This is a genomic window from Nonomuraea cavernae, from assembly GCF_014646355.1.
In the GTDB taxonomy this organism is placed as follows: domain Bacteria; phylum Actinomycetota; class Actinomycetes; order Streptosporangiales; family Streptosporangiaceae; genus Nonomuraea; species Nonomuraea cavernae.
Genome location: NZ_BMNH01000001.1, coordinates 452,094 through 508,800, shown reverse-complemented (window position 1 = coordinate 508,800; position 56,707 = coordinate 452,094). Strand labels below are relative to the sequence as shown.

Genomic DNA, 56,707 nt, shown 5'->3' with positions numbered 1-56,707 from the left:
ACCGTACGTCCCGCCGGCCTGTCCTACAGCGTCAAGCAGACCCGCGAGCTCATCCTCAGGGCGGCCGGCGCGCCGACGCAGGGCCGCTGGCGCGTCATCCTGTTCGAGGCGGCCGACCGGGCCACCGAGTCCGCCGCCAACGCCCTGCTCAAGGCCATCGAGGAGCCGCCTCCGCGCACGGTCTGGCTGCTGTGCGCCCCGGCCCCCGACGACCTGATGATCACCATCCGGTCCCGCAGCCGCCTGGTCACCCTGGCCACACCGACGACCGAGGCGGTCGCACACGTGCTGGCCACCCGCGACAGCGTGCCCTGGGAGACCGCCCGCTTCGCCGCCCGTGCCGCCCAGGGCCACATCAGCCGAGCCAGGGCGCTGGCCCTCGACGAGGACGTCCGCCGTCGGCGCGAGGCCGTCCTGAGCATCCCCAGGTCGCTGACCGGGGTGGGTGAGTGCGTGTCGGCCGCCGAACGCCTGGTCAAGACGGCCGAGGAGGAGGCCGCCGCGGCGACGGCCGCGCTCAACGAGTCCGAGACGTCCGACCTGCGCAAGCTCTACGGCGAGGGCTCCACGGGCAAGGGGCTCAACCGCGGCCTGGTTCGCGGTGGCGCGGGGGCGCTCAAGGAGCTCGAGGACCGGCAGAAGTCCCGCGCCACCCGGATCAAGCGCGACTCGCTCGACGCGGCGCTGCTGGAGCTGGTGTCGTTCTACCGCGACGTGGTGGTGATGCAGCTCGGCGCCCAGGTGGAGCTGGCCAACGACGACCTGCGGTTCGAGCTCGACCAGTTGGCCAAGGGGTCCACCCCTGAGGAGACGCTGCGGCGCATCGACGCCATCATGCTGTGCCGCGAGCGTCTCGACGCCAACGTCAATCCCCAGATCGCCGTCGAGGCGATGATGCTGTCCCTGCGCAGTCCCTGACGCCGTCCGTGCACCGCTCGCGTCAACCGGTGCCGCACAGGGCGTGGTCCACCAGGGTGGCCATCGCCCGGTCGGCGCGCTGCTCGGCCTTGAAGTCGGTGAGCGAGCGGAGGTGGCCGAGACCACGACCCCACGGCGGCCGTCCGGCGTGACGTCCAACCGCCTTGGGCCTTGATTCGACAGCCAGCTAATTTGACATGCTTCTAAGCAAGGGTCATGATGATGGCTACTTAGACAAGCTTCTATTCAAGAGGGTCTGCCGATCACGGCACGCCACCTTCGATGAGGTGCGTGGCGACCGCCGGTGCCCCACCTCTGACCGTCAAGACCTCACCGATCCAGGAGACGCCATCATGAGCGACGGATGCTGCGGCACCACCACCTCCCTTGAGCTTGACCAGCTGGTGAGCACAGGTGACACCAGCGCGCTGCCGGTCGTCGTGATCGGCGCCGGGCCGGTCGGCCTGGCCGCCGCCGCGCACCTGACCGAACGCGGCCTCGACTTCCTCCTGCTGGAAGCCGGGCACCAGGTCGGCGCGTCGGTGGCGCAGTGGGGGCATGTGCGGGTGTTCAGTCCGTGGAAGTACAACATCGACACCGCCGCCCGCCGCCTGCTGGAGGCCGACGGCTGGACGGCGCCCGACGCCGACTGGTTGCCCACAGGCGCCGAGCTCATCGACGACTACCTCGCCCCGCTGGCCGAGCTCTTCGGAGACAAGGTACGGCTCGGCAGTAAGGTCGCCGCGATCAGCCGTCTCGGCTACGACCGCGTTCGCACCAACGGTCGTGAGGACGCGCCCTTCCTGATCCGCCTGGACTCGGGCGAGGAGCTTCACGCCAGAGCGATCGTGGACGCCTCCGGCACCTACACCACGCCCAACGTCCTGGGGGCCAGCGGCCTGCCCGCCCACGGGGAGCCCGGGGTCGACGTCGACCATGCTCTGCCCGACGTGCTCGGCGCCGACCGCGACCGGTACGCGGGCAGGCACACCCTGGTCGTCGGAGCAGGTCACTCCGCGGCCACCACGCTGCTGGCCCTGGCCCAACTGGAGGACACGCGGATCACCTGGGCGATCCGGGCGGGCAGCGCCGGCCGTACCTATGGTGGCGGCGACGCCGACGCGCTGCCGGCCCGCGGCGCGCTCGGCACCCGGCTGCGCGCGCACGTCGATTCCGGTCGCATCCGGCTGCTGACCGGCTTCTTCACCCACACCGTTCGGCGGAACGGCGACGGCGTCGAGGTGATCAGCCGCGACCCGTCCGGACACGAGCAGACGGTCACCGTCGACCAGATCGTGTCGGCGACCGGCTACCGGCCCGACCACTCCATGGCGAGCGAGCTGCGACTGGACCTGGACCCGGTCCTCGGCTCCACCCGGGCGCTGGCGCCCCTGATCGACCCGAACCAGCACTCCTGCGGCACCGTGCCCCCTCACGGAGTCGACGAGCTTGCCCACCCCGAGCCGGGCTACTACGCCGTCGGCGTCAAGAGCTACGGCCGTGCCCCCACGTTCCTCATGGCCACCGGCTACGAGCAGGTGCGCTCGGTCGTCGCCGCCATCGCCGGAGACTGGGAGGCCGCTCGCGACGTTCGGCTCGACCTGCCCGAGACCGGCGTCTGCTCCTCCAACCTCGCCGAAGCCCAGGAACAGCGCATCGGCCTGGCCACCGGGATCAGCGGCGGCCTGCTGGCCACCCCGCTCCCGCTGGCCACCGTCTCCGCCTCCGACGGCGGCGGTTGCTGCGGCTGAGCTGAGGAAGGACTCCGAGGGCGAGGGCCGGGCGCTGGCCGACCGCCCTCGGCGCGTTGGCTCCGCTCGCCTGCCATCGCCTATGATTTCGACAATTGTCGAAGTAGGGGGTTGTCGTCATGACCGCCGTCACGATCCAGTGCTGCGCGCCGATCGCCCGCGAGCCCCTCGCCGAGCATGAGGCGGCCGAGCTCGCGGTGCTGCTCAAGGCGGTCGCCGACCCCGTACGGCTGCGCCTGCTGTCGATGATCGGCTCTCATGCGGGCGGCGAGGCCTGCGTCTGCGATCTGACCGGCGCCTTCGACCTGACCGCCCCCACGATCTCCCACCACCTGAAGATCCTGCGTACGGCGGGCCTGATCGACGGCGAGCGGCGCGGCACCTGGGTCTACTACCGGATCGTCCCGGAGACGGTGACCCGGCTCGGCGCGCTGTTCGCTCCGCTGGCCGATCCAGCTCCTGCCTCAGGTGCGCCGGTCGAGGTGGAGTTCGTCAGCACCTGAACGGCCGGGGGCGGCGCGGGCAGCGGACGAACAGCGCGCCAGGCACGGACGGGCTCCTTGAAGAGACGACGGCCCCACAGGCTGACGTAGACCAGGAGCAGCGGGCCCCTGCGCGAGACACCATGGTGAAGTGGTCGGTGGACACTCAGCGGGCGCTTCGGCGCTCCAGCAGCACCACGTCCCGCCAGCGGCCGTGATGGCGGCCGATGCGCTCGCGGGTGCCGACCACCCGGAAGCCGAGCGTCTGGTGCAGGGTCAGGCTGGCGGTGTTCTCGGGGAAGATCCCGGCCTGGACGGTCCAGACGCCGGCGTCCTCGGCTGCGGCGATGAACGCGCCGAGCAGGGAGCGGCCGATGCCGTGGGCCTGGCAGCCGGGGTGGACGTAGACGCTGTGCTCCACCACGCCGGCGTAGACCGGGCGCGAGGAGACCGCTGAGGCGGCGACCCAGCCGAGAACCTCGCCGCTGTCGGTGTCGACGGCGACATAGCGCAGGTGCGGTAGCTTGCCCGAGGTGAAGCTTTCCCAGTCGGGTGCGGTGGTCTCGAAACTGGCCTGGCCGCTGTCCAGGCCCGCCTGATAGATCTCCAGCACCTGCGCCGCGTCCGCGTCACACATCGGCCGGATCTCCAGCCCCGGCCCGATGGCGGGCTTGCTCGCCCGCACGATGGCCGAGTGGACGCCGTCGCCGTGAGCGGCCGTCAGCCGTACGGTGATGCCGACGAAGCCCGCCTGCCGCAGCAGCGCCCGGTATTCCTCGGCCTCCAGCGAACCTGCGACGCAGCCGACCCGCTGCTCGGCGGCAGCCCGTCGTGCCGGATCGGCCGAACCGTCGGTGACGATGTCGCTGACCCCGAACAGGCCGCCCGGCCGCAGCACCCGGAACGCCTCGGCCAGCACGGCGGACTTGTCGTCGGACAGGTTGATCACGCAGTTGGAGATCACGGCGTCCACCGCGTGATCGGGCAGCGGAATCGCCTCGATGCCGCCGTGCAGGAACTCCACGTTGGCCGCCCCGGCCTCGGCGGCGTGGGCACGAGCCAGAGCGATCATGTCCGCGCTGGCGTCCAGGCCGTAGACCTTGCCGTGCGGGCCGACCCGGCGCGCCGAGAGCAGCACGTCGAGGCCACCGCCGCTGCCCAGGTCCAGCACCGTCTGGCCCTCGCGCAACCCGGCGACCGCCACCGGGTCGCCGCAGCCCAGACTCGCCTTCAGCGCGCCGGCGGGCAGACCACTGGTGTCGTCGTAGTCGGCCGTACCGAAACACCCCTGCTCGAACTCCGCCGCGCCGCAGTCGACGATCACCCGGCCGAGCAGCGCCGCCCGGGCCAGACCGGAATAGCGCTTGACCACGTCGTCATCAGCCATCAGAGATCTCTCCTCACTCGCACACCGGGGTTGCCGGCACGGGGTTGCCCATCACGACATCGGCCGCCGTGGGGAAGCAGCTCACGCAGTTCTCGTTGATCCGGTAGCGGCTGGAGGTGCCGTGACGCGTGACCAGCACGAACCGCACCTCCGCGAGGATCTTCAGATGGTGGGAGACCGTGGACTGCCCCACTCCGGAGGCCGCGACGATCTCACCCACGCTCATCGGCTCTCGCCGCCTGGCCAGCAGGGAGACGATCTGGATGCGGGTGGCGTCGGCGAGCGCCTTGAACCAGCTCGCGTACTCTTCCGCCTCGGCGCGTGCCAGAGGTCTATCGCCCTCATTCATCGTTAATCGACGATAATCGTTTAAACGGGTAAGGGGAAGGTCTCCGTACGACGTCGTCGACAAGCCGGGCCGTATGGACGGAGTCGACAACAGGTGTGAGGAGTTCCGGGTCGACGTTCAGCTGCGATACGGCCTCCCGGCGCCGTCGCGGAAGATGTGTGGCACGAGATCATCATGGGGCACTCACGCGACGCGCGTCCGCAGACGTACTGTGTCAACCGAAGGCCGCAAGAACCCCCGAGGCCGTCAGGAGGCGAGCACGAGCCCATGGGAATGATCATGGCCGTGAGCTTCACCCGTTATGGAAGGCTTTACTACCTCGACCCGGGCGGGCACAGCCCCAAGGTCGGCGACAAGGTGCTGGTGCCGACGGACTCTGGGCCAGAGGTGGCCGAGTGCGTGTGGGCGCCGCAATATACGAGCGAGGACATCGACGGGCTGCCGGTCTGCGAGGGCATCGCGGCCGACGAACATCTCTCGCGCGACGAGACCAACAAACGCCGCCGAGCCGAGGCCCGGAGCGTGTCAAAACGCCTGATCAAGCGGCACACACTGCCCATGAAGGTGGTGGGCGTCGACTATCTCGACAGTGACAACGTCTACACGGTCTACTTCTCGGCCCCGCATCGCGTCGACTTCCGCGCCCTCGTACGTGATCTGGCCCGCAATCTCCGGGCCAGGGTCGAGCTGCGGCAGATCGGCCCGCGTGACGAGGCGCGGCTCCAGGGCGGCATCGGGCCGTGCGGCCGTGACCTGTGCTGCGCGACGTTCCTCAAGGATTTCGAGCCCGTCTCGGTCCGCATGGCCAAGGACCAGGACCTTCCGGTCAACCCACTGCGCATCGCGGGCGCCTGCGGGCGGCTCATGTGCTGCCTGAAGTACGAGCATCCGCTCTACGTCGAGACGCGCAACAGGATGCCTCGCACGGGAAGCCGCGTGAGCACGCCTCAAGGAGATGGAAGCGTGGTCGGGCACAACGTGCCCGCCGACACGGTCACCGTCCGTCTGGACGACGGGGGACGGCGCTGCGCCTGCCCTTCGGCCTCTGTCTGCTCACCACGGCAACAGCACGACAAGGTGTACGGCGCGGACGGCGGCGCCTCGCCCCTGGAGGAGCAGCGGTAGGGCAGGCGGCACGGACCTGACAATGTGCCCCTCTGGGAGCCCCCGACCAGACCCGAAAACAGTCAGCGTAAGTTGTTGCTACATGCCACTTTCCGGAGCAGGCATGGCTGTTTATCGGGGGGTAACAGTGAACTTTGCGATGAGCGTCGTCTTCCGTGCCATCCCATTGGTGATGGGGGTGATCTGCGTCGCCTTCGGTTGGTACATCCTCACGGGCGGCTCGGACCCCAACCATTTCGTGGCCGGTCACGTGGTCGTGTCCCTGGCCGCCATCTGCTACGCGCTCTTCACCACCGCGGCCACGATCATCCGTCAGCTGATCTACCGCTACAACCTGGCCTGGCGCGTCATCCTGCCCCTGACCGGCTACCTGGCCGCCCTCGTCGCCATCACCTACGGCATCGTCCTCATCACCCGAGGCGACGAAGCTCAGTACGTGGTGGCCGGCCACGTGGTCGTCGGTGTCGGCCTGATCAGCACCTGTGTCAGCACCGTGGCCACCTCCTCGACCTGCTTCGCCCTCATTCCGGTCAACGCCGCCCGTATGCCGGAGGACGATCCGCCCCCGAACGCCTATTCGTCAGCCGTGGGCAGGATCCTGATAGCCATCCCCGTCGTCTGCGCCCTTGTCGGGTTCGTCTACGCCTTCATTCTCATGGCCCAGGGCGGCAGCGCCTACTACACCGCCGGTCGTGTCGTCTTCGGCCTCGCCGCCGTCTGTGCCAGCCTCATCGCCCTGGTCGCCAGCATCGTCCGCCAGGTACGCAACGCCTTCGACGAGCCTGAGCGCTACCGCTGGGGCTGGCTCGTCATCGCCATGGGCACCATGAACCTCCTCTTCGGCGCCTACGTCCTGGCCGCCTCTGACGAGCCCTACCGCATCGCCCCCGGCTGCATCCTCATCGGGCTCGGTCTGGTCTGTTACAGCATCCTCTCCAAGGCCCTGCTCCTGGCCCTGGTCTGGCGCCGGACCTTCCCTCTCGCCAACCGCATTCCCATGATCCCGGTGATCACGGCACTGGCCTGCCTGTTCTTCGGGGCCTTCCTCTTCGAAGCCGCGGACACGGCCGCTTCCTTCTTCATCCCGGCCCGGGTCATGGTCGGTCTTGGGGCCGTCTGCTTCACTCTCTTCTCCATCGTCTCCATCCTTGAGGCGGGGACGTCGAAATAACCGCGGGACGGTGCGATCTGTCCCAGGTTCAGTTGGTCGTCGGGAGCGAAGAGCCCCGCGGCTCCTGTAGACTCTTCCAAGCCGTACGGCACGCCGCCTTAGCTCAGTCGGCCAGAGCACTTCACTCGTAATGAAGGGGTCTCGGGTTCGAATCCCGAAGGCGGCTCCAGGTCAGAAGCCCCTCAAGATCCCTTGAGGGGCTTCTGAGTGTCTAAGCGACAGATCAGCGCCTCTACCGGGTCCGGCGTCCGGGTCGGAGAGGTTCGCGAGCGGGCGGAGCGGTGTCCGTTAGGACTGGGATGGGACGAGGGCTCGCAGGGCGACGTTGACGGAAGCCTGCAGGTCTTCACGACTGGTGCCGGACGCGGCGTGGACGGCGAATCCCTCGCTGAGCGCCATCACGAAGCGCGCCAGTGCCCGGTGGTCCACGCCGGGCGGGAGGTCTCCTTCTCTTGCCGCGCGAGACAGCCGTTCTTCGACGACGGCTTCGTTGGCGGCCCGGCCGGCGGCCAGGACCTCGGAGATGCGGGCGTTCTCGGGCGAGCAGGCCAGGCCTCCCTGGATGGAGAGGCAACCCAGGGGGTGATCGCCGGCGGTGAGGCCGTCGGCGCTGGAGCGCAGGAACGCTTCGATGGCCGCGTACGCGGTGGGTCGGTCGAGTGCGGCGCGGACGTTGGCCAACTGGGTCTCGCGGTAGCGCGCGAAGGCGCGCTCGAACAGTTGCTCCTTGCTGCCGAACGTGGCGTACAGGCTCGGTCGGTTGATGCCCATCGCACTGGTGAGGGCGGTCATTGACGCACCCTCGTAGCCGTGTCGCCAGAAGACCTCGGCGGCCCGGTCGAGGACCGCCTCCTCGTCGAACGCCCGCGGTCGTCCAATGGTCGGCGTCTCGGTGCTCATGAGCCCATCCTACCGATCGGTAGAGATGACGAATCGGTGTGCAACCGATCGGTACAAAAGGTGCATGGTAGCTTTCGTAACCGAGCGGTACAAAATGTCCGCTTCGGCCGAACAGCCGACCCTGGGTCAACTGGTCGGCACCGACAGAACGGGAAAAAGTGATCAGAGGCGTCACGGCCAGTACGGGGCGAGGAGGTCGAACTTGTTGGGCAGGCCCAGCCGATAACGGACGTCGTCCAGGTCGTAGAGGGTCTGGAACTCGCGCGGCAGGTACAGGTCGTACAGCTGGGCCTTGGTCGCGGAGGAGCCGGCGGCGTCGAGGATGGCGTTGGCCGTCGTGCGGCCCGCCTCGTTGCCGCCTTCCATGGTCGCCAGGTTGATGTTGTTGCGGACGTAGTCGGCGGCCAGGTAGAAGTTCGGGATCCGGGTGACGGAGTCGGGGCGGTTCGCCCACGAGCTGGGGGAGTTGATGAGCAGGGGCTCGTCGTTGGCCACCGCCGGGGTGCCCTCGCCGGTGATGGCGGGGTCGACGAACCAGCTGTGGACGAGCGAGTCCGGCAGCAACTGGGCGCCGTTGGGGGTGACGGCGCGGACCTGGGCCAGGACCTCCTGGACGATCTGCTGGCGGGTGCACTGCTTGGCGGTCTTGCCGAACAGGATGCCCGGGGTGTTCCAGTCGGACAGGTCGAGTGACAGGCAGTCGCGGGCCTGGCCGTTGCCGTAGGTGGCGGGGAAGTCGGTCGTCCAGAACTGCGCCTGGCTGATCGAGGTGAGCGCCCACGGGGTGCCGGCGTAGACCATGTGGCCCTTGACGATCGGCGTGGGCTGCTTCAGGTAGATCATGACGCCGTTCATCCAGTCCGTCTCCAGGTTGCTCAGCCTGGCCAGCTGGGGATCGGCGGACTTCATGGCGGTCGACAGGAGGGGCGTGAGGCGCTCGATGGGCATCGCGGCCACGTAGTGGTCGGCGGTGACGGTGCCGACGGCGCCTGTGGGGTCGGTCACCCGGGCGCCGGTGATCCGGCCGCTGCTGTAGTCGAACCCGGTGGCGGTCCAGCCGACCTTGAACTGGACGCCGAGCCCGGTCAGGTAGTTGATCCAGGGGTCGATCCACACGTCGTTGGACGGGCCGTTGAGCACCTGGTCGGGCGGGCCGTACGGGCCGAGTCCGAGCCCGCTGTAGAGGAGCGCCTCGAACATCATCGCGATCGTGCGGGTGTTGGCCCGGTCGGGCTGGGCGGCCACCAGGGAGGCGGTGAACATCCTGGTCAGCAGCTCGCGGTACTCGACCGACATGTTGTCGGACTTGGTGAAGTCGGAGAAGCTCATGTTCTCCCACTGGCCGAGCTTCCGGCGGGGACCGCTGGTGATGAACGTGATCATCTTCGACAGGAAGAAGTTGACCTGTGTGAGCGGGATGGTGGTGCCCGCGATGAGCGCGCTCCGTAAGAAGTCCTGGATGACTTCCGGGGTGAGCCCGCTGCTCAGTTCACTGGGGATGGGGACGCGTAACATTTTCTGCCGGTAGGCGATGGCCGTGAGGCTGGCGGCGACCAGGTTGTCGCGCACGGTGCCGGAGCCGAACGGGATGCGGCTCATGGTGTCCGGCAGGTTCTGGTAGAAGCCGGGGAAGAACCGGAAGCCGTGCTCGCCGGGCAGGTCCTTGCGCCCTCCGGTGGCGGTGCCGGGCACCGGGATGCTCCTGGACTTGCCGCCGAGGATCTTGCGCTCGTACACAGTGACCTGGAAGCCGCGTTCGGCCAGCTCGTGGGCGGTGCTCAGGCCGCCCATGCCGGCCCCGAAGACCGCCACCCTGTGGCCGGCGCTGCTGCTGATGAGTGCGGGGGCGGCCGCCCTGGCGCCCTCCGCGCCCCATAACGGGCCGGTGGCCGCTCCCGCCGCGGCGGCCATCGCGCCGGTGACGAACCTGCGCCGGTTGATCCCGCCCTGTCCGTTGTCTTGGATTTCCTGCTCTGCCATGAACCGGCCTCCGCTCGCCGATAGCTAACCGACACGACTGTTCGTTCAGCTAGGCGAGACGATGAACCCGCGGATCACTTCTGTCAAGACATGGATGTGCGTCCCGGAGTTTGGGACAGACCGTTCCACAGCACGAGCATGGCGGCTTCGACGAGCTGCCCGCGCGGCATCGACGGGTTCTTGGCCCACCACTGGGCGAGGCCGTCGGTGCCGGAGATGAGCAACTCGACGACGGCGTGCGCGGTGTCGCTGTCGGGGTCGAGCCCGAGGTTGCGCAGGTCGCGCCCGAGCATGACGGCGACCGAGCGGGTGCGGGTCTCGCGGATGCCCCAGCGGACGATCTTGATCTCCGGATCGTCCTCATCGGTGTGGTCGAACAGCAGGCGGCGTGCGGCCGGCCAGTCTTCGGAGAAGCTGAAGTACGCGTCCAGCGTGGCGCGCAGCCGCCGGCCGGGCGAGCCGGTGCCGGTGATGCGGGCGCCGATGTGTGCGACCAGCCGTGCGTTCTGCTCCTGCAGAACCGTGATGAGCAGGACCCGCTTGGACGGGAAGTGGTCGTAGAGCACCGAGCGGGTGACCCCGGCCGCCGACGCGATCTCCTCCATGGCGGTGGCGTGGTAGCCGCGGGCGGCGAAGACGTCCAGGGCCGCCTCGGTGATGCGGGCCCGCCGGGCTGAACCCCGCATGCGTTTTCTCGGCTCCTGGCTCGCCATGTCCGGCAGCCTACCCTCGACCTGTTGACGACGCGCCTGTCGTAGGCATAAAACCGACACTAGAGTCGGTTAGCGCGCCAGGAGGCCACATGGCAGAGCAGGCGGACGTCGTCATCGCGGGAGCACGTTGCGCGGGCTCCGCCGCCGCGGCCGCTCTGGCACGGCGCGGCTGCAAGGTGATCGCCGTTGACCCGGCGCGGTTTCCGTCCACCACGGTCTCCACCCATTTGCTGTTCGCCTCGGGCGTCGCCGAACTGGCCAGGGCCGGCGCCCTGGAACGCGTCGAGAAGATCGGCGCGCCGAAGCTGTCCCGCGCCTTCGTCGGCGGCCCCGGCCACGCCGCCTCCGGCCGCTACACCCCGATCGACGGCATCGACTACGGCATGTGCGTGCGCCGGACCGCGCTGGACGCTGCTCTCGTCGACACGGCTCGCGCGGCCGGTGCCGAGGTCAGGGAGGGCCACCGCGTCGTCGACCTCCTGTGGGAGGGGGGCCGGGCCGTCGGTGTGAAGGTCAGCGAGCGCGGCGGCCGGGAGTACGAGGTGCGCGCCAACCTGGTCATCGGCGCGGACGGGCGCCGCTCGACCGTCGCCCGCCTGGTCGGCGCCGAGCAGCCGCGGATCTCCCACGCCAACGGCCGGGCCTGCTATTACGCGTACTACGAGGATCCGCGTGAGGAGTGGCGCACGACCGCGGCGATGTGGCTGACCGGGCAGGAGCTGGGCAACGCCTTCCCCTGCGACGGCGGGCTGTCGATGGTGCTGCTGATGCCGCCGGCCGCGCGGGCCGCGGACTTCCGGGGCGACCTGGAGACGGAGTTCCACCGTACCGTCGGCCTGGTGCCGGGGCTGGCGAAGCGCCTGGAGGGGTGCACCAGGGCGACGAAGATCGTCAGCTCGGCCGTGCATCCCTCGTTCTTCCGCACGTCGGCGGGCCCCGGCTGGGCACTCGTCGGCGACGCCGGGCACTTCAAGGACCCGGTCACGGCGCAGGGCATCCGCGACGCCGTCAGGTTCGGGCGGCTGCTCGGCGAGCGCGTCGCCGATGTGGTGGACGACCCCGCGGCGCTCGACCAGGCGACGCGGGCCTGGGAACGGTCACGCGACGCGCAGTGCCTGATCATGTATCACTGGACGAACCTGCTCGGGCGCGGCGACGGGCTCGCGTACGTGCAGATCGAGCTGCTGCGCGGGCTGACCGACGGGCCCGACGGGGTCCGCCGGATCCTGGAGGTCTACTCCAGGATCCGCGACCCGCGCGAGACGCTGGCGATGAGCGGCATGGTCAAGGCCGTCGCCCGAGCCCTGCGCGACAACCCGGGCGCCCGCCTGTCGGTGCTGAAGGCGACGGGCGAGACGCTGCGCGAGATGGCCGGCCACCACGACGAGGCCAAGCGGCTGCTCCGGCCCGCCATGTCCGCCTCGGCCTGACCGGCTGTCGGCCTTCCTCCGCTCCGAAGCGGTCGGAGTCGCCGACGGCGCCCATTCGACTCGCCGTTCCGGAAGGTGAGCCGCAAGGTCCATCGCGCCCGTTTCAGCGCGCTTGTGACCGAGTCGATGCTGGTGTCGAGCTGCGCGGCGGTCTCCTTTTGCCGACCGGCCGAGCACGTCACGCAGAATCAACGCCGCCCGCTGCCTGGGAGGCAGGTGCTGGACGGCGGCCAGGAACGCCGGCTCGATGGTCTCCTTGCTCACGACGGCGACGGTCAGGTGGCACGCACCTCGACTTTCCGGCGGAGGAGGCTCCAACTCGAAGGCGCTCCCGTCCGCGCGGATGCGGGCGTCGCCGGTCTGCTTCGGAAATCGAGGGGGTGCCTTGTTGGGCATTCCACGGCAAGGTTAGGCTCAGCTAACTTCTGCAGTGCCGTGGTGGGAGTCTTGGCTGGACTCTCTCTTCGCCGACAAAAGGAATATCACTGTGTCCGTCCAAGCTCCCAAGGCTGTAGTCGCGCTGGTCGCGAGTGTCCTGGCGCTCGGACTCACCGCATGCGGCGGCGCGTCCGACAACGGTTCCGGCACCTCCGCCGCGAATGAGAAGAAGATCACGGTCTACAGCGGACGCAGCGAATCACTGGTCAAGCCGTTGCTGGACAAGTTCACCCAGCAGAGCGGCATCGTCGTGGAAGCTCGGTACGCCGCCACCGCCGCCATGGCCGGCCAGTTGCTGGAAGAGGGTGACAGGTCTCCGGCGGACGCGTTCTTCGCTCAGGACGCCGGGGCGCTGGGCGCCGTGGCGAAGAAGGGGATGTTCGCCCCGCTTCCGGATGAAATCGTGGGCCAGGTGCCCGAGACGTACCGGGCCAAGAGCAAGGAATGGGTCGGCATCACGGCTCGATCGAGAGTCCTGGTCTACAACCCCGATCTCGTGCCCAAGGCTGAGCTGCCCACGTCGGTCTTCGACCTCACCAAGCCGGAGTGGAAGGGGAAGGTCGGCGTGGCCCCGACCAACGCCTCCTTCCAGGCGTTCGTCACCGCCATCGTGGTCCAGCACGGCGAGGCGAAGGCCAAGGAGTTGCTGGCCGGGCTCAAGGCGAACGAGCCGCAGATCCGGGACGGCAACGGCCCGATCCTCGAAGAGGTCAACTCCGGCAAGCTCGCCGTCGGCCTCATCAACCACTACTACCTGGGCGAGCTGGCCAAGGAGCAGGGCACGACGCCCGACGCCCTCACGGCCAAGCTGCACTTCTTTCCCAACGGGGACAGCGGCGCGCTGGTCAACGTCGCGGGCGTCGGCGTGCTGAAGAAGGCCGCCGAGAGCCCCGAGGTGCAGACCTTCGTCAAGTACCTGCTCAGCGCCGACGCGCAGAAGTACTTCGCCGAGGAGACCTTCGAATACCCGGTCGTCAGCGGCGCCGCCCCGCCCGCCGGAGTGCCCCCGCTCAGCGAGCTGCGGGTGCCCACGGTGGACCTCAACGACCTGGACCAGCTGGAAGCCACGATCGCGTTGATCAAGGATTCGGGACTCGTTCCCTGAACAGGTCCTCGCACCCTGACGGGCGGGTTCGTCGTGACGGACCCGTCCGGTGGGCCCAGCGGGCGGCCGGGCGTCCGCGCAGGCCGCTGCTGCTCGTTCTCTCGGTGGTGACCGTCGCGGTCGCGCTCGTTCCCGTGGTCTACCTCGGCGTCCGAACGGCCGAAGCCGGCTGGGCCCGCATCGCCGAGGAACTGCTCACCGTGCGAGTGGCGTGGCTCGCGCTCCGCACTCTCGGTCTGGCGGCGCTGGTGACCGCCGGATGCCTCGTGCTGGGGGTCGGCTCGGCGTTTCTGGTCGTACGCACCGACCTTCCAGCCAGGCGCGCGTTCGCCATCCTCGCGGCCCTGCCGCTCGCCGTACCGACCTACATCGCCGCGTTCGCCTGGCGATCGACCCTGGACGGGTTCGAGGGCTTCTGGGCGGCGGCACTCGTACTGACTCTGTGTTCCTATCCGTACGTCTTCCTGCCCGTCGCCGCGGCGCTCAACGGGACCGACCCGGCGCAGGAGGAGGTGGCACGGTCGCTGGGCAGGAGCGCTTGGCGCACTTTCACCGGCGTGACGTTACGGCAGATCCGCCCCGCGCTCACCGGAGGTGCGCTGCTGGTGGCGCTGTACGTTCTGTCGGATTTCGGTGCGGTGTCGATCGTGCGGACCGACACCTTCACCCGGGCCATCTTCGTCGCCTTCGACCTCGGTTTCGATCGGACCGGCGCGTTGGTGCTGTCGAGCGTGCTCGTCATGCTCACGATGCTCATCCTCGCCGGTGAGACGGCCAGCCGACGACGCGGCGCTCGCTATGCCCATCTGGGCGGCGTCCGTAGGGTCCCGGCCCGGCTCAACCTCGCCCGGATGCGGTGGCCCGCGGTCCTCATGCTGGTCGCCCTGGCAGGGCTCTCGCTCGGCGTCACCGCGGTGAGCCTCACCCACCGGATGATCCAGGGCGCGTCACGGCCGGGGGCCTGGGCCGAAGTGGCCGCCGCCATGGGCAACTCGCTGTCGCTCTCCTTGGCGGGGGCCGCGCTCACCATGCTGCTCGCGCTGCCGCTGGGCCTGCTGAGCGCCAAGGCGCCCGGCCCGTCGACCACACTGCTCGATCGTCTCGCCTACCTGAGTCACGCCCTCCCGGGCCTGGTCATCGGCCTGTCTCTGGTGTCCTTCGGGGTCACTCTGGCCTACCCGCTCTATCAGACCACCTGGCTGCTCGCGCTCGGCTACGCCGCGCTGTTCCTCCCACTGGCGGTGACCGCGGTCGCCGGAGCGGCGGCCCAGGCGCCCTCCATCCTGGACGACGTCGCCAGATCGATGGGCAAGGGGCCGCTGGTCGTGCTGCGCACCGTGACTCTGCCGCTCACCCTGCCCGGAATCGGGGCCGGTGCCGCCCTGGTCTTCCTGACCTGCATGAAGGAGTTGCCAGCCACACTGCTGCTCCGTCCTACCGGCACCGACACCCTCGCCACCGAGTTGTGGACGCACACCACCGTGGCCGCCTACGCGGCCGCGGCCCCCTACGCGGCACTGCTCGTGGTGCTGTCATCGGTGCCCACGTGGCTGCTCACCGCGCGCACCGGCATTCTCACCCGGGAGTCCTCGAAATGAGCCGTCTGGAACTACGCGGGATCGCCAAGCGCTACGGCTCGGTGGTCGCGCTCGCCGGAGCCGACCTGATCGTGCCCAGCGGCACGCTGCTCGCCGTGCTCGGCCCGTCCGGTTGCGGCAAGACGACCTTGCTGCGCTGCGTGGCGGGCTTCGAACGGCTCGACGCCGGCGAGATCGTCGTCGACGGACGGACCGTCGCCGGTCCGGGGGTGCACACGCCCCCGGAACGCCGGCACATCGTCATCGTTCCGCAGGAGGGCGCGCTGTTCCCGCACCTGTCGGTGAGAGACAACGTCGGGTACGGCCTGAGCCGCGAGGAACGCCGTTCGGACCGGGTCGAGGAGGTGCTCACCCTGGTGGGTCTGTCCGGCTACGGGAAGCGGATGCCGCATCATCTGTCCGGCGGCCAGCAGCAGCGCGTGGCGGTCGCCAGAGCGCTGGCGCCGCGGCCTTCCGTCATCCTGCTCGACGAGCCGTTCAGCGCGCTCGACGCCGGCTTGCGCACCGAACTGAGGCGCGACGTGCGAGCGGCTCTGCGGGCCGACGAGGCGACCGGCATTTTGGTCACCCACGACCAGAGTGAGGCCCTTTCAGTCGCCGACCAGGTCGCGGTAATGCGCGACGGCCGGGTGCTCCAGAGCGGCCCGGCGGTCGACGTCTACCGGGAGCCGGCCGATTCATGGGTGGCGGCGTTCGTGGGCGAGGCGGTGTTCCTACCAGCTGAAAACGGCGCCCGGCCGGGCACGGGCGGCACCACGCTGTCCACAGCCCTTGGTCCGATCACGGTCGGTGAGGTGCCCGCCGGGACGAGCCGGCTCACCGTGATGGTGCGCCCCGAGCAGATCCGCATCGCCCCGGCACCGGTCGACCCGGTGGTGACCGCGACCGTGGTCGGCCACGACTTCCACGGCCACGACGCGACCGTCACCCTGCACCTGATCGACGGCTCCCGGATCACCGCGCGGGTGCCGGGTCATACCGTCCCGGTGGCGGCCGGAGCGACCGTGAGCGTAAAGGTGGAAGGCACCTGCCAGGCCTGGCGGGACGGGTGACGACCCGCCCGGGAGACGCTGCGACCCACCCATGCGATCATGCATTGCCGGCAACTGCCGGCAGCAAGATCCCCCCGATCCGAGCCCTCTGATCGTCAAGCGAGGAGTGCGGTGAAGCGCTGGTCATGGCGGGTGACGGTCGCGGCCGTCGTGGCGCTCTCAGGAATGACCGGGCCGGTCGTGTCCGCCGAGGCGGTGCATGCCCCGGAGATCAACTTCAGCGACGACTGGGAGATCGCTGTCTTCTTGTGTACGCCGTCCGCGTATGGGTGTCACAAGCGGTACGCCACGGCGAAGCAGAGGCGGGACATCGAGACGTTCCTACAGGCCACACCTGAGGTGACCGAGGTGCGCTTCGTGAGCCGGGCGGCGGCGTACGCGAACTTCCGCCAGGAGTTCGCCGGCCAGCAGAAGGTGCTGGCGAGTGTGCATGCCAAAGACGTGCCGGAGTCGTTCCGCGTGCGGGTGTCTGGAGTGGCCGACCGAACCCGGATCGTGGCCTTGGCGAACCGGCGGCCAGGTGTAGGGCTCGCCGTCGACCATGCGGACAGCCACGTCGACGGTGCGGCGGCACCCCAAGCGTCGGATATGTCCGTATTTCTATGCGAGAAGGACTCGTTCAAGCCTGCCTGTCTGCGTGGACGGGGTAAGGCGAACAAGTCGGCGGTCACGGTCAAGGAGAGGAAGGCCATCGTCGCCGTCATCGAGCGGATCCCCGGGCTCGAATCGTACGAGTACGAAGACCAGGCGACTGCGTACCGGAACTTCGTTGAGGCGTACGCGGACAACGAAGCACTTGTCTCGGCCACCAGGATGTCGGACATGCCTGCGTCGTACCGGCTGTGGGTGCAGTCCGCGGCCGACTTGGACTCCCCGCGCCGTCGGCTGGAGCGGATGGCGGGAGTGAGTCAGGTGCACGACTCGAGGTGCCTGCTTCGGAAGCTGAGACTGCGGTCGGAATACGGGCTCTGGAAGCTCAGGTCCGGAATCGGGGGCTGCGGGTAAGTGCAGTGGCAGGCGGTGCGGTGCCTTGCGTGTCCGCCGCACGGCACCGCCGAAGGTTCAGGCGAGAACCCACACATCCTCCGGCTGGTTCCGATCGCAGAACCTTCCGGTCGTATCCGTCGCAGGGTTTGTGCTCTCCTCTTCGGAGGCCGCCCACGTCTACCAGCGTCCTTCGCACCAGTTCTACACGCGGCCCCGAGGGGCCGAGGCCGGAGCCGATCCGGTCCATGCGGGCCAGAATGGCGCCTCAACCGAGCTTGAGGTCAAGCTGACCGAGATCCGGCCACCTTTGCGCGGTCGCGGGCGAACGCCGTACGTTGGCCGCCATGGAGATCATCAAGGGTGCCGGGGAATGGGCGCCGCCGGCTGCCGGGGCCGCCAACGACTGGGTTGAGCACTTCAAGGTGTCAGACCTGTCCGTGGGGACGTACTGCATCCCGGCGGGCGGGGTCGACAACCAGAGCCCGCACACCGAGGACGAGATCTACGTGGTGACCTCAGGTCGGGCCCGGATCGTGACACCGAGCGATGAGGCGGAGGTCGGACCCGGTGCGGTGATCTTCGTGCCGGCAGGCGAGGAACACCGCTTCGTGGACATCACCGAGGATCTGGCGCTGCTGGTCGTGTTCGGCCCTGCCTACGGCTCGCGGGCCTGAGTCCCGGTCATCGCCAGGCGCGTACGATGACCACGCCGTGGACCAGGGGATGGGAGCCGTCATGGGGCACGTGCTGGTGACCGGGGCCACCGGTGGGATCGGGGTGGCGCTGGTCGATGCGCTGGTGGAGGCCCGGCATCGGGTGACTGCCGTGGGGCGCGACGTCGGGCGGCTGACTGTGCCCGGGATCGAGGTGGATCTCGCCGAGCCTGGGACGCTTGCCGTCACGATCGGCGCGGCGGAGGACGCGGGGGAGTTGGGGGAGGTGCACGCGCTGGTGCATTGCGCGGGGATCTCCCCTGTCGCGGCCGTTGCCGACACCGACCCCGAGACGTGGCGACGGACGCTGGCGGTGAACGTGGCCTCCGCCGCCGAACTCGTACGGCTGACGCTGCCCGCGCTACGGCGCTCACGTGGTCACGTGGTCTTCGTTAACGCGGCGCCCGGAATGACCGGAGTCGCCCGCTGGTCGTCGTTCGTCGCCGGTAAGGCGGCGCTGCGCGAGCTGGCCGATTCGCTCCGCGAAGAGGAGGCGGCCCGCGGGGTGCGCGTGACCACCGTCTATCCCGGCCCAACGGCGACCGACCTCCTCGGCGAGGTCAGGAGCGCCTTCGGTCGGCCGTACGATCCCGAGCTGTGCATCCGGCCGGAGACGGTCGCTGCGATGATCGTGTGGGTGCTGAGCGCACCTGCCGACGCCTACGCCTGCGATCTGTCCGTACTGCCGTCGCCGCGCTGACCGGTACGCGACAAGGTGTCGGCTGGAGACAGGTGTGTGAAGTACCTGGGAGTGTCCGAAGAAGGCTGACGCGCGGCGGTCACTCGTCCCTGGGCATGAGGGTCAGCACCTTGCCCTTGATGTCGGCGGCCAGGTAGGCGCCGCCGTACTCGTCGGAGAGGTAGGCGAGCAGCACGGGCTGGTCGTCCGCGAACGTCCAGGAGCCGTGCACGATCAAGTAGCGGCTGGTCGCCTTGGGGATGCCGAGCCTGTTGTCGGCGGTGCGCCACAGGGCGGGCAGGGCGTCCCAGTTGAAGGAGCTCAGCTTGACCTTGGCGTCGTCGGGGCTGAGGGTTCCTCCGGTGTCCCGGGTGACCTGCCCGTTGCGGTAGGTGTAGGTGTCGTAGAGATTCTTCCTGCCGCGGACCGGGGCCTGGGCGATCGCGTACTCCTTGTACACGGTGAGGCCGGTGAACTCGGTGCCGCCTGAAGCCTTCTCCAGGAGGGGGATCACGGCTTTGATCCCCGCCGGGGTCAGCAGCGACCCGGTCGGGGTGTCCTGCGGCGACGGTTCGTCGGTGGCGGTGGCCACGGGAGCGTTGGTGGCGGTCGTCTCGGGGGCGTCGCTGGCGGTCACTTGGGGAGTGTCGGTGGCGGACGGCGAGTTCGCGGACGTCGTCGGGCTCGCGAGGTCGTTCAGGGTCCGGGGGAGCAGCACCAGGACCGTGGCGAGGATGCCGCCGAGCGCGGCGACTCCGGCGATGGTCACCGCGCGCAGCCGGCGGGGGCGGCGGTTGGGCATCGTCGAGTAGCCGGGCACGGGCGGGCTTCCCGGCGACGCCGGCTGGTAGCCGGGCATGGGCTGACCGGCGGCCGCCTGGGCCAGCAGCCAGTCGAGCCGCGCGGCGTCGGGCCGGGCGGCGGGGTCGGGTGTCAGCAGTGCCGTCAGCACGGGGGTCAGCGGACCGGCCTGGCGGGGCGGTGGGACGTGGCCGTTCAGCACGGCCGCGAGCGTGGCGATGGGGGTGTCGCGGCGCATGGGGTGGCGGGCCTCGACCGCGACGTACAGCAGCATGCCCAGCGACCACAGGTCGGAGGCGGGGTTGCCCTCCTGGCCGCGCAGGCGTTCGGGCGCGATGTACTCGGGGGAGCCGACCACCTCGCCGCTGACCGTCAGCCCGGGTGCGTCGTGCAGGGCGGCGATGCCGAAGTCGGTGAGCACCGGGCTGCCGTCGGGGCGCAGCAGGACGTTCGCGGGTTTGACGTCGCGGTGGCAGATGCCGGCCGCGTGGGCGGTCCGCAGCGCGGCGAGGATGCCGCGCCCCACGTGCGCCGCCTCCGCCGGGGCCAGCGGTCCGTGCGCCAGGCGCTCCTGCAGCGAACGGCCGCGTACGAGCTCCATGACGATCCACGGGTGGGGCGTCATCGAGGAGTCCACGATGTGGTGGATGGCGACCACGTTGGGATGGTGCAGCCGGGCCAGCGCGCGGGCCTCGCGCAGCACCCGTTCGCGGAGCATCCCGGCCCTGTCCGAGTCCATCTGCTCGGAGCCGGACGGGCGCACCTCCTTCAGCGCCACCTCCCGCTGGAGGGCGAGATCGTGGGCGCGCCACACCGTGCCCATGCCGCCGCTTCCCAACTGTTCCAGCAGCTCGAAACGGCCGTCGATGACCATCCGCCCAGGATTCACAGCGCACAGCCTAGAGCCATAAAAAGCCGCGAAACGGGTCGGATGCCCAAAGAAACGACCAGAGGGTGTTCGCCTGCAATATCGGCTGTTTGAGGGGGCCCTTGCGGGGTGGGACGAAATGCCCAACCATTAGGAAGGTTTCTTACCAAATGCCCAGGGAGCGCCGGTGCGCGAGAGCTCGATCCGGGAACGCGGCGGAGTGGCGCACTGGCTCGTCGTCCTGGGGTTGCTGCTGGTGGCCGCCTGCGGGGTGGCCGAGCCCGCGAGTGATCCGGTCGACGCCGACGACGTGATGTTCGTGCAGATGATGGTGCAGCATCACCGGCAGGGCATCGAGCTCGCCAGACTGGGCGCGGCCAGGGCGCGGACGCCGGAGCTGAAGACGCTGGCCGCCGCGGTCGAGACGACGCAGCAGGCCGAGGTCGAGATGATGCTGCGCTGGCTGCACGCCTGGGACCAGCCGCTGACGGCCGCGTCGGGGTCGCACGACGATCACGGCGGCCTGCCGGAGACCGACCGTCAGCGGATCGCGGCGCTGCGGAGCTCGCGTAGTTCGAAGAGGTTCGAGCGCGACTTCCTCCACCTGATGATCGCGCACCAGGGCGTCGCCGCGCGGATGGCCGGCGAGCACCTCACGGCCGGGGTCAATCCGGAGGTCAGGCGGTGGGCGGGGCAGGTGGAGGCGTCGCGTACGGAGCAGGTGCGGCTGATGCGGGCCCTGCTCCCGGCGTGACTTCACGAGCGAACGGGACGAGCGGGCCGTCATCCGCCTGATGACGAGAAAAATACTCTCCTCATAGACGGCCATGACGAAAAGTGATTAGATCACTTGATATGTCCGAGGTAACACGGCCGACACTTTCCGACGCGCTGACCGAACGCATGCTGGAGCTCATCCGCACCGGCGGGCATCGGCCGGGCGACAGGTTGCCCTCGACCAGGGTGCTGTCGGAGCGGTTCGCCGTCACCACCCCGACCTTGCGTGAGGCACTGCGCAGACTTGAGGCCACGGGGGCCATCGAGATGCGCCACGGCTCCGGCATCTATGTCGGCGCCGACATCGAGCGCCTCGTGCTGCCCAACCCCAACATGCGCGAGATGCACGCCGCCCAGCTGCTGGAGCTGCTCGGCGCGCGCATCGTCATCGAGCCGCCGCTGGCCGCGATGGCCGCCGAGCGGGCGAACGGCGCCGAGCTCGCGGCGCTGGAACAGGTGCTCGACGCCGCCGCCAGGCATCTCGACGGCAAGGACGCCGAGCTCCACGACACGAACATGACCTTTCACCGGGCGACCGCGCGGCTGGCCGGCAACAGCGTGCTGCACGAGGTCGTCGACTCACTGCTCACCGTTCACGGACCCGAGCAGAGGGAGATCCTGCAGATCTTCGACGACCGCCGCCGCGACCACGACGAGCACCTGTCGATCCTGGAGGCCATCGTGGCGCGCGACGCCGCGGCGGCCGAGGAGCGGATGCGGGCTCATCTGGTGGACGTCAAGACGGTGATCGAGCAGAGGTTGCACCACCCCCCCAAGTGAAGCAAGGAGGCCGGGAAATGATCCGGTCACGCATGGCCGTGCTCGGCGTGGCGGCCGTTGTCCTCGCCGCCTGTGGCGGCAACGGCGCCGAGGCGCCCGCGAAGAAGAAGACCGAGCTGACGCTCTACAACGACAAGGGCGCGTGGACCAAGTTCTTCGACGAGATGGGCGTCCTGTCGAAGGAGAAGATCGGCTTGGGCATGAAGCCGACGGGCTACACCGACTCGGCCCAGTACCAGGCCTTCATCAAGGCGTCGTTCCGTACGAACGTCAAGCCTGACCTGTTCACCTGGCAGACCGGGGGGATGCTGGAGGAGATCGTCAAGCAGAAGCAGGTGGCCGACACGACGGCCGTCTGGCAGCAGGCGATCAAGGCGGGCGACCTGTCGCAGGACCTGGCGCCCTACTACACGATCGACGGCAAGCAGTACTGCGTGCCGATGAACGTCGCCTACTGGGGGATGTTCTACAACAAGAAGATCTTCGACAAGCACGGCCTGCGGCCGCCCACGACCTGGGACGAGCTGATCACGGTCGCCGAGACGCTGAAGAAGAACGACGTCAAGGCGTTCTACCACACCAGCGTGCTGTTCTCCTTCGTCTGGTTCGAGCAGCTCATGGCCGGGATGGACCCCGACCTGTACGACCGGCTGTCCACGGGCGAGGCGAAGTACACCGACCCGGGCGTGGTCCAGGTGATGGAGAAGTGGAAGGAACTCATCGACGCCGGATATTTCATTAATCCTGGCGACAAGACCGACCCGGGCGACGTGCTGAAGAACGGCAAGGCCGCCATGGTCTCCTTCGGCACCTGGTTCAACACCAGCATGACCCAGCGCGACATGAAGGCCGGCGCCGACTACGGCTTCTTCACGATCCCCAACGTCAACGCCTCGCTGCCCAAGACGTCGATGATCTTCGAGAGCGGCCCGCTCTGCTCGCTGGCCAAGGCCGACGACCCCGAGGCGAGCCTGAAGTACCTCACCTGGTGGACCACCGCCGAGGCCCAGGAGAAGTGGGCCACGACCCGCGGCGACGTGAGCGCCAACCCCAAGGTGGAGATCAAGGACGAGGCGCTCGGCCAGGTCACCAAGGACGCGGGCAGCGGAAGGTATCGCCTGGTCAACCGCTACTTCGAGGCCACGCCGCCCCCCATCCTGACGGCCGCGCTCGACGGGTTCGGCAAGTTCGTGACCGAGCCCGGCAGCTACAAGGAGGTTCTGGAGACCATCCAGAAGGAGGCGGACGAGTACTGGAGCACGCACCAGTGAGCCTCGTGAAGCCATGAGCACGCGCACCCCCATGCTCGGCCGCTTCCGGCTCGGGTACGTGGCCCCCGCGGCCTTACTGGTCGCGGGGCTGCTCTACACGCCTTTCCTGTGGACCGCGTACCTGAGCCTCACCCGCTACGACGGCCTGGCGCCGCCCGAGTGGACCGGCCCGCGCAACTTCGTCAAGCTGCTCGACGACCCGGCGCTGCTGACCTCGATCCGCAACACGCTGCTCTGGGTGATCGGCACCATGGTGCTGCCGGTGGGCCTCGGCCTGCTGGTGGCGGTGCTGTCCTACGACCTCAAGGGCGGCGCCTGGTATCGGGTGCCGTTCATGCTGCCGTACGCGCTGAGCGGGGCCGGGCTCGGGCTGGTGTGGAGCCCGATCCTGTCGCACGACGGCATCGCCAACCAGCTGCTCGGCGTCGACACGGCCTTCTTACAGGACGCGCCGCAGAACACCCTCGCCATGCTGCTGGTGTGGACGTGGCAGCAGCTCGGCGTCAACACGCTGCTGTTCGTGGTCGGGCTGCAGTCGATCCCCAAGGAGCCGATCGAGGCCGCGCGGATCGACGGCGCGTCGGGCTGGCGGCTGTTCCGATACGTGATCTGGCCGCTGATGAGGCCGCTGACCGCCGTCGTGGTGGGCCTGGCGCTGGTGGCGAGCCTGAAGACGTTCGACATCGTCTGGGTGATGACGCAGGGCGGGCCGGGGCGCAACTCCGAGACGCTCGCGGTGACGATGTACAAGGAGACGTTCGTGGCCAGCGACTACGGCTACGGCTCCGCGGTGGCCGTGCTGCTCACCGTGGTGACCGGGCTGGCGTCCTACCTCTATCTCAGGAGGCAGGTGCGATGATCCGCCGTGCCGTGCTGATCGTGCTCGGCCTCGTCTGGCTGGGCCCGACCTATCTGCTGCTGGTCAACGCCTCGCGGCCGGCCGCTTCGTACGACCCCGGGTCGGCGTGGCTGCCGTCGGGCGACTTCGAGCTGCTCGCCAACTTCGGCAGGGCGCTGGCGAGCGCCGACCTGGGCCAGAGCCTGGCCAGCACCGCCCTCTACAGCGTCGTCTCGCCCCTGCTCGGCGTCGTCATCGGGGCGCTGGCCGGCTACACGATCGTGGTGCTGCGGCTGCGCCACGGGTTCTGGTGGTTCCTGCTGATCTTCGGCGGCACCGTCTTCCCGTCGCAGATGCTGCTCGTGCCGCTCTTCGTCGGTTACAGCGACGCCGGCCTGTACGACACCAGGCTCGGCATGATCCTCATCTACACGGCGATCAACGTGCCGCTGGCCGCGTTCGTGCTGCGCAACTTCTACTCCGGCGTCGCGTTCTCGATCTTCGAGGCGGCCCGGATGGACGGCGCGTCCACCTGGCGCGTCTTCTGGCGCATCTACCTGCCGATCTCGACCAGCGCGCTGGCCGCCGTGTTCATCCTCGAGTTCACCTTCATCTGGAACGACCTCATCTTCGGCCTGACCCTGAGCACGACCGCGGACGTCCGGCCGGTGATGACCGCGCTCGCCGGGCTGATGACCGACGTCTACGCCGGCACCCCGGTGCCCGTCGGGCTGGCCGCCGGGCTCGTCTGCTCGCTGCCGACGGTCCTGCTGTTCCTCGCCACCCAGCGCCTCTTCGCCCGAGGCCTGTCCCTAGGGAGTGTCTGAATTGACCAGCCGGTTGCTCCAGCGGAGTCTCGGCTCCCCCGACTACGACGGGATCCGGCAGGCGCTGCGCGACGGCACCTCCACGCCCGTGATCAGCGTGCGCGGGCTGGAGGTGCGGGTCGCGGTGCTGCCGCTGTTCACCCACGACGGCCGCCAGGCGGTCCGGGTGTCGAGCACCCAGCCACTGACCCACGTCCTGGTCGGTGTCGACAGCGCCACCGGCACCGACGTGACGCTGCTGGTGCCCGAGGTGAACGCCCCCCGCGTGCTCACGCTGGAGTCGCGCGACGACGCCGGGCTCGTCGGGTCCGCGCAGGTCACGATCAGCCCGCAGCGCAAGTGGAGCGTGTTCGTCGTCCACCACTCCCACCTCGACATCGGCTACACCGACCCGCAGGGCACGGTGCTGCGCCACCACCTCGACTATCTCGACGCCGCGCTCCGGCTGGCCGAGGAGACCGCCTCCTGGCCCGACGACGCGAAGTTCCGCTGGACCGTCGAGTCGTCCATGCCCGCGCTGAAGTGGCTCGCCGCCCGGCCCGCCGAGCAGGTCGACGCGTTCGCCGCGCTGGCCCGCGAGGGCGTCATCGAGGTCACCGCGCTGCCGTTCCAGCTGCACACCGAGGCCTGCTCGACCGAGGAGCTCTACCGCCAGCTCCGCTTCACCTCCCAGCTCCAGCGCAGGCACGGCTTCGCCACCCGGTCGGCCATGCACACCGACGTCCCCGGCGCGGTCGTCGGCCTGGTCGACGCGCTGAACGCCGCCGGGGTGCGCTACCTGGCCGCGGCCCACAACTGGGCCGGGCGGTCCGTGCCCTACCTGCACGGCGGCGACAAGCTGACCCGGCCGTTCCGGTGGCGGGCGCCGAGCGGCAACGAGGTGCTGGTCTGGTTCACCGACACGCCGCACGGCATGGCGTACATGGAGGGCAACACGGTCGGGCTGACCGACTCCTACGAGCTGGCCGACGACCTGCTGCCGCGTTACCTGTCGGCGCTGGCCTCGCGCGGTTACCCGTACGGGCCGGGGACGTTCGGCTGGCAGGGGCCCGACGCGCCGCGCGAGCCGTACGAGCTGGACGTGCTGCACCTGCGGGTGCAGGGGGCGCACGCCGACAACGCCGGCCCGTCGATCGTGCCCGCGTCGATCGCCCGCAGGTGGAACGAGCAGTGGGCCTTCCCCCGGCTGCGCTCGGCCGTCAACAGCGACTTCTTCGAGCACGTCGAGGAGCGCTATCTCGACCGGCTGGCCGTGCACGAGGGCGACTGGACCGACTGGTGGGCCGACGGGCTCGGCTCGGGCGCGCGCCCGCTCGGCTACGTGCGGCGGGCGCAGTCGGCGCTGCGGGTCGCCGAGACGCTGCACACGCTGGCCGGCGCCGACGCCACCGAGCTGGTCGACGAGGCGTACGACAAGGTGGCGCTGTTCAACGAGCACACCTGGGGCGCCGCGAACCCGTGGGAGGACGCCGAGGAGGCGGGCGACTCGGGCGGGCTGCAGTGGACGCGCAAGTCGTCGGGCGCCTACGACGCCCAGGACGACGCGGCCGACCTGCTGCACGCCGCCACCCGCCGGTTCGCCGCCGCGCTCTCGGGCGAGACCCCGGGCCCGCTGGCCTCGTTCGCGGTGTTCAATCCCGGCACGCGGGCCAGGACCGACGTGGTCAGGGCGTTTCTGCCGCGCGACGTGGTGCCGGTCGACGTGCCGATCGCGCTGGTCGACGCGCGCACCGGGGAGCGGGTCGCGCACCACGAGGAGTACGTCGACCCGGTGGACTGGCCGACCAGGCCGATCGGGCGGCACCTGCGGGCGGTCGTGCCGGACATTGCGGGCTACGGCTATGCCCGGATCGACGTCGTCCCGGGCGAGAGCCAGGCTCCCGAGCCGGTCGAGCTCGACCTCGGCGGGGTGATCGAGAACGAGTTCTACCGGGTCGCCTACGACGTCCGCGAAGGCTACATCAGCTCGATCTTCGACAAGACCGCGGGCCGCGAGCTGGTCAACGGCGACGCGGCGGCCGGGTTCGGCCAGTACGTCTACGACCGCTACGCCACCGCCCCGCACTTCAACCACCTGTCGGGGCATGTCGGGGCGCACGACCGGACCCTGCTCGGCGACCGGGCCATCGGCCGCAACGCGACGATCGTCAAGGCGCAGCGCACCGCCGTGGGGGAGAAGCTCGTCGTCGAGCTGCAGGGCAAGGGCGTCGACTGGCTGCGCACCACGGTCGAGCTGCACCACGGCGTCGCCCGGCTCGACCTGACCTACCAGCTCGCCAAGCAGGGCACCCCGGCCAAGGAGGCGGTCTTCCTCGCCTTCCCGTTCGCCTCCGGGCCGCCGACCGCGTGGGAGCTGACCGGCGGCGTCGGCGGCCCCGACGTGCCCCAGGTGCCGGGGTCGGCCGCGTACATGCTGCCGATCAGGCACTGGATCGCCTTCGACGACCCCGAGCTGACCATCGCCTGGGCCACGCTGGAGGCGCCGTTGGTGCAGCTCGGCACCATCCACATGCCGTACGCGCCGTTCCCGCCGACCCTGGACCGGGAGGACGGCACGGTCTATTCGTGGGCGCTCAACAACATCTGGGACACGAACTTCCCGGCGCAGCAGCAGGGCGAGACGACGTTCCGTTACGCGGTCATGTCGGCGGCGGGCGTCGAGGGCAGGCGCCTCGGCGCGCTGGCGGCCTCCGGGCTGACCGAGCCGTTCGTCGGCGCGCTGCTGGAGGGCCCGGCCGAGGCCGCCGCCCGCGCCTACGTCTCCGTCGACCATCCCGACGTGCTGGTCACCTCGATCGGCCGGGCGGGCGCGGAGCGGGTGGTCCGACTGCAGTCACTGGCCGCCGAGCCGGTCGAGGTCACCGTCGGTCTGCCCGGCCTGCTCCGCGCGCGGGTGAGCGCCGGGCTGGCGCACGAGCTGGAGCCCGCCGAGGTCACCGGCGAATCGGTCAACGTACGGCTGCCCGCCTGCGGGGTGGCCGCCGTCTGGGGGACATGCGAGTGAAGATCGTTGACATCCGGGCCACGACGGTCACCGTCCCGCTGGAGGCGCCGCTGCGGCACAGCAACGGCGCCCACTGGGGGCGGTTCGTCCGGACCATCGTGGAGGTCGAGGCCGACAACGGGCTGATCGGCCTGGGTGAGATGGGCGGGGGCGGGGAGAGCGCCGAGGCGGCGTTCCGCGCGCTCCTGCCGTACCTGAAGGGGCACGATCCGTTCCAGCTGGAGGCCCTGCGATTCAAGATCGCCAATCCGACCGCCTCGCTCTACAACAATCGCACCCAGCTGCTCGCGGCCATCGAGTTCGGCTGCCTCGACCTGGTCGGGCAGCAGCTCGGGGTATCCGTCGCCGAGCTGCTGGGCGGCCGGATCCGCGACGAGGTGCCGTTCGCCTCCTATCTGTTCTTCCGCTACGCGGCCGAGGGCCACGCCGAGATCCGCACCCCCGAGCAGCTGGTCGAGCACGCGCGGTCGCTGCGGGCGGCGCACGGGTTCGGCGTGCACAAGCTGAAGGGCGGCGTGTTCCCGCCCGGCCACGAGCTGGAGTGCTACCGGGCGCTGGCCGATGAGTTTCCCGAGGATCGGCTCAGGTACGACCCCAACGCCGTGCTGTCGCTGGCCGAGGCGCTGAGGTTCGGCAAGGCCATCGAGGGGCTCAACAACGACTACCTGGAGGATCCCGTCTGGGGGCTCGAAGGGCTCAGGAGCGTGCGCGAGCAGGTCCGGGTGCCGCTGGCGACCAACACCGTCGTCGTCAACTTCGAGCAGCTCGCCTCCAACGTGCTGCGCCGCGCCGCGGACGTGGTGCTGCTCGACACCACGTTCTGGGGCGGCGTCCGGCCGTGCCTGAAGGCGGCCGGGGTGTGCGAGACGTTCCAGCTCGGGGTGGCCGTGCACTCGTCGGGCGAGCTGGGCATCCAGCTGGCGACCATGCTGCACCTCGGCGCGGTGCTGCCCAACCTCACGTACGCGGCCGACGCCCACTACCACCAGCTCCGTGACGACGTGATCGAGGGAGGCAAACTGGCCTACTCCGGCGGCGCGATCGCGGTGCCGACCGGGCCGGGGCTGGGGGTGCGGCTGGATCGCGAGCGGGTCGCTCGCTACGCCGAGCTCTACCGCGAGCTGGGCGGCTATCCGTACGACCGCGATCCCGGGCGGCCGGGCTGGTACGCCCAGGTGCCCAACGAACGCTTCGCAGACCCCACTGTTTCCGGAAATATCACTCTCTGACAGGTGCGTACCCCTGGGCCCGGCCACGCCAGCCGAGCGGATGGACGGCGAGCGCGCGGAACCCTTACCTGACCTGGCATGTCATAACGAGGCGCGTTCTCGTCGGCACGCTAGGTTACCGGTCGAAAGGCTCCGCCGATCAAGGAGACAGCCATGAAGCCGATCATCCGGGCCGCCGCCGTCGTGGGCGCGGCCGTGTCGCTCGCCCTGGTCCTCCCCGCCGCCGCCTTCGCCGGCCCCAGGGGCACCTGCTCCTCCGGCCGGGTGTGCCTGTACAAGGCGCCCGACTTCAACAACGGCTTCAGCGACCTGTGGGCCGACTTCGGCGCAGACGACACCGACCTGCGCAACAACCGGTGGCGCTTCGGCGACCACGCCATCGCCTTCTGGTCGCGGGTGGACAACGAGACCAGCTCGCTCAAGAACGACAGCGCCTGCCGCGTCACCCTGTGGCAGGACCGCTTCTTCACCGGCGCGCACAGCACGTTCGAGCCCGGCGCGGCGGACGGCTACCTGCCGAACAACGCCGTCGGCGACAACAGCGCCAGCTCCATCGACATCTCTTGCGAATGAGGTCCGGTGCCGGGGCCCGGCCGGCGGGGAGGGGGCGGCGGCTCGCGCCGGTCCTGGTCGTCCTGGCCGGGCTGCCGTCCTGCTCCGCAGCCCCTGTCCCGAAGGCGGCCGAGCCCGTGGTCCGGGTCACCGGCATGGCCGACCTGGTGCTGCCGTTCGACGCCTACAAGCCGACGGCCGGGCAGCGCGCCGTGCTCGCCGACGCCCACGCCGGCCTGCTCGCCCAGTGCATGCGCCGCCACGGGTTCACCGTGTCACCGCCCCCGGCCGACGCGTTCAAGATCGCGCGGACCGATCCCGGCAACAGTCGCCGCTACGGGGTCGCCGACCCCGAGCATGCCCGGCGCTACGGCTACCACCTCGCCCCGTCCGACCCGGCCGGTCCGGCGTGGCACGACAAGCTGTCCCGGGCCGCCCGCCACCGCCTCTACGGCTCGTCCGGACGTCCGGGCTGCATGAGCGAGGCCGCGGCGATGATCGCCGGGGGAGCGCCCAAGGCCGACTGGCGCTGGCTGGCGCTGCAGGACTCACGCAGCCTCGACGAGGCGGCCGCCCAGCCCGCCGTCACCGAGGCCGTCGAGCGCTGGAAGGCGTGCATGCAGCGCGCCGGTCTGCGCTACCCGACGCCGGAGGCGGCCATCGCCGACCGCCGCTGGAACCTGGAGCGGGCCGCGATCACGGCCACGGAGAAACGCATCGCGTCGGCGGACACCGCCTGCAAGTGGTCGTCCGGCCTGGTGGCGGCCTGGTTCGCCGCCGACGCCGCCCTCCAGCGGGCCGTCATCGCCGCCGAGCCCGACCGGTTCGCCATGCTGCGCGCCAACCTCCGGCACCGCCTCTCACGCGCCTCCGCCGTGACCGACCGCTGAGATCTGGCGCCGGGCGTCCACCGGCCGTGAGGTCCGGCGCCGGATGTCGACCGGCGTGAGGTCCGGCGCCGGATGTCGACCGGCCGTCGTCTTCTGGCTTCGGCGCGGCCCGGCCGCTTGGCCCCGTGTCGCTCACTCGGGCAGCGCCGCCGGGTTGCGCGCCAGCAGCCCGCCGTCCACCCGGTGCTCGGTGCCGGTGATGAACGACGAGCGGGGCCCCGCGAGGAACGCCACCAGCTCCGCCACCTCCTCCGGCCTGGCCACCCGGCCCAGCGGATGAGCGCGGCCCCACTGCGCCACCTGCTCGTCCTGCGACAGCTCCCCCCGCCACAGGTCGGCCGCCCAGCGCAGCATCGGTGTGTCCACCGAGCCCGGGCAGACCACGTTCACCCGGATCCCGTCGGGCGCGTGGTCGAGCGCCATCGCCCTGGTCAGCCCGTTGAGGGCGGCCTTGCTCGCGGTGTAGGCGGCCACCCGCGTCTGCGAGGAGAACGCCTGCACCGACGACATCAGCACGATCGACCCACCGCCGCGCGCCCTCAGCCGCGGGATGGCCGCCTGGCAGGTGAGGTAGACGCCCTTGAGGTTGATGTCGAGGACCTCGTCCCAGACGTCCTCGGGGGTGTCGACGACCGTGCCGTAGCGCTGCACGCCCGCGCACGTCACGACGACGTCCAGCCCGCCGTAGCGGGTCACGGCCAGGTCGACCAGGTCGCGCATGTCGCCCGCCCGCCGGACGTCCGCGACCACACCGGTCACCTGCTCGCCGTCGAACTCCGCGTCCTTGTCGGCGCCGCAGAACACCACCGACGCCCCGCCGTCGGCCAGCCGGTCGACCACCGCCCGCCCGATGCCCATCGAGCCGCCCGTGACCAGCGCCACCTTCCCGCCGAACTCGCTCATGCCAGAACCTCCGCCCGCAACCTCGACACCTTGCTCGCGTAGGGGGCCAGGGTGAGCGCCGTGCCGTTGGCCACGGCCGTGGCCAGCCCGTCGGTCGGCATGCTGGAGAACGGCTCCAGCCCCAATGTGTACGCCCGCCCCCACCAGGGATAGCCGGTCGTCGCGCCGAACTCCTGCCACATCCACAGATGGGGCAGCAGCGCCGCGTCCCACTCCACCCGCAGGCCGACGTCGGCCGAGATCTCGTACCAGCCCTCGGTGAACCCGGTCAGGTAGACGATGTCGCTCGGCGCCCCCGGCGCCCCGACCACGCTCAGGTCGATCTCGCCGCCGCCCTCGGCGGGCACCACCGGCCACGTCCACGGCCCGCCGGCCCGGACCAGCCGCCCGGCCGGGTTGATCGCGCTCTCGTGCGGCACCACGATGACGCCGGCCGGCAGCCGGATCCGGGCGCCCGGCCGCAGGAACGGCCGGCCGTACACGATGTGCTGGCCCCACATCGCGTGCACCTCGACGCCCGACTCGTTGGTGGCCCGCCCCTCGATCTCCAGCGCGGCGGTGCCGGACCGCACCCGCAACGTCCTCTCCACCAGGTACGGCAGCCGCCTGGTCCGCACCCTGAGCCGGACCGCGACCTCCTGCTCGGAGTCGGCCACGACCTCGGCCTCCCACGGCAGCCCCGCGACCTCGCCGTGCTGGGCCAGCCGCGCGCCCCGGTATTCGCTCGGGGCGCCGCCGTTGGGGAAGACCTCCTGCCAGCCGCCCTCGTAGTGGTCGACGAACTGGGCGACGTCGTCGGACGCGCCCTGGAGATGGCCGGCCGGGTCACGCAGGCCCTGCGGGGAGAGCCAGACGAAGTCGGTGTCGCTGGGCTTGTGCAGGAACTCCACCACGTCGCCGCCCTTGCCCGGCACGACGGTCACGCGGAGCCGCTCGTTCTCGAGCACGACCGCCCGCAGCCCGTCGATCACGACGTGCCGCAGGCGGGCGCCCCAGTTGCGTCTCACTCGAACGTCACGTCGATGAACCGGGGCCGGTAGATCGACACGTCGCGGTAGTGGTCGGTGTTGACGAAGCTGTTGACGTTGTAGGACACGACCAGGCCATTACCCGCCGCGTGGGGATGCGCGTGAGCGTTGTACGTGAAGATGTTCCCGCCCGTCTCGGGGGTGGTGTAGACGTGCTGCTTGCCGGTGAACGGCCCGAACGGCGAGCAGGAGGAGTAGGCCACGATGTCGGGGCTGAGCACCTCGGTCGTGTCATGGGTGATCAGCACGTATCCGTCGCCGACGCGGCTCACGCTGTATTCGTTGGCCACGCCGCTCATCACGCGGGCGGAGTCGGCCTCGTCCGGCGACCAGGTGCCGTCGGCCTTGAGAAACTCCCACCGGCCGAGCAGGCTCTGCCCCTTGACCCGGGCGATGTGCATGTACTTCGGCGACCCGTGGTCCTCCACTCCGTAGACGTAGGTGTGACCGCCGGTCTTGAGGATCCCGGAGGCCCAGGCCACGCCGTGCCCCGAGGGCAGGTCGTGCACGCTGATCGGCCGGTTGAGGCGCCCCGGCGCGAACCTGGCGACCACGTTCCGGTGCCAGCGCCAGTCCCAGGCGCCGGCGCCGAAGCGCTCGTACTCCTGGTAGGTCACCTCGACGATGCCCCCGGCCAGGGTGGCGTCGCCGGCCCAGTACCAGTGGTTCTGGTCGCGCGGCGGCATCACCGCGGTCGGCCGCTCGGCGGTGCCGTCGTGGATGGTCGACAGCCGGCCGTCGCGCTCGACGGCGAAGGAGTTGTTCAGGAAGACGGTCGTGCCGCCCTCCTCGACCACCGGCGGCCGGGAGCCGTCGGCGTTGACCTGGCCGAGGAACGTGTCGGAGAACACCCACAGCTCACGTCCGTTCGGCAGCCGGAGCGAGTAGGTGCCGTCGGCGCCGGTCCAGTCGTCCAGGCGGCTGTTGTCGTCGCCGTAGGTGGTGAACAGGCTGGTCAGCCTGGGGTCGATGGTCGCGCCGCGCACCGTGGGGGCGCACGAGGACGCCTCCGTGGCCTGCTGGGCGACGGCCACGGAGGGCACCGGCCTGGGTGGGGCGGCGAACGCCTGCTGCGGCACCGAGGTCAGGCCGAGCAGCGTCGCGGCGGCTAACGGGATGAGGGCTGACCGGAATCGCGTCATCACACGTCCGTCCTTGGGGGGAGGATGGCTGCCTACAGTTCTAGTCATTAGATCACTTACTGTCCAGCCCTCCTGTGAGCCCTCCCGGGTAACCGTTCGGACGGCTCTGAGGTGTGAACACGGCGTCGGCGAGATCCGGTCGATGTCCACCTCGCGGCCGAGGGCGCGCCGCTCGACGTGGTGCCGCACCAGCGGAAATGAGGTGCCCGTCGGCGAAAGCGGCGAGTACGCTGCGCGAGGACCTTTGGAGAGGAATCGTCGTGGGACACGTCGAAGTAGGACACCTGACCTACGTGCTGCCTGACGGGCGGCCGTTGCTCAACGACGTGTCGTTCCGGGTCGGCGAGGGGGTCAAGGCCGCGCTGGTCGGGCCCAACGGCGCGGGCAAGACGACGCTGATGCGGCTCATCGCGGGCGACCTGCAGCCGGTCGAGGGGAGTGTGGCCAGCTCCGGCGGGCTCGGCGTGATGCGCCAGTTCATCGGCAGCGTGCGCGATGGCAGCACGGTGCACGACCTGCTGCTCGGGGTCGCCCCTCCGTCCGTGCGGCAGGCGGCCGAGCGGCTGGAGCAGGCCGAGCTGGTGATGATGGAGCGCGACGACGAGAAGGCGCAGCTGCGCTACGCGCAGGCGATCACCGACTACACCGACGCCGGTGGCTACGACATCGAGGTGCTCTGGGACACGTGCACGGTGGCCGCCCTCGGCGTGCCGTACGACAACGTGAAATATCGGGAAGTGTCCACGTTGTCGGGCGGTGAGCAGAAGAGGCTGGTCCTGGAGGCGCTGCTGCGCGGCCCCGACCAGACGCTGCTGCTCGACGAGCCCGACAACTACCTCGACGTGCCGGGCAAGGAGTGGCTGGAGCGGCAGCTCCGCGAGACGCCCAAGACCGTCCTGCTGGTCAGCCACGACCGCCAGCTCCTCGCCAACGCCGCCGACCGCATCGTCACCGTCGAGTCGGGCAACATCTGGATCCACGGCGACGGCTTCGCCACCTACGCCGAGGCCCGCCGGGCCCGCAACGAGCGCCTCGACGAGCTGCGCAGGCGGTGGGACGAGGAGCACGCCAAGATCAAGGCCCTGGTCAACATGCTCAAGAACAAGGCCCGCTACAACGACGGCATGGCCGCCCCCTACCACGCGGCCCAGACGCGGCTGCGCAGGTTCGAGGAGGCGGGCCCGCCCGAGGTGGCCCCCAGCGACCAGAACATCAGCATGCGCCTCAAGGGCGGACGCACCGGCAAGCGCGCGGTCATCTGCGAGCAGCTGGAGCTCACCGGTCTCATGCGGCCGTTCGACCTGGAGATCTGGTACGGCGAGCGGGTCGCGGTGCTCGGCTCCAACGGCTCGGGCAAGTCCCACTTCCTGCGGCTGCTCGCGGGTGAGCCGGTCGGCCACTCCGGCGTGGCCAGGCTGGGCGCCCGCGTGGTGGCCGGCCACTTCGCGCAGACGCACGCCCGGCCCGACCTGCTGCGCCGCACGCCGGTCGAGATCGTGATGTCCGAGCACGCCAAGGACAAGAGCCAGGCCATGAAGGCGCTGGCCCGTTACGAGCTGGCGGGGCTGATCGCCGAGCAGCGGTTCGACACCCTCTCCGGCGGACAGCAGGCGCGGCTGCAGATCCTGCTGCTGGAGCTGTCGGGCGCCACGCTGCTGCTGCTCGACGAGCCGACCGACAACCTCGACCTGGCCAGCGCCGAGGCGCTCCAGATGGGGCTCGACGCCTTCGACGGCACGGTGGTGGCGGTGACCCACGACCGCTGGTTCGCCGCCGACTTCGACCGTTTCCTGGTGCTCGGCTCCGACGGCACGGTCTACGAGGCGCCACAACCGGTCTGGGACGAGGCCAGGGTCGTCCGTCCGCGTTAAAGAGCGTCCGCGTTAAAGAGTTGGTACGGCTGGCGCGTGTCCTCTGCCAGCCGCACCCATGGAGGGGCTATCACGGCAAAGTGATCCCGCGTAGCCGAACCGTCAGCCTCCTCGCACTCGGGGCGATTTGTCTCGCCGCGTGCTCGACGGAGAAACCGCCAGAGCCCCAGCTCAAGCCGCTCACGCTCAAGGAGCAGGTGTCGAACGTCGTCAAATCACCCGACGGCTACACCGTGAACTGGGCCGGAGTCCTCGCCAACGCCAACCCATGGCACTTCGGCGAGCATGTCGTGGCCACGGTCGTCGGGCGTGACGCCGCCGGCGCCGAGGTCGTCAAGATGGAGCAACCGCTGGACGCGGTGCCGCCGGGCGGCTCGCTGGCCTTCACCGGCCAGACGTCCGCCACGAAGAAACCGGTCAAGGTGACGATCGGCTACCGCCCCGCCCAGTGGCGGCCCGCGGCCCGCATCGTCTCGGCGTTCAAGCAGTTTCCCGTCACGCGGGTGCAGACCCTGCCGCAGAAGAACGGGTCGTACCTCATTACCGGATACATCGCGAACCCGTACCGACTGCCCGCGAGCACGCTGGTGGTGAGCGCGCTGCTGCGTGACAAGGCGGGCAAGTTGCTCGGGGGAGGCAGCACGTTCGCCGACGACGTGAAGGCGGGCCGCCCACCGCGCTTCATCCTGACCATCGAGGGGCTGCCCAAGGGGGCCGAGGTGGCCAGGACCGAGGTGACGGCCCGCACCTGGGGCTCGACCGCGCGGCCGTACGAGGATCTCGCGCTGGGCGGCGCGGTCCCGTTGCACACGATCAAGCCCACGACCCCGCCGTTCGCCGTGGACCGTGGCAGCCAGATCGTGACCGGCAAGCAGTGAGAGCCGCGCCTGTTCCCGGGCGCGGCTCGCCCTATTTCCCGCTATCTCGTCCTATGGTAAATCTCAATCGAATAAGGCAATAAATCGGGCAGGCAGTGAAATTCCGCACCGCGCGCTAGGTGAAAGAGTTGTTTTTTATCGGCCGTCCCGATAGTGATCGCAGCTATTCATGGTGAAAGGGTAGAACTACTAGTTACTAATCCATTACCTTCGGTCACATGAATGACCGCGTCCTGGTCGAGGCACTCCGCGCCGACGACCCGGGTGCCCTCGCGGCGCTCTACGATGCGCACGCCGAGGGCATCTACAGATACTGCTGGTCCCTTCTCCGCAACTCCGACGGCGCCCAGGTGGCACTCCGCGACACGTTGATCGCGGCTGAGGCGCACGCCGATTCCCTGGCCGATCCCAACCGTCTCCGGCCGTGGCTCTACGCGCTGGCCCGGAGCGAATGCCTGCGCCGCCGCCGGGCCGCGGGCCCCGGCGAAAGCCCGCCCGGCGGCGCCCAGGCGCCGCCCGTCGAGCCCGCCGACGCCGACCTGCGGGTCATGGCGTGGAACGCGACCCAGAGCCTGGGTCCGGCCCACCGCGAGGTGCTGGAGCTGTCGGCCAGGCACGAGATGCCGACCGCCGATCTCGCGGCGATCCTCGGGGTGGCGCCGCGCCAGGTCGAGGATCGCCGGCATGAGGCCCGCGAGCGGCTCCGTGACGCGATCACCGCCGAGATTCTGGCCCGCAAGAGCCCCTACGAGTGCCCGGCCCGGGCGGGCATCCTGGCCGGGTTCGCCGGCGAGCTGACCCCGGAGCTGCGCGACCGGTTGGTCCGCCACGTGCCGCTGTGCGTCGCCTGCTCGCCCCACCGCGCCCGCCAGGTGTCCGAGGCGAAGGTCTTCGAGCTGCTGCCGGTGGTCACGCTGCCCGAGTCGCTCAGGGTCAGGGTGATGAGCTGCTTCGCCGACCCCGGCCTGGTGCCCTACCGGCGCTACGTGGCCAGGCGGTCCGGAGCGCTGGACGGCGCCGGATTTCCCGTCCCCGGTGGCAGGCCGGCTCGACGGTGGCCTCAGGCGGTGGCGGGCGCGCTGGCGGCGGTCGCGACCGTGGTGGCGATAGCGATGCTCCTCAACGACTTCGGCAGGCACGAGCGCGCCGGGTCCGGCATCGGCGCGGTCGCGTTGCCGGTGATCGGCGACTCGCCCGGCATCAGGCTCCCGTGGCTGGCCGCCCCCCAGGACTCCCCGGTCAACGTTCAGCCCATCCTCGACATGCGCGACGCCGTCCCGGTGGGGGCGACGGGCTCGGCCTCGCCGAACGGCCCGGTCGCCACGCCCGGCGCGCGTCCGACGACGGCCCCTCCGGGCGCCTCGCCCCGCGCCACCCCTCCGACCCACCCGACCCATCGGCCCGACGGCACGCCGAAGCCGCAACCCACCGGCCACCCGGTCATCTCGGCCGACCCGGCCGACCCGACCGGCCCGACCGGCCCGACCGGCCCGACCGGTCCCAAGGAGCCGCCGCGCCGGCCGCCCCGTGACCACCAGAGCCACCCGCCCACGCCCTGCCCCGCCACCCCGAAACCCGGGCCGTTCCGCCCACGTCCGGACAGACCGCGACATCCCCACACGCCGACCGCGACGCCGACCGCCAACCCGGCTCCGACCGTCACGCCGACCGAAACCCCCGTGCCCACGGCGACTCCGACCTGAGGCCCGGACCAGCCCTGATTACGTTGCGTAAGTGACGGGTGTGCGAAGAGTGACTGATGGGAACGGTGTGCATAGACCACATCCGAGGGGGATCTATGCACACCGTCAGGGCTGGACTTGTCGCCTGCCTGGCCCTCCTGCTGTGCACACCGGCCCACGCCGACCCCCGGCCGTCGCCGCACGACATCGCCGAGGCGCGGCACGCCGTACGCGACAGGAAAAAGGACCTGGGCGTGGCGAGCGCGGCGCTCGCCACGGCCGAGGCCCGGCTCCATGACCTGGCCGCCGGAGCGGAGCGTCTGGTCGAGGCCTACAACGGCGAGCTCGTCCGGCTCCGGCAGGCCCGCGAGACGCTCGACCTGGCGCGGGCCAGGCTGAGCGCGGCCGAGGCCGAGGTGGCGCTGGCGCGCGACGCGGTGGCCCTGATGGCGGCGCAGAGCTACGGCGGGTTCAACGTGAGCAGCTCGGCCATCCTCCTGATCAGCGACACCGGCGACCAGGACGGTTACCTGCACCGGGCCAGCACCCTCGAACAACTCAGCGGCGAACGCGCCTACATCCTCGGCCGCCTGCGCGACGCGCAGGAGGTCTCGGCCATCCTGCGCGCCCAGGCGGCCGACGCCTACACCGAGCACGAGGCCGCCACCGAGCGCGCCGAACAGGCGCAGGCCGCCGCCGCGCGGGCCGTGACCGAGCAGCGGGCCGAGACGAAGGACCTGCGGGCCGAGCGCGCGCACCTGCGGCGGCGGGTGGAGGCGGCACGCGGCCGGGCCGACCGGCTGGCCAGGCAGCGACTGGCGGCGCTGCAGCAGGTCGGCTACAGCGCCGCGCTGCGCGGGACGGGCTCGCTGATGGGCGACGTGGCGGCCAACTGGGCGTTGACCCAGCTCGGCAAGCCGTACGTGTGGGCCGCCGACGGGCCGTCGAGCTATGACTGCTCCGGCCTGACCATGCGGGCCTGGGAGCAGGCCGGGGTGCGGATCGACCACTGGACGGGCACCCAGTGGACGTCCGGCCCGCACATCCCGCTCGACCAGCTACGCCGCGGCGACCTGCTGTTCTTCGGCTACGTCTCCAGCGACCCCGGCACGATCCACCACGTGGGCATGTACGTCGGCGACGGGATGATGGTGCACGCTCCGCAGACCGGCGACGTGGTGCGGATCGCCTCGATGTGGCGCCCCGACCTCGTGGGCGCCACCAGGCCCCAGGGGTGATCAGTGGGCGTGATCGGTGTCCTTGGCCCGCTGGAACGAACGCTGGATCTCGACCTCGGCCTCCATGCGGCCCACCCAGTTGGCGCCCTCGACGGACTTGCCGGGCTCCAGGTCCTTGTAGACCTCGAAGAAGTGCTGGATCTCCAGCCGGTCGAACTCCGCGACGTGGTGGATGTCGCGGATGTGCTCCATCCGGGGGTCGGTGGAGGGGACGCAGAGGACCTTGTCGTCGCCGCCCTTCTCGTCGGTCATCCGGAACATGCCGACCGCCCGGCAGGTGATGTAGCAGCCGGGGAACGTCGGCTCCTGGAGTAGCACCAGCGCGTCGAGCGGGTCGCCGTCCTCACCGAGGGTGTTCTCGATGAAGCCGTAGTCGGCGGGGTACTGCGTGGAGGTGAACAGGAGCCGGTCGAGCCTGATCTTGCCGGTCTCATGGTCCACTTCGTACTTGTTCCGTTGCCCCTTGGGAATCTCAACGACAACGTCGAACTCCACCGCGGTTCCTCCGCTCGAGCCCCCGGGTACCCCCGGTTGGGCGTTAATGTCTCGTAGGCGAACACCAGAGAGAGGTCAGGCGACGTGGCGCGGCACGAGCGGTGGGTGATGTTGACCACACTCGTCCTGCTGCAGGTCGTCACCATCGTCACCGGCGTCCATGTGCTGCGCGACGATCTCAACCTGAGCACGTTGACGAGCGGGCCTGCACCGACCACGCCGACAGCGTCTCCCGAGGAGACTCCTCCCGTCCCCGTGGTCACCGCGGGCCCTGTGCTGGCCCAGCTGCCGGCGAGGGCCGGAGACGGACCTCTCCCGACCAAGGGTACTTTGACGCGACAGCTCACCGACGCGCTGGGTGACAAGGCGCTCGGTGACAGGGTCGGCGCGGTCGTCATCGACGCGGCCACCGGCGAGCGCGTCTTCGCCGCCGATCCCGAGACGGGCATCGTCCCGGCCTCGACCACGAAGGTCGTCACCTGCGCTGCGGCGCTCGCCGCGCTCGGCCCCGACGCCCGCCTGTCCACGCGGGTGGTGGACGGCGCGTCGGCCGGCTCGATCGTGCTGGTGGGCGGCGGCGACACCACGCTGGCCGGCCCGTCGGCCAAGCCCGGCGCCTACCCCAGGCAGCCCACGCTCGCCACGCTCGCCGCCCGCACCGCCAAGGCCCTCAAGGCGCGGGGCACCACCAAGGTCACGCTCTCGTACGACGCCTCCCTCTACACCGGTCCCACGCGCGCCCCGGGCTGGAAGCCCAACTACGTGCCCGACGGCGAGGTCACCCCGGTGCACGCCCTGACCATCGACGCTGGCCGGCAGTACCCCGGGCACTCCCGGCCGCGGGTGTCCGACCCGCCGCGCTTCGCCGCCGTGGCCTTCGCGGCGCTGCTGCGCGGGCATGGCATCGGCGTCGCGGGCACGATGCGCCCGGCCAGGGCCGCGCCCGGGGCCGCCGAGCTGGGCAGGGTCGAGTCCGCCCCGGTCTACGCCCTCGTCGAGCGCGCGCTGACCTACAGCGACAACGATCTGGCCGAATCCCTGGCCAGGCAGGTGGCCGTCAAGGAGGGGAAGCCCGCCTCCTTCGCGGGCGCGAGCGACGCCGTCCACACCGTCCTCCAGCGCCGCGGCGTCGCCAAGGGCATTGAGGTCCACGACGGCAGCGGCCTGTCCACGCGCAACCGCATCAGCGCCGACGCGCTGGCCCGGCTGATCGCGCTCACCGCCGGCCAGCCCGACCTGCGCGCGCTCGCCTCCGGCATGCCGATCGCCGGGTTCTCCGGCACGCTCGGCAACGGCCGGCGCTTCACCGGCGGCGACAGCAAGGGCCAGGTGGGCCTCGTCCGGGCCAAGACGGGCACCCTCAACAACGTCAACACGCTCGCGGGGCTGGCCACGACCAAGGACGGCCGGCTCGTCACCTTCGCCTTCATGGCCGACCAGGTCCCGTCCAACGCCGAACCCGTCCTCGACCGCCTCGCCGCCATCGTGGCGAGGTCATAAGGGGGCTTCTTCGCGGTACGAGCATGGAGCACGTACGGTGGACGGTATGCAGGTGATCGACTGGGATCTGGCCGTCACGACCGGCACGCGCCTGGTGCGCCCCGGTCCTCAGGTGAGCCGAGAGGAGGCCAGGCAGGCCGTCACCGAGCTCCGCACCCTGTCCCGAGAGGCTGAGGGACACGTCCGCGAGTTCACCAAAATCCACACGGAGACCGCCCCGCAGCCGGCGACGATCGTCGACCGCCCCGGCTGGATCAAGGCCAACGTCGAAGGGTTCCGCGTCGTCCTGGAGCCGCTGACCCAACGCATGACGAGCACCGCCACCCCGCCTCCGGCCATCGTCGCCGCCGTGGGCTCCCGCATCACCGGCGTCGAGGTGGGCGCCGTGCTGGCCTTCCTCGCCTCGCGGGTGCTGGGGCAGTACGAGCTGTTCCTGCCGCCCGACCCGACGGGCCGTGAGCCGGCCGGCCGCCTCACGCTGGTCGCGCCCAACATCGTGCACGCCGAGCGCGAGATGAACGTCAACCCGCAGGACTTCCGCCTCTGGGTGTGCCTGCACGAGGAGACCCACCGGGTGCAGTTCACCGGGGTGCCCTGGCTGCGCGAGTACATCCGGTCGCAGATGACCGAGTTCCTGCTGGCCTCCGACCTCGACCTGCCCACCGTGCTCGAACGACTGCGCAGCGCCGCCGACACGGTGGCCGACGTGGTGCGCGGCGGCGAGGGCAACCTCATCGACGCCATCCAGTCGCCCGGCCAGAAGGAGATCCTCGACCGGCTGACGGCCGTGATGACCCTGGTGGAGGGCCACGGCGACTTCGTCATGGACGCCGTGGGGCCGTCGGTCGTGCCCTCGGTCGCGATCATCCGGTCCAAGTTCGCGCAGCGCCGCGAGGGTGGTTCCCGGCTCGACCGCACGATGCGCCGCCTGCTGGGCATCGAGCTGAAGATGAAGCAGTACGCCGAGGGTTCCGCCTTCGTGCGCACGGTGGTCGACAGGGTGGGCATCGACGGGTTCAACAAGGTGTGGACCTCCCCGGAGACGCTGCCGACGACCCCGGAGATCTCCGACCCCGCCGCCTGGATCCGCCGCGTCGTCGACGCCCCGGCGCTGCCCGCCTGACCCTCGCCGAGATCGCCGGTCCACGATCTCGGCGACAATGGAGCCCGTGGGTCCGCAACCAGCCGTAGCCGACGTCCGCCGGGTCGTCCGCGAGTCGTTGGCCGACGTCCCCGAGGGCCGGCTGGTGCTGGCCGCCTGCAGTGGCGGCGCCGACTCCCTCGCGCTGGCGGCGGCGCTCGGTTTCGTCGCCCGGCGGGCCGGGCTCAGGGCGGGCCTGCTGACCGTCGACCATGGGCTCCAGCCCGGCTCGGCCGAGCGGGCGGCCCGAGTGGCCGCGATGGCCGACCGGCTCGACCTGGAGCTCGCCGAGGTCCTCACCGTCCAGGTCGGCACCGCCGGCGGGCCCGAGGCGGCCGCCCGCGACGCCCGATATGAGGCGCTGGCCGGCGCGGCCGACCGGCTCCAGGCGGCGACCGTGCTGCTCGGCCACACGAGAGACGATCAGGCGGAGACCGTGCTGCTCGGCCTCGCCAGGGGCAGCGGCCTCAGGTCGATCTCGGGGATGGCCGCCAGGAGCGGCCGTTATCGCAGGCCCTTCCTGGAGCTCTCGCGGGCCACCACCGTCGCCGCCTGCCGCGCGCTCGGCCTCACGCCGTGGGACGACCCGCACAACGAGGACCCCCGCTACACCCGGGTGCGGGTGCGTGCCAGAATCCTGCCGGTGCTGGAGGCGGAGCTCGGTCCCGGGGTGGCCGAGGCGCTCGCCCGCACCGCCGCGATGGCGCGGGAGGACGCCGACGCCCTCGACGGGTGGGCCGCGAAGGCGTACGACGATTGCGCTCTTAGCGATATCGGCGGGTCCGTGACGCTCGCCGTGGAGGGGCTCGGCGGGCTGCCGGCCGCGGTGCGCCGGAGGGTGCTGCGGCGGGCGGCGCTCGCGGCGGGGGCGCCCTCCGGAGCGCTGTCGGCGACGCACGTGCTCGCCCTGGACCGGCTGATCACGCACTGGCGCGGGCAGAAAGCCGTCGACCTGCCCGGCGGTCTGTCGGCCGTTCGACGGTATGGGACCCTGATACTCGCCACCCGTCCCATCCCGTAAGGAACCACACGTGGACGCTGCCGACATGGGCAAGGACCTGGAGAAGGTCCTCATTTCAGAGGACGACCTCCAGGCCAAGATCAAGGAGCTGGCCGGGCGCATCGACGCTGACTACGCGGGCCAGGACGTGTTGCTCGTGGGGGTGCTCAAAGGCGCCGTCATGGTGATGGCCGACCTGGCCAGAGCGTTGCACGTGCCCGTGCAGATGGACTGGATGGCGGTCTCGTCCTATGGGGCGGGCACCAAGTCGTCGGGTGTCGTGCGGGTGCTGAAAGACCTCGACACCGATATCATGAACCGTCATGTGCTGATCGTCGAGGACATCATCGACTCCGGATTGACCCTCCACTGGCTGCTCGAGAACCTCAAGTCGCGCAACCCCGCGTCCCTTGAGATCTGCGCCGCGCTTCGCAAGCCCGATGCCCTGAAGGTGCCGATCGACGTCAAGTACGTCGGCTTCGACATTCCCAGCGAGTTCGTCATCGGATACGGCCTCGACTACGCCGAGCGCTACCGTAACTTGCCTTTCATCGGGACCCTCGCGCCCCATGTGTACAAGTCCTGATACCGCCGGCCGCCGGGAACACCGGGCACCCTGACGTACGTTGGTAGGGCAAGACCGGTCCAGCGGGCGGTGCCGCCGCACGCTGTGCAGGTGTACCTTCTGACTCCGGAAGGGTGACCGCGTGTCCCCTTCGGGTAGTCAGAAGTCGCGGCGCCGGATGTCGCGGCCCCGGGCGCTCCCCGGGGTTCCAGGCCATGGTCAGGAAGGGACGGGCCCGCAAGGGGTTCCGCATCGGATGGATCTCAAGCGATTTACACGTGGGCCACTGCTGTGGATCCTGGGCATCGTCGTGCTGCTCCTGCTCGTCACCCAGCTCTGGAGCGGCGGCGGTAATTTCAAGCAGGCCGACACGTCCACGGTCCTTCAGCAAATTCGCACTGGAAACGTCAGCAACGCGAAGATTGTCGATAAGGACCAGCGCATAGAGCTCACGCTCTACAACGCGATCCCGGTCAAGCCGGGTGACACCCCCACCAAGACGATCCAGTCCGACTGGGTCTCCGGTTACGGGCCCAAGCTGACCGAGGAGCTGCAGACGCAGTTCCAGGCCGGCAAGACCAAGAGCTTCACGACCGAGGTGCCCCAGGACAGCATCCTGGTCAGCATCCTGGTGAGCTTCCTGCCCATCGTCATCATCGTGCTGCTCTTCCTGTTCATCATGAACCAGATGCAGGGCGGCGGCTCGCGGGTGATGAGCTTCGGCAAGTCCAAGGCCAAGCTGATCACCAAGGACACCCCCAAGACCACCTTCGCCGACGTCGCGGGCGCCGACGAGGCCATCGAGGAGCTCCAGGAGATCAAGGAGTTCCTGCAGGCCCCGGCCAAGTTCCAGGCGATCGGCGCGAAGATCCCCAAGGGCGTGCTGCTGTACGGCCCGCCCGGCACCGGCAAGACCCTGCTCGCCCGCGCGGTCGCGGGTGAGGCGGGCGTGCCGTTCTACTCGATCTCCGGCTCCGACTTCGTCGAGATGTTCGTCGGCGTCGGCGCCTCCCGGGTCCGCGACCTGTTCGAGCAGGCCAAGGCCAACGCTCCGGCGATCATCTTCATCGACGAGATCGACGCCGTCGGCCGCCACCGCGGCGCCGGCCTGGGCGGCGGTCACGACGAGCGTGAGCAGACGCTCAACCAGCTGCTCGTCGAGATGGACGGCTTCGACGTCAAGGGCGGCGTGATCCTGATCGCCGCGACCAACCGGCCCGACATCCTCGACCCGGCGCTGCTGCGTCCCGGCCGGTTCGACCGGCAGGTCACCGTCGACCGTCCCGACCTCGAGGGCCGCAAGGGCATCCTCAAGGTCCACGGCCGCGGCAAGCCGTTCGCGTCCGACGTCGACCTCGACGTCATCGCCCGCCGCACGCCCGGGTTCACCGGTGCCGACCTGGCCAACGTGATCAACGAGTCCGCGCTGCTGACCGCGCGGGCCGACCAGAAACTGATCACGATGGAGACCCTCGAAGAGGCGATCGACCGCGTCATGGCAGGGCCCGAGCGCAAGACCCGGGTCATGTCCGACAAGGAAAAGAAGATGATCGCCTACCACGAGGGCGGTCACGCGCTGGTGGCCCACGCGCTGCCCAACTCCGACCCGGTGCACAAGATCACGATCCTGTCCCGCGGCCGCGCCCTCGGCTACACGATGACGCTGCCGATGGAGGACAAGTTCCTGGCCACCAGGTCCGAGATGATGGACCAGCTCGCCATGCTGCTCGGCGGCCGCGCGGCGGAGGAGCTCGTCTTCCACGAGCCCACCACCGGCGCCTCCAACGACATCGAGAAGGCCACGGCCGTCGCCCGCCGGATGGTGACCGAATACGGCATGAGCGAGCAGCTCGGCGCCCGTAAGTTCGGCACCGGCCAGGCCGAGGTCTTCCTGGGCCGCGAGATGGGGCACGAGCGCGACTACTCCGAGAAGATCGCCTCGACGATCGACGAGGAAGTCCGCCGGATGATCGAGTCGGCGCACGACCAGGCGTGGGACATCCTGGTCGAATACCGCGACGTGCTCGACAACCTGGTGCTCGAGCTCATGGAGAAGGAGACGCTCTCCCGCGACCAGGTGCTGCGCGTCTTCGCACCCGTGGTGGTCAAGGAACACCGGCCGTCCTACGCGGGCTACGGCAAGCGGCTCCCGTCCGACCGGCCGCCGATCCTGACCCCCAAGGAGCAGTCGGGCAACGGCTCGCTCCCCACGGGCCACCAGGACGCGCTGCCTTCCGGAGACAGTGCGTGACGTCTCAGCACGAGGTCGATCTGGGCCGGATCGAGAAGGCCGTCCGGGAGATCCTCTACGCCATCGGCGAGGATCCCGACCGTGACGGCCTCCTCGACACCCCCTCGCGGGTCGCGCGGGCCTACGCGGAGCAGTTCTCGGGCCTCGGTCAGCAGCCCGAGGACGTCCTCACCAAGGTCTTCGACGTCGACCACGACGAGATGGTGCTGGTGAAGGACATCGAGGTCTACTCGACCTGCGAGCACCACCTCGTGCCGTTCCACGGGCAGGCCCACGTCGGCTACATCCCCAACGAGAAGGGGCAGGTCACCGGCCTGTCCAAGCTCGCCAGGCTGGTCGACGTCTTCGCCCGCCGGCCGCAGGTGCAGGAGCGGATGACCTCGCAGATCGCCGACGCCCTGATGCGGGTGCTGGAGCCGCGCGGGGTCATCGTCGTGGTGGAGGCCGAGCACCTGTGCATGACGATGCGCGGAGTCCGCAAGCCGGGCGCCAAGACCGTCACCTCGGCGGTCCGCGGCGACTTCCGCACCAGCGACAAGACCCGGGCCGAGGCGATGTCCCTCATCCTCCACAGCTGACGCGGCGACGCTCGGCCGGCCACCCGATGGCCGCGTGGGATTCGTTATGCACAATGGGGGACCCATGACATCAACGGGTATGAACAAGAGCCTAGGCTTGGCTCATGACAAGCCTGCCGACTAGCGTGCCGGGGCTGGCCGCCGAGGAGCGGTGTCTCGTCATGGGCGTGGTCAATGTGACGCCTGACTCGTTCTCCGACGGCGGTGAGTGGTTCGACGAGACGGTCGCCATCCAGCACGGGCTCGACCTGGTCGCGCAGGGGGCCGACATCGTCGACGTGGGCGGCGAGTCCACCCGGCCCGGCGCCGCCAGGGTGCCGCTCGACGAGGAGCTGGCCAGGGTGGTGCCCGTGATCAGGGCGCTCAGCGCGGAGGGCGTGGCGGTCAGCGTCGACACGATGCGCGCCGAGGTGGCCAGAGCCGCCGTCGCCGTCGGGGCCAGGCTGGTCAACGACGTGAGCGGCGGCCTGGCGGATCCGGCCATGCCTCGCGTGGTCGCGGCCACCGGCGTCCCCTACGTGGTGATGCACTGGCGCGGCCACAGCCACGACATGGACAGCAGGGCCGTCTACACCGACGTGGTCACCGAGGTGCGCGAGGAGCTGGCCAAGCGGGTCGATCTGGTGCTCGCCGAGGGCGTGTCCGAGGACCAGATCGTGATCGACCCCGGGCTGGGCTTCGCCAAGAACGCGGCCCACAACTGGGCGCTGCTGGCCGGCGCCTCCCAGCTGGCCGAGCTCGGCTACCCGCTGCTGATCGGGGCCTCGCGCAAGAGGTTCCTGGGGCGGCTGCTGGCCGACGCCGACGGCAGCCCTCGCCCGTTCGGTCGCAGCGACGACGCCACCGTGGCCGTGACGGCGCTGGCCGCGCACGCCGGGGCCTGGTGCGTCAGGGTTCACCAGGTAGGTCCCAACGCCGATGCCGTGCGCGTGGCCGCCGCATGGAAGAGAGCCGGAGCCAATACATGAGCGTCGACACCGCTGCCATCGAGACGGTCAACCAGGATTTCTACACCGCCATCGAGGACGCCGACCTCGACAGGATGACCGAGATCTGGGCCGAGGACACCGGCGACGAGCAGGTCAGCTGTGTTCACCCGGGCTGGACCCTGCTGGCCGGGCGGTCCGAGGTGCTGCGCTCGTGGGCGCTCATCATGGCCAACACCACCTACATCCAGTTCGTGCTGACCGACGTCCACACGACTGTGCTGGGCGACGTGGCCGTCCTCACCTGTGTCGAGAACATCCTGACGGCCGGCGAGGAGGGTGAGTCCAGCTTCGCCGCGGGCAAGGTCGTGGCCAGCAACGTCTACATCCGGACCGCTCAGGGCTGGCGGCTGTGGATGCACCACGGCTCGCCCGTGCTCCAGGGCGACGAGGACGAGGAGGAGGAAGGCGAGCTTGAGCGCTGATCGCATCGCGCTGACGGGCCTGCGGGCCCGTGGGCGGCACGGCGTGCTTGCGGCCGAACGTGAGCTGGGGCAGGAGTTCGTCATCGACGCGACACTGTTCCTCGACACCCGGCCCGCCGCACTGACCGACGATCTCAGCAAGACCGTCCACTACGGAGAGCTCGCCCAGGCACTGGTCAAGGTCGTGGAGGGGGAGCCCGTCCAACTGATCGAGACGCTGGCGCAGCGCCTCGCCGACGTGTGCCTGGCCGACGAGCTGGTGCGCTCGGTCGAGGTGAGCGTGCACAAGCCGGCGGCGCCGATTCCGCTACCCTTCGACGACGTCACGGTGACGATCGAGCGGAGCCGCCCATGAAGGCAGTCCTCTCTCTCGGCAGCAATCTCGGCCAGCGGTTCGACACGCTGCAGGGGGCCATCGACACACTCTTCGACGCTCCGGGCCTGGAGTTCGTACGAGCGTCGCCGGTCTACGAGACCGATCCGGTGGGAGGTCCTCCCGGGCAGCGGCCGTTCCTCAACGCGATCGTGATCGCCGAGACCACGCTGGAGCCGCGCACGCTGCTGGAGCGGGCGCAGGGAGTCGAGAACGCGTTCGGCCGCGAACGCCTGGAGCGTTGGGGGCCGCGTACGCTGGACATCGATCTGATCATGGTGGGTGACACGGTCTGCGACGACCCAGAGCTGACCCTGCCGCATCCGCTGGCGCACGAGCGGGCGTTCGTGCTCGCGCCCTGGGCGGACGTCGACCCCGAGGGTGAGCTGCCCGGGCGCGGCCCGATCACGGCACTGCTGGCCGGGCTGGCCGAGCCCGACGAGCAAGGTGTGCGGCGGCGGGCCGACCTCGATCTGCAGAGCCCCGATTGAGGCCCACCCGTCCCGGCGTGCTCGTCGGTCTGGTCCTGGTCGCCGCCCTGATCACCTGGCTGGTGGTCAGGCAGGTCTACGCCGGGCTGCCGGTCCTGCCGTGGACCGCCATCCCCACGGTGCTGCTGCTGGCCGTCGGCGAGGGTTACACCGCGTGGATGACCAAGGCCAGGATCGACCGCAAGCCCAACACCAAGCCGGTCGAGCCGATGGCGGTGGCGCGGCTGGCGGCCCTGGCCAAGGCGTCGGCCTACGTGGGAGCGGTGTGCGCCGGCCTGTTCGCCGGGTTCGCCCTCCACACGGTCCAGCTGCTCACCCGGGACACGCCGCGGCTCGAGTTCTTCATCTCGCTGGGGTCGTTCCTGTCCTGCGTGGCGCTCGTCTGCGCCGCTCTGCTGCTGGAGCACGCCTGCCGCATTCCGAAGGCCCCGGAGGATCAGAGCCCCAAATAACGCGCGACGGCATGCTCGACCTCGGCGAGTTCGTCCCGACCCAGGTAGTAGACCGGCTCGCCGTGAACGAAAGCGGCGTCGACGGTCCGGATCTGATCGACGAGCAGCAGGGTCCGCCGCCCGCCGAACTCCAACTCGGGCCTGAACACAGAGGGTTGCGCGCTGCTGGAGGTCGGCACGATGGTGGCGACGCTCCATGACATGTCCGTCGGGCTCAACACCAGGCCGTGGCGTCGCCCCCGTCGCTCGTGTCCTCGTTTCGCGTCTCCCAGGTCCAACCGATAGACGGCGCCGCGGATCACCAGGCGTCCTCTTCGGTGGACAGGTCCTCCTCGGCCAGCCGCGCGGCGTCGGCATGTGCCTGCTTGAGCCAGACCTAACGCTCGAGTTTTGTCTTGCAGATGTTCAACGGCGGCGGCCGAAGAGGTAGATGACGGGGAGGGTGCAGAGCAGGGGGCCCACGATGGCGATGGGGCGTTCCAGCCACCACTTGAGGTCGGGCGGCACCTTCTCCCCCAGGGTGCCGAAGAGCCACCACGAGACCCCCAGCGCGATCGCCATGCCCGTCGTGTGAAAGAGGAAGAGCGGCAGGGCGAAGCGGTTGATGGTGTGGTTGGCGCGCTGCCAGCCGGGCCGTTCCAGGAGGCGTTCCATCGACGGCCGCAGCACCTCGACCAGGCCGATCTGGAAGATGAGCAGGGCCACGATGACGAACGTGGGCGGGGCCATGTTCGACCACTTGTCGCCGGGCACGCCCACCATCGAGCCCGGGTAGATGCCCGAGTAGACGAGCCCGAACAGCGCGAACAGCCCTGTCCACAGCAGGCCGACGTCATAACGTCTGGGCAGGGCGACGATCCGTTGGTAGAAGAAGCCCGCTTGGTGGGCCAGCCCCCAGACGATGATCATGTTCAGCCAGCCGACCCAGTCGACGCCGTAGCGGAAGCGCACCACGTCGACCACCAGCGCCGCGCCGCCGAACCAGATGAGCGTGAGCACGTCGTAGCGCCGGTGCAGCCAGAGCGCCAACGGCAGCAGCGCGATGAGCACCAGGTAGACGCCGAGGAACCAGAGCGGGCTGAGCACGAGCAGCACCACCCGCCACATCCAGTCGACCCCGAACACCCAGGTCACGACCGCGCCGATGGCGACCCAGACGCCGGATAACGCCAGCGCGGGCACGGCCAGCGCGCGGATGCGCCGCCAGACGAACGCACCGATGCCGACGCCGCGCCCGTGAGCCCGGTTCCAGGACAGCAGGTGGACGTGGCCGCCGACGTAGAAGAACAGCGGCAGCACCTGCAGCAGCCAGGTGAGGATCCACAGGCCGGAGGTGAAGCCGAGCGGGCTGGTCGGCACGGGGCCGCCCGGCTCCCACTGCAGGATCGTGAACGCCCAGTGCCAGACGACCACGACGATCAGGCTCAGCGCGCGGAGCCAGTCGACGTACTGGTCGCGCAGAAGGGGAGGGCCGGCCGCCGTCACTTGTCGATGTCACCCACGACGAAGAACATCGAGCCGAGGATGGCCACCATGTCGGCCACCAGGTGGCCGGGCAGCATCTCGCGCAGCACCTGGATGTTGTTGAAGGAGGCCGAGCGCAGCTTGAGCCGCCACGGCGTCTTGTCGCCCCTGGACACGAGGTAGTAGCCGTTGATGCCGAGAGGATTCTCGGTCCAGGCGTACGTGTGGCCCTCGGGCACCTTGAGCACCTTGGGCAGGCGCTGGTTGATGGGCCCGGGAGGCAGCGAGCGGAGGTGTTCGACGCAGGCGTCGGCCAGGTCGAGAGAGACCTTCAGCTGGTCGAGCAGCACCTCGAAGCGGGCGTGGCAGTCGCCGGCGGTGCGGGTGACGACCTTGACGGGCAGCTCGGGGTAGGCGAGGTAGGGCTGGTCACGGCGCAGGTCGAAGTCGACGCCCGAGGCCCGGGCGATGGGGCCGCTCACGCCGTACTGCATGATCTGCTCGCGGCCGAGCACGCCGACGCCCTTGGTGCGGGCCCGGAAGATCTCGTTGCCCAGGATGAGGTCCTCGATGTCGGGGACGCGGCGGCGGGTCTCGGCGACGGCCTCCGACACCCGGTCGAGCCAGCCGAGCGGGAGATCCTCCTTGAGGCCGCCCACCCGGTTGAACATGTAGTGCATGCGTCCGCCGGAGATCTCCTCCATGACGCCCTGGACGCGTTCGCGCTCGTTGAAGGCGTAGAAGAGGGGGGTGATCGCGCCCAGCTCCAGGGGATAGGAGCCGAGGAACATCAGATGGCTGAGCACGCGGTTGAGCTCGGCCAGCAGAGTGCGGGCCCACACGGCCCGGACCGGCGGCTCCATGCCCAGCATGCGTTCGGCGGCGATGACCACGCCCAGCTCGTTGGCGAAGCCGGACAGCCAGTCGTGCCGGTTGGCCAGCATGATGATCTGGCGGTAGTCGCGGACCTCGAACAGCTTCTCAGCGCCCCGGTGCATGTAGCCGATGATCGGCTCGGCGGTGGCGATGCGCTCGCCGTCGAGCGTGAGCCGCAGCCGCAGGACGCCGTGGGTCGACGGGTGTTGCGGGCCGATGTTGAGGATCATGTCCTCGGTCGCCAGCTCCTTGGCGCCCGCACCGATCCCCACCACGCGTTCCGTCATAGGGCCCATGCTGCCACCGGCCGCGGTGGGGGGCCAGCCGGGCGAATGGTCAAGGAACGGTATGGGAGTGCATCGCAGAGTCGGACATGGGGATGATAAACGGGAATGGAGGGAGAAATCACCATGAAACGATCTCTCTTCGACCTAGCTGCCCTGATCTCGCGGGTGACAATCGGCGTGATCTTCATCGCTCATGGATGGCAGAAGTGGCAGGCCGGTCTCGGCGCCACGGCACAGAACTTCACGCAGACGGGGGTGCCGCTCCCGCAGTTGGCCGCCGGGTTCACCATGGTGGCGGAGATCGTGGGAGGCGCCCTGCTGATCCTCGGCCTGTTCGTCCGGCTGTCGGCCCTGGCGCTGCTGATCGTCAGCGTGGGCGCGCTCGTCTTCGTCCACGGTTCGCAGGGAATCTTCGAATGGGAGCTGGTCGGCTCGCTGGCCGCGATCTGCCTGCTGTTCCTCGCCGTGAGCGGCGGGCGGCTCGGCCTCGACGGCCTGCTCCGCCGGATCCACCGCAGACGTGCCGAACGCGAGCTCGCCGAGAACGGCACGACCAAGCGGACCTCGTCCGCGACGACCAGGCCCGCGCCCACATCGCGTGAGAGCACACCCGGGGGGACCCCATCCGGTGAGACCCCGACGCGTCCGATGAACGTGCCGAGGCAACCGAGGGCGCCCAGATCGGTCAGCGACCTGAGCGACCAGGACATGCGGGACATCGACGCCATCATCGACGAGCCGACGAAGCGGCGGCCGCCCAACCGTTGAGCGGCCTAGCGGCCGGCGAGGTCGCGCAGGGCTCCGATGAGGCGGTCCACGTGCTCCTCGGTGCTGCCGATGCCGATCGACGCGCGCACCGCGGCGGCCGCGCCGTCCTGGCAGCCGCCGCCGGGCTCCTGGCCGCGCCCGCTTCGGCTCTCGCCGGCTCCCGCGTCGCCCGCCTCGTCCGAGCCCCCGCGCTCGGGCCTGCCGAGCAGGTGGCGGACGAACGGGTGCGCACAGAACTTGCCGTCCCGTACGCCGATCCCGTAGTCGTCGGAGAGCGCTTCGGCGACCTCCCGCGCGGAGTGGCCGTCCACGGTGAACGAGGCGATGCCCACGCGCGGGTGGTCGGGCCCCCACAGTGACAGCTCGCGTACGCCCTCGATCGAGGCGAGCCCGGAGCGGAGCCGGGCGATCAGCCGCTCCTCCTCGCGGACCAGCGCGGTCCACCCCGTGGCGGACAGCGCGTCGCAGGCGGCGGCCAGCGCGATGGCGCCCAGCACGTTGGGGGTGCCGGCCTCGTGGCGCGGCTCGGGGTCGTCGTGCCACTCGGGCTCGCCGTCCACCGAACGCACCGCGCCGCCCCCCTTCAGGTACGGCTCGCCCGCCGCCAGCCAGTCGCGCCGCCCGATCAGCGCCCCGGCGCCGAACGGCGCGTAGAGCTTGTGACCGGAGAAGACCACGTAGTCGAGGTCGAGGGCGGTCAGGTTGAGCCGCCGGTGCGGCACCAGCTGGGCCGCGTCGACCAGGATGCGGGCGCCGTGGCGGTGCGCGACGTGGGCCAGGGCGGCGATCGGCCAGAGCTCGCCGGTGACGTTGGAGGCGGCGGTCACCACGAGCAGTTTCGGCCCGTCCGTGGCGGCCAGCGCCTCGTCGGCCGCGCGCACGGCTTCGCCGGGGAAGGCTGGGGGCGCCAGCCGTACCGTGTGGGGCCAGGGCAGGAGCGAGGCGTGGTGCTCGGTGTCGAAGACGACGGTGGTCGTGCCGGCGGGCAGGCAGGAGGCGAGCAGGTTGGTGGCGTCCGTGGTGTTGCGGGCGAAGATCACGGCGTCGTCGGGGCGGGCGCCGACGAAGGCTCGTACGGTGTGGCGGGCCTGCTCGTAGCGGGTGGTGGTGAGCTGGGAGGCGTAGCCCGCGCCGCGGTGCACGCTGGAGTAGGCCGGGAGCGCGGCGGCGACGGCCGCGTTGACCGGCTCCAGACAGGGGGCGCTCGCGGCGTAGTCGAGGTTGGCGTAGCCGACCAGTCGGCCGCCCCTGACCGGGACCTCCAGGTCGGCGCCGAGCACGGCCGGGATCGGGCGGCGGCCGTCCTCGACGGACGCCTCGGCGGGCACGGAGTTGAAGATCGTCAAGGTGGACACGGCGAACCTCCTGAGGGCCGTCGGACCCCTGGAGCAGCCATGGAGCCCGCGCTTGCCCGCCACACCTCGTGACGGACCAGGTCTTCACCCGGGGCACCCCGCCGCGGACGCGAGGGTTGCCGGCCAGCGAGCCGGGGCTTGGCGCTGGCACTCATGACCTACGCCCGCACTATAACCGAACCGCCACATTCGTTGGCAATCCGGTGAACTTCTGAAGCGGCTGGCTCGTTGGTACCCCCGACATCCCGACATCCCCGAGGCCGTGGAGGCAGACAGATGCTGGACTGGGTGGCCGACCCACAGATCTGGATAGGCTTCTTCACTCTGGTGGCCCTGGAGATCGTCCTGGGCATCGACAACATCATTTTCATCTCCATCCTGGCCGGGAAGCTCCCGCCCGAGCAGCGCGACAGAGCGCGCGTGCTGGGCCTCGCGGCGGCTCTGATCAGCCGCCTGCTCCTGCTGCTGGCGCTGTCGTGGGTGGTGCGGCTGACCGAGCCGTTGTTCGAGGTGCTGGGCCACGAGATATCCGGGCGCGACCTGATCCTGTTGCTGGGCGGGTTGTTCCTGCTGGCCAAGAGCGTCACCGAGATCGGGCACAGCATGGAGCCCAAGCACCAGGACGGCCGGACGCGGGCCGCCGCCTCGTTCGCCTCGGTGATCGCGCAGATCATGGTGCTCGACGTGGTGTTCTCGCTCGACTCGGTGATCACCGCCGTGGGCATGGTCGACGAGCTGGGCGTGATGGTGGCGGCGGTCGTCGTGGCGGTGCTGGTGATGCTGTTCGCCTCGGGGCCGATCAGCAGGTTCGTGGACCAGCACCCGAGCATCAAGATGCTGGCGCTGGCGTTCCTCGTGCTGATCGGCGTGGTGCTCATCGCCGAGGGTCTCGACCAGCACATCCCGAAGGGCTACATCTACTTCGCGATGGCGTTCTCGGTCATCGTCGAGCTGCTGAACATCCGGATGCGCGGCAAGCACTCCAAGCAGGAAGAACTTCCTTCTAAGATGAAATAGTGCGCTTTGATCCTTGGAATCCGGATTTTGTGGCCTACCCCTATGACGTCTACGCCGACCTGAGGCGTGCGGCTCCGGTCAGCTTCTTCGAGCCGACCGGACAGTGGCTGATCTCTCGGCACGCCGACGTCAACGCCCTGCTCCGGGACCGCCGGCTGGGCCGCTCCTACCTGCACGTGGCCACCCACGAGGAGTTCGGCCGGCAGGCCGAGCCGGAGTTCCAGGAGCCGTTCTGGCGGGTGGTCAGGGCCGGGATGCTGGACGTCGAGCCGCCGGTGCACACCCGGCTGCGCCGTCTGGTCTCCAAGGCGTTCACCCCGCGCATGGTCGAGTCGCTGCGCCCCCGCGTGCGGGCCATCGCCGGCGGGCTGATCGACACGTTCGTGGAGAAGGGCGGCGGCGACCTGATCGCCGAAGTAGCGGAGCCGCTGCCCGTGACGGTCATCGCCGAGATGCTGGGCATCCCGGAGGCCGACCGCCACCTGCTGCGCCCCTGGTCGGCCGACATCTGCGGAATGTACGAGCTCAACCCCTCGCCGGAGGCCCAGCACACGGCGGTCCGGGCGGCCGACGAGTTCGCCGGCTACCTCAAGGACCTGGCCCGCGAGCGCGCCGCCCGTCCGGGAGACGACCTGATCAGCGCGCTGGCCGCGATCGACGAGCTCACCGAGGACGAGCTGATCGGCACCTGTGTGCTGCTGCTCAACGCGGGTCACGAGGCCACCGTGAACGTGACGGGCAACGGCTGGTGGTCGCTGTTCAGAAACCCCGCCGAGCTCGTACGGCTGCGCGAGGACCGCGGCCTGCTGCCCACGGCGATCGAGGAGCTGATGCGGTGGGACACCCCGCTGCAGATGTTCGAGCGGTGGGTGCTGGAGGACATCGAGGTCGGCGGGGTGGAGATCCCGCGCGGGGTCGAGGTGGCGCTGCTGTTCGGCTCGGCCAACCGCGATCCCGAGGTCTTCGACGACCCCGACCGGCTCGACGTGGGCCGGGCGGACAACCCGCACATCTCCTTCGGCGCGGGCATCCACTTCTGCCTCGGCGCGCCGCTGGCCCGTATCGAGCTGCTGGAGTCGTTCGGGGCGCTGCTGGACCGGGCGCCCAAGCTGGAGCTGGTGCGCGAGCCGGTCTGGAAGCCGGGCTACGTCATCCGCGGCCTGGAGTCCCTGGACCTCGCCGTCTGAACGGGTCCACGGCCTCGGCGTCTGAACAGGACTGCGGCCCTCGCCGTCCAACGGGTGCGGTTTCTTCGGACCGCGCCGTCTAACGGGTCTGGCTGAGCCAGCCGAAGCCGCCGAGACCCCGTGGGTCGATCAGCTCGGC

Annotated in this window: 54 protein-coding genes, 1 tRNA gene and 1 riboswitch (2 of these 56 only partly in view); of the genes, 40 read left to right on the top strand and 15 right to left on the bottom strand. The window is 70.1% G+C overall.

Features of this window, described 5'->3' with window-relative positions:
- The 3 genes from IEY82_RS02360 to IEY82_RS02350 form a co-directional block, all read left to right on the top strand.
- Positions 1-918, top strand: the 3' portion of a protein-coding gene (locus IEY82_RS02360; RefSeq protein ID WP_189122237.1) for a DNA polymerase III subunit delta'. 258 nt of this gene lie to the left of the window's left edge; the window shows 918 of its 1,176 coding nt (coding positions 259-1,176); its start codon lies off the left edge, out of view; the stop codon is at positions 916-918.
- Positions 919-1,271: 353 nt separating this feature from the next.
- A complete protein-coding gene (locus IEY82_RS02355) occupies positions 1,272-2,669 on the top strand; it encodes an FAD-dependent oxidoreductase (protein ID WP_189122236.1) in 1,398 nt (465 codons plus the stop codon).
- 119 nt (positions 2,670-2,788) lie between these two features.
- A complete protein-coding gene (locus IEY82_RS02350) occupies positions 2,789-3,172 on the top strand; it encodes an ArsR/SmtB family transcription factor (RefSeq protein ID WP_189122235.1) in 384 nt (127 codons plus the stop codon).
- 145 nt (positions 3,173-3,317) lie between these two features.
- Here the strand turns inward: IEY82_RS02350 and IEY82_RS38820 are convergent, their stop codons facing one another.
- Positions 3,318-4,538, bottom strand: a complete 1,221-nt coding sequence (locus IEY82_RS38820; protein ID WP_225262033.1) for a GNAT family N-acetyltransferase — start codon at positions 4,536-4,538, stop codon at positions 3,318-3,320.
- 13 nt (positions 4,539-4,551) lie between these two features.
- Positions 4,552-4,887 carry an ArsR/SmtB family transcription factor gene (locus IEY82_RS02335; RefSeq protein WP_189122234.1) on the bottom strand — a complete coding sequence of 112 codons (336 nt, stop codon included), beginning with the start codon at positions 4,885-4,887 and terminating at the stop codon, positions 4,552-4,554.
- A gap of 279 nt (positions 4,888-5,166) precedes the next feature.
- Between IEY82_RS02335 and IEY82_RS02330 the strand changes: the two genes are divergently transcribed.
- From IEY82_RS02330 to IEY82_RS02320, 3 genes are all read left to right on the top strand, one after another.
- A complete protein-coding gene (locus IEY82_RS02330; protein WP_373291445.1) occupies positions 5,167-6,012 on the top strand; it encodes a PSP1 domain-containing protein in 846 nt (281 codons plus the stop codon).
- Positions 6,013-6,151: 139 nt separating this feature from the next.
- Positions 6,152-7,183: a DUF2776 family protein gene (locus IEY82_RS02325; protein ID WP_229697522.1), complete on the top strand. Its 1,032-nt coding sequence runs from the start codon at positions 6,152-6,154 to the stop codon at positions 7,181-7,183.
- A gap of 92 nt (positions 7,184-7,275) precedes the next feature.
- Positions 7,276-7,352 (top strand) — tRNA-Thr (locus tag IEY82_RS02320).
- Between the two features lie 119 nt (positions 7,353-7,471).
- Here IEY82_RS02320 and IEY82_RS02315 read toward each other — a convergent pair.
- The 3 genes from IEY82_RS02315 to IEY82_RS02305 form a co-directional block, all read right to left on the bottom strand.
- Positions 7,472-8,083: a TetR/AcrR family transcriptional regulator gene (locus tag IEY82_RS02315; protein ID WP_189122232.1), complete on the bottom strand. Its 612-nt coding sequence runs from the start codon at positions 8,081-8,083 to the stop codon at positions 7,472-7,474.
- Between the two features lie 171 nt (positions 8,084-8,254).
- Entirely contained in the window at positions 8,255-10,063 is a 1,809-nt protein-coding gene (locus IEY82_RS02310; protein ID WP_189122231.1) for a hydroxysqualene dehydroxylase, read from the bottom strand.
- An 83-nt stretch (positions 10,064-10,146) separates the two neighbouring features.
- Positions 10,147-10,749, bottom strand: a complete 603-nt coding sequence (locus IEY82_RS02305) for a TetR/AcrR family transcriptional regulator (protein WP_189122230.1) — start codon at positions 10,747-10,749, stop codon at positions 10,147-10,149.
- A 116-nt stretch (positions 10,750-10,865) separates the two neighbouring features.
- On the opposite strand from IEY82_RS02305, the gene IEY82_RS02300 reads away from it, so the two are divergent.
- From IEY82_RS02300 to IEY82_RS02270, 7 genes are all read left to right on the top strand, one after another.
- A complete protein-coding gene (locus IEY82_RS02300; RefSeq protein WP_189122229.1) occupies positions 10,866-12,206 on the top strand; it encodes an NAD(P)/FAD-dependent oxidoreductase in 1,341 nt (446 codons plus the stop codon).
- A gap of 487 nt (positions 12,207-12,693) precedes the next feature.
- Positions 12,694-13,749 (top strand): iron ABC transporter substrate-binding protein, encoded by a 1,056-nt coding sequence (locus tag IEY82_RS02295; protein ID WP_225262032.1) that lies wholly within the window; start codon positions 12,694-12,696, stop codon positions 13,747-13,749.
- A 107-nt stretch (positions 13,750-13,856) separates the two neighbouring features.
- Positions 13,857-15,347: an ABC transporter permease gene (locus IEY82_RS02290; RefSeq protein WP_225262031.1), complete on the top strand. Its 1,491-nt coding sequence runs from the start codon at positions 13,857-13,859 to the stop codon at positions 15,345-15,347.
- Complete coding sequence (locus tag IEY82_RS02285) at positions 15,344-16,399, top strand: ABC transporter ATP-binding protein (RefSeq protein WP_189122228.1); 1,056 nt, start codon at positions 15,344-15,346, stop codon at positions 16,397-16,399. Before IEY82_RS02290 ends, IEY82_RS02285 begins: the two co-directional genes overlap by 4 nt.
- Positions 16,400-16,510: 111 nt before the next feature.
- Complete coding sequence (locus tag IEY82_RS02280; RefSeq protein WP_189122227.1) at positions 16,511-17,404, top strand: permease-like cell division protein FtsX; 894 nt, start codon at positions 16,511-16,513, stop codon at positions 17,402-17,404.
- A gap of 326 nt (positions 17,405-17,730) precedes the next feature.
- The gene (locus tag IEY82_RS02275) at positions 17,731-18,060 is read left to right on the top strand and encodes a cupin domain-containing protein (protein ID WP_189122226.1); all 330 of its coding nucleotides are present in this window, start codon (positions 17,731-17,733) and stop codon (positions 18,058-18,060) included.
- A 37-nt stretch (positions 18,061-18,097) separates the two neighbouring features.
- Positions 18,098-18,799 carry an SDR family NAD(P)-dependent oxidoreductase gene (locus tag IEY82_RS02270; RefSeq protein ID WP_225262030.1) on the top strand — a complete coding sequence of 234 codons (702 nt, stop codon included), beginning with the start codon at positions 18,098-18,100 and terminating at the stop codon, positions 18,797-18,799.
- Positions 18,800-18,878: 79 nt separating this feature from the next.
- Here the strand turns inward: IEY82_RS02270 and IEY82_RS02265 are convergent, their stop codons facing one another.
- Complete coding sequence (locus IEY82_RS02265) at positions 18,879-20,468, bottom strand: serine/threonine-protein kinase (RefSeq protein ID WP_225262028.1); 1,590 nt, start codon at positions 20,466-20,468, stop codon at positions 18,879-18,881.
- A 166-nt stretch (positions 20,469-20,634) separates the two neighbouring features.
- On the opposite strand from IEY82_RS02265, the gene IEY82_RS02260 reads away from it, so the two are divergent.
- The 9 genes from IEY82_RS02260 (at position 20,635) to IEY82_RS02220 (ending at position 30,615) form a co-directional block, all read left to right on the top strand.
- On the top strand, positions 20,635-21,201 hold the full coding sequence (locus IEY82_RS02260; RefSeq protein ID WP_189122225.1) for a DUF305 domain-containing protein: 567 nt from the start codon (positions 20,635-20,637) through the stop codon (positions 21,199-21,201).
- Positions 21,202-21,302: 101 nt separating this feature from the next.
- Positions 21,303-22,004 (top strand): FadR/GntR family transcriptional regulator, encoded by a 702-nt coding sequence (locus IEY82_RS02255; protein WP_189122224.1) that lies wholly within the window; start codon positions 21,303-21,305, stop codon positions 22,002-22,004.
- Positions 22,005-22,021: 17 nt separating this feature from the next.
- Positions 22,022-23,275: an ABC transporter substrate-binding protein gene (locus IEY82_RS02250; protein WP_189122223.1), complete on the top strand. Its 1,254-nt coding sequence runs from the start codon at positions 22,022-22,024 to the stop codon at positions 23,273-23,275.
- Positions 23,276-23,288: 13 nt separating this feature from the next.
- Complete coding sequence (locus IEY82_RS02245) at positions 23,289-24,134, top strand: carbohydrate ABC transporter permease (protein WP_225262026.1); 846 nt, start codon at positions 23,289-23,291, stop codon at positions 24,132-24,134.
- The gene (locus IEY82_RS02240; RefSeq protein WP_189122222.1) at positions 24,131-24,940 is read left to right on the top strand and encodes a carbohydrate ABC transporter permease; all 810 of its coding nucleotides are present in this window, start codon (positions 24,131-24,133) and stop codon (positions 24,938-24,940) included. The genes IEY82_RS02245 and IEY82_RS02240 overlap by 4 nt, the downstream gene beginning before the upstream one ends.
- Before the next feature lies 1 nt (position 24,941).
- Entirely contained in the window at positions 24,942-27,944 is a 3,003-nt protein-coding gene (locus tag IEY82_RS02235; RefSeq protein ID WP_189122221.1) for a glycoside hydrolase family 38 N-terminal domain-containing protein, read from the top strand.
- Positions 27,941-29,173 carry an enolase C-terminal domain-like protein gene (locus tag IEY82_RS02230; protein ID WP_189122220.1) on the top strand — a complete coding sequence of 411 codons (1,233 nt, stop codon included), beginning with the start codon at positions 27,941-27,943 and terminating at the stop codon, positions 29,171-29,173. Before IEY82_RS02235 ends, IEY82_RS02230 begins: the two co-directional genes overlap by 4 nt.
- A 153-nt stretch (positions 29,174-29,326) precedes the next feature.
- The gene (locus IEY82_RS02225; protein ID WP_189122219.1) at positions 29,327-29,746 is read left to right on the top strand and encodes a peptidase inhibitor family I36 protein; all 420 of its coding nucleotides are present in this window, start codon (positions 29,327-29,329) and stop codon (positions 29,744-29,746) included.
- Positions 29,743-30,615 (top strand): hypothetical protein, encoded by an 873-nt coding sequence (locus IEY82_RS02220; RefSeq protein ID WP_189122218.1) that lies wholly within the window; start codon positions 29,743-29,745, stop codon positions 30,613-30,615. Before IEY82_RS02225 ends, IEY82_RS02220 begins: the two co-directional genes overlap by 4 nt.
- Before the next feature lie 132 nt (positions 30,616-30,747).
- Here IEY82_RS02220 and IEY82_RS02215 read toward each other — a convergent pair whose 3' ends face one another.
- From IEY82_RS02215 to IEY82_RS02205, 3 genes are read right to left on the bottom strand one after another with little or no spacing between them, the layout of a single operon-like run.
- Complete coding sequence (locus IEY82_RS02215; RefSeq protein ID WP_189122217.1) at positions 30,748-31,518, bottom strand: SDR family NAD(P)-dependent oxidoreductase; 771 nt, start codon at positions 31,516-31,518, stop codon at positions 30,748-30,750.
- A complete protein-coding gene (locus IEY82_RS02210) occupies positions 31,515-32,525 on the bottom strand; it encodes a DUF4432 family protein (protein WP_189122216.1) in 1,011 nt (336 codons plus the stop codon). Before IEY82_RS02210 ends, IEY82_RS02215 begins: the two co-directional genes overlap by 4 nt.
- Positions 32,522-33,688, bottom strand: a complete 1,167-nt coding sequence (locus IEY82_RS02205; RefSeq protein WP_189122215.1) for a DUF5005 domain-containing protein — start codon at positions 33,686-33,688, stop codon at positions 32,522-32,524. Before IEY82_RS02205 ends, IEY82_RS02210 begins: the two co-directional genes overlap by 4 nt.
- 260 nt (positions 33,689-33,948) lie before the next feature.
- Here IEY82_RS02205 and IEY82_RS02200 point away from each other — a divergent pair, with 260 nt between their 5' ends.
- The 4 genes from IEY82_RS02200 to IEY82_RS02185 all read left to right on the top strand — a co-directional run bounded on the left by IEY82_RS02200 (position 33,949) and on the right by IEY82_RS02185 (position 39,357).
- Positions 33,949-35,559, top strand: coding sequence for an ABC-F family ATP-binding cassette domain-containing protein (locus IEY82_RS02200; RefSeq protein ID WP_189122214.1), 1,611 nt, complete (start codon positions 33,949-33,951; stop codon positions 35,557-35,559).
- Positions 35,560-35,756: 197 nt separating this feature from the next.
- The gene (locus IEY82_RS02195) at positions 35,757-36,437 is read left to right on the top strand and encodes a hypothetical protein (protein ID WP_225262022.1); all 681 of its coding nucleotides are present in this window, start codon (positions 35,757-35,759) and stop codon (positions 36,435-36,437) included.
- A 218-nt stretch (positions 36,438-36,655) separates the two neighbouring features.
- Positions 36,656-38,140 (top strand): sigma-70 family RNA polymerase sigma factor, encoded by a 1,485-nt coding sequence (locus IEY82_RS02190; protein ID WP_189122212.1) that lies wholly within the window; start codon positions 36,656-36,658, stop codon positions 38,138-38,140.
- Between the two features lie 95 nt (positions 38,141-38,235).
- Positions 38,236-39,357 (top strand): C40 family peptidase, encoded by a 1,122-nt coding sequence (locus IEY82_RS02185; RefSeq protein WP_189122211.1) that lies wholly within the window; start codon positions 38,236-38,238, stop codon positions 39,355-39,357.
- Here the strand turns inward: IEY82_RS02185 and IEY82_RS02180 are convergent, their stop codons facing one another.
- Positions 39,358-39,852, bottom strand: coding sequence for an inorganic diphosphatase (locus IEY82_RS02180; protein WP_189122210.1), 495 nt, complete (start codon positions 39,850-39,852; stop codon positions 39,358-39,360).
- 108 nt (positions 39,853-39,960) lie between these two features.
- Here IEY82_RS02180 and dacB point away from each other — a divergent pair, with 108 nt between their 5' ends.
- From dacB to IEY82_RS02125, 11 genes are all read left to right on the top strand, one after another.
- Positions 39,961-41,352: a D-alanyl-D-alanine carboxypeptidase/D-alanyl-D-alanine endopeptidase gene (gene dacB / locus IEY82_RS02175; RefSeq protein WP_189122562.1), complete on the top strand. Its 1,392-nt coding sequence runs from the start codon at positions 39,961-39,963 to the stop codon at positions 41,350-41,352.
- 46 nt (positions 41,353-41,398) lie between these two features.
- The gene (locus tag IEY82_RS02170) at positions 41,399-42,475 is read left to right on the top strand and encodes an Rv3626c family coenzyme F420 biosynthesis-associated protein (RefSeq protein WP_189122561.1); all 1,077 of its coding nucleotides are present in this window, start codon (positions 41,399-41,401) and stop codon (positions 42,473-42,475) included.
- Between the two features lie 37 nt (positions 42,476-42,512).
- A complete protein-coding gene (tilS, locus tag IEY82_RS02165) occupies positions 42,513-43,514 on the top strand; it encodes a tRNA lysidine(34) synthetase TilS (RefSeq protein WP_189122209.1) in 1,002 nt (333 codons plus the stop codon).
- A gap of 10 nt (positions 43,515-43,524) precedes the next feature.
- On the top strand, positions 43,525-44,079 hold the full coding sequence (hpt, locus tag IEY82_RS02160; RefSeq protein WP_225262021.1) for a hypoxanthine phosphoribosyltransferase: 555 nt from the start codon (positions 43,525-43,527) through the stop codon (positions 44,077-44,079).
- Positions 44,080-44,314: 235 nt separating this feature from the next.
- Positions 44,315-46,309, top strand: coding sequence for an ATP-dependent zinc metalloprotease FtsH (gene ftsH / locus IEY82_RS02155; RefSeq protein ID WP_189122208.1), 1,995 nt, complete (start codon positions 44,315-44,317; stop codon positions 46,307-46,309).
- Positions 46,306-46,887: a GTP cyclohydrolase I FolE gene (gene folE, locus IEY82_RS02150; RefSeq protein WP_189122207.1), complete on the top strand. Its 582-nt coding sequence runs from the start codon at positions 46,306-46,308 to the stop codon at positions 46,885-46,887. Before ftsH ends, folE begins: the two co-directional genes overlap by 4 nt.
- A 104-nt stretch (positions 46,888-46,991) precedes the next feature.
- Positions 46,992-47,855 carry a dihydropteroate synthase gene (gene folP / locus IEY82_RS02145; protein WP_443686079.1) on the top strand — a complete coding sequence of 288 codons (864 nt, stop codon included), beginning with the start codon at positions 46,992-46,994 and terminating at the stop codon, positions 47,853-47,855.
- The gene (locus IEY82_RS02140) at positions 47,852-48,298 is read left to right on the top strand and encodes a nuclear transport factor 2 family protein (RefSeq protein ID WP_189122206.1); all 447 of its coding nucleotides are present in this window, start codon (positions 47,852-47,854) and stop codon (positions 48,296-48,298) included. The genes folP and IEY82_RS02140 overlap by 4 nt, the downstream gene beginning before the upstream one ends.
- Entirely contained in the window at positions 48,288-48,653 is a 366-nt protein-coding gene (gene folB / locus IEY82_RS02135; protein WP_189122205.1) for a dihydroneopterin aldolase, read from the top strand. The genes IEY82_RS02140 and folB overlap by 11 nt, the downstream gene beginning before the upstream one ends.
- Positions 48,650-49,162: a 2-amino-4-hydroxy-6-hydroxymethyldihydropteridine diphosphokinase gene (folK, locus tag IEY82_RS02130; RefSeq protein ID WP_189122204.1), complete on the top strand. Its 513-nt coding sequence runs from the start codon at positions 48,650-48,652 to the stop codon at positions 49,160-49,162. Before folB ends, folK begins: the two co-directional genes overlap by 4 nt.
- A gap of 17 nt (positions 49,163-49,179) precedes the next feature.
- On the top strand, positions 49,180-49,614 hold the full coding sequence (locus tag IEY82_RS02125) for a DUF3180 domain-containing protein (protein ID WP_308015907.1): 435 nt from the start codon (positions 49,180-49,182) through the stop codon (positions 49,612-49,614).
- Here the strand turns inward: IEY82_RS02125 and IEY82_RS02120 are convergent.
- The 3 genes from IEY82_RS02120 to IEY82_RS02110 all read right to left on the bottom strand — a co-directional run bounded on the left by IEY82_RS02120 (position 49,599) and on the right by IEY82_RS02110 (position 52,241).
- A complete protein-coding gene (locus tag IEY82_RS02120; RefSeq protein WP_189122202.1) occupies positions 49,599-49,916 on the bottom strand; it encodes a type II toxin-antitoxin system PemK/MazF family toxin in 318 nt (105 codons plus the stop codon). The genes IEY82_RS02125 and IEY82_RS02120 overlap by 16 nt on opposite strands.
- A gap of 103 nt (positions 49,917-50,019) precedes the next feature.
- Positions 50,020-51,099, bottom strand: a complete 1,080-nt coding sequence (locus IEY82_RS02115; protein ID WP_189122201.1) for an acyltransferase family protein — start codon at positions 51,097-51,099, stop codon at positions 50,020-50,022.
- The gene (locus IEY82_RS02110; protein ID WP_189122200.1) at positions 51,096-52,241 is read right to left on the bottom strand and encodes an NADH-quinone oxidoreductase subunit D; all 1,146 of its coding nucleotides are present in this window, start codon (positions 52,239-52,241) and stop codon (positions 51,096-51,098) included. Before IEY82_RS02110 ends, IEY82_RS02115 begins: the two co-directional genes overlap by 4 nt.
- A gap of 123 nt (positions 52,242-52,364) precedes the next feature.
- Between IEY82_RS02110 and IEY82_RS02105 the strand changes: the two genes are divergently transcribed.
- Complete coding sequence (locus IEY82_RS02105) at positions 52,365-53,009, top strand: DoxX family protein (protein WP_225262018.1); 645 nt, start codon at positions 52,365-52,367, stop codon at positions 53,007-53,009.
- A 5-nt stretch (positions 53,010-53,014) separates the two neighbouring features.
- Here the strand turns inward: IEY82_RS02105 and IEY82_RS02100 are convergent, their stop codons facing one another.
- Complete coding sequence (locus tag IEY82_RS02100) at positions 53,015-54,364, bottom strand: aminotransferase class V-fold PLP-dependent enzyme (RefSeq protein WP_189122198.1); 1,350 nt, start codon at positions 54,362-54,364, stop codon at positions 53,015-53,017.
- 43 nt (positions 54,365-54,407) lie between these two features.
- A riboswitch (SAM riboswitch) is annotated at positions 54,408-54,523 on the bottom strand.
- 117 nt (positions 54,524-54,640) lie between these two features.
- Here IEY82_RS02100 and IEY82_RS02095 point away from each other — a divergent pair.
- Both IEY82_RS02095 and IEY82_RS02090 read left to right on the top strand, forming a co-directional pair.
- Positions 54,641-55,381, top strand: coding sequence for a TerC family protein (locus IEY82_RS02095; RefSeq protein ID WP_189122197.1), 741 nt, complete (start codon positions 54,641-54,643; stop codon positions 55,379-55,381).
- Entirely contained in the window at positions 55,381-56,568 is a 1,188-nt protein-coding gene (locus IEY82_RS02090) for a cytochrome P450 (protein ID WP_189122196.1), read from the top strand. The genes IEY82_RS02095 and IEY82_RS02090 overlap by 1 nt, the downstream gene beginning before the upstream one ends.
- A 79-nt stretch (positions 56,569-56,647) precedes the next feature.
- Here the strand turns inward: IEY82_RS02090 and IEY82_RS02085 are convergent, their stop codons facing one another.
- A protein-coding gene (locus tag IEY82_RS02085) for an SAM-dependent methyltransferase (protein ID WP_189122195.1) crosses the window boundary here: on the bottom strand, positions 56,648-56,707 show its final stretch. It continues 903 nt past the right edge of the window; only the last 60 of its 963 coding nucleotides appear in the window; the start codon falls outside the window, past its right edge; it ends in the stop codon at positions 56,648-56,650.

What these genes read in the sequence shown, in the direction of transcription:
- IEY82_RS02355 (WP_189122236.1), top strand. Translation starts at nt 1,272, where the DNA reads ATGAGCGACGGATGCTGCGGCACCACCACCTCCCTTGAGCTTGACCAG.
- IEY82_RS02350 (WP_189122235.1), top strand. Translation starts at nt 2,789, where the DNA reads ATGACCGCCGTCACGATCCAGTGCTGCGCGCCGATCGCCCGCGAGCCC.
- IEY82_RS38820 (WP_225262033.1), bottom strand. Translation starts at nt 4,538, where the DNA reads ATGGCTGATGACGACGTGGTCAAGCGCTATTCCGGTCTGGCCCGGGCG.
- IEY82_RS02335 (WP_189122234.1), bottom strand. Translation starts at nt 4,887, where the DNA reads ATGAATGAGGGCGATAGACCTCTGGCACGCGCCGAGGCGGAAGAGTAC.
- IEY82_RS02330 (WP_373291445.1), top strand. Translation starts at nt 5,167, where the DNA reads ATGGCCGTGAGCTTCACCCGTTATGGAAGGCTTTACTACCTCGACCCG.
- IEY82_RS02325 (WP_229697522.1), top strand. Translation starts at nt 6,152, where the DNA reads ATGAGCGTCGTCTTCCGTGCCATCCCATTGGTGATGGGGGTGATCTGC.
- IEY82_RS02315 (WP_189122232.1), bottom strand. Translation starts at nt 8,083, where the DNA reads ATGAGCACCGAGACGCCGACCATTGGACGACCGCGGGCGTTCGACGAG.
- IEY82_RS02310 (WP_189122231.1), bottom strand. Translation starts at nt 10,063, where the DNA reads ATGGCAGAGCAGGAAATCCAAGACAACGGACAGGGCGGGATCAACCGG.
- IEY82_RS02305 (WP_189122230.1), bottom strand. Translation starts at nt 10,749, where the DNA reads ATGCGGGGTTCAGCCCGGCGGGCCCGCATCACCGAGGCGGCCCTGGAC.
- IEY82_RS02300 (WP_189122229.1), top strand. Translation starts at nt 10,866, where the DNA reads ATGGCAGAGCAGGCGGACGTCGTCATCGCGGGAGCACGTTGCGCGGGC.
- IEY82_RS02285 (WP_189122228.1), top strand. Translation starts at nt 15,344, where the DNA reads ATGAGCCGTCTGGAACTACGCGGGATCGCCAAGCGCTACGGCTCGGTG.
- IEY82_RS02275 (WP_189122226.1), top strand. Translation starts at nt 17,731, where the DNA reads ATGGAGATCATCAAGGGTGCCGGGGAATGGGCGCCGCCGGCTGCCGGG.
- IEY82_RS02255 (WP_189122224.1), top strand. Translation starts at nt 21,303, where the DNA reads ATGTCCGAGGTAACACGGCCGACACTTTCCGACGCGCTGACCGAACGC.
- IEY82_RS02250 (WP_189122223.1), top strand. Translation starts at nt 22,022, where the DNA reads ATGATCCGGTCACGCATGGCCGTGCTCGGCGTGGCGGCCGTTGTCCTC.
- IEY82_RS02245 (WP_225262026.1), top strand. Translation starts at nt 23,289, where the DNA reads ATGAGCACGCGCACCCCCATGCTCGGCCGCTTCCGGCTCGGGTACGTG.
- IEY82_RS02240 (WP_189122222.1), top strand. Translation starts at nt 24,131, where the DNA reads ATGATCCGCCGTGCCGTGCTGATCGTGCTCGGCCTCGTCTGGCTGGGC.
- IEY82_RS02225 (WP_189122219.1), top strand. Translation starts at nt 29,327, where the DNA reads ATGAAGCCGATCATCCGGGCCGCCGCCGTCGTGGGCGCGGCCGTGTCG.
- IEY82_RS02220 (WP_189122218.1), top strand. Translation starts at nt 29,743, where the DNA reads ATGAGGTCCGGTGCCGGGGCCCGGCCGGCGGGGAGGGGGCGGCGGCTC.
- IEY82_RS02215 (WP_189122217.1), bottom strand. Translation starts at nt 31,518, where the DNA reads ATGAGCGAGTTCGGCGGGAAGGTGGCGCTGGTCACGGGCGGCTCGATG.
- IEY82_RS02205 (WP_189122215.1), bottom strand. Translation starts at nt 33,688, where the DNA reads ATGACGCGATTCCGGTCAGCCCTCATCCCGTTAGCCGCCGCGACGCTG.
- IEY82_RS02190 (WP_189122212.1), top strand. Translation starts at nt 36,656, where the DNA reads ATGAATGACCGCGTCCTGGTCGAGGCACTCCGCGCCGACGACCCGGGT.
- IEY82_RS02185 (WP_189122211.1), top strand. Translation starts at nt 38,236, where the DNA reads ATGCACACCGTCAGGGCTGGACTTGTCGCCTGCCTGGCCCTCCTGCTG.
- dacB (WP_189122562.1), top strand. Translation starts at nt 39,961, where the DNA reads ATGTTGACCACACTCGTCCTGCTGCAGGTCGTCACCATCGTCACCGGC.
- IEY82_RS02170 (WP_189122561.1), top strand. Translation starts at nt 41,399, where the DNA reads ATGCAGGTGATCGACTGGGATCTGGCCGTCACGACCGGCACGCGCCTG.
- tilS (WP_189122209.1), top strand. Translation starts at nt 42,513, where the DNA reads ATGGAGCCCGTGGGTCCGCAACCAGCCGTAGCCGACGTCCGCCGGGTC.
- ftsH (WP_189122208.1), top strand. Translation starts at nt 44,315, where the DNA reads ATGGATCTCAAGCGATTTACACGTGGGCCACTGCTGTGGATCCTGGGC.
- folP (WP_443686079.1), top strand. Translation starts at nt 46,992, where the DNA reads ATGACAAGCCTGCCGACTAGCGTGCCGGGGCTGGCCGCCGAGGAGCGG.
- IEY82_RS02140 (WP_189122206.1), top strand. Translation starts at nt 47,852, where the DNA reads ATGAGCGTCGACACCGCTGCCATCGAGACGGTCAACCAGGATTTCTAC.
- folK (WP_189122204.1), top strand. Translation starts at nt 48,650, where the DNA reads ATGAAGGCAGTCCTCTCTCTCGGCAGCAATCTCGGCCAGCGGTTCGAC.
- IEY82_RS02110 (WP_189122200.1), bottom strand. Translation starts at nt 52,241, where the DNA reads ATGACGGAACGCGTGGTGGGGATCGGTGCGGGCGCCAAGGAGCTGGCG.
- IEY82_RS02105 (WP_225262018.1), top strand. Translation starts at nt 52,365, where the DNA reads ATGAAACGATCTCTCTTCGACCTAGCTGCCCTGATCTCGCGGGTGACA.
- IEY82_RS02095 (WP_189122197.1), top strand. Translation starts at nt 54,641, where the DNA reads ATGCTGGACTGGGTGGCCGACCCACAGATCTGGATAGGCTTCTTCACT.